The 57,671-nt window shown below is 60.7% G+C and carries 41 protein-coding genes (2 of these 41 only partly in view); 24 read left to right on the forward strand and 17 right to left on the reverse strand.

Going from position 1 to position 57,671, the window contains the following annotated elements; translation table 11 throughout:
• The 4 genes from HDE79_RS05370 to HDE79_RS05385 form a co-directional block, all read left to right on the forward strand.
• On the forward strand, positions 1 to 544 hold the 3' portion of the coding sequence (locus HDE79_RS05370; RefSeq protein ID WP_184600840.1) for a Flp pilus assembly protein TadD. Its footprint begins 290 nt before the window's first position; 544 of the gene's 834 nt are visible here — the last part of the coding sequence; its start codon lies beyond the left edge, outside the window; it ends in the stop codon at positions 542 to 544.
• On the forward strand, positions 541 to 1,038 hold the full coding sequence (locus HDE79_RS05375) for a DUF3613 domain-containing protein (protein WP_184600841.1): 498 nt from the start codon (positions 541 to 543) through the stop codon (positions 1,036 to 1,038). The genes HDE79_RS05370 and HDE79_RS05375 overlap by 4 nt, the downstream gene beginning before the upstream one ends.
• 12 nt (positions 1,039 to 1,050) lie before the next feature.
• On the forward strand, positions 1,051 to 2,826 hold the full coding sequence (locus tag HDE79_RS05380) for a TadG family pilus assembly protein (protein ID WP_184600842.1): 1,776 nt from the start codon (positions 1,051 to 1,053) through the stop codon (positions 2,824 to 2,826).
• 139 nt (positions 2,827 to 2,965) lie between these two features.
• The gene (locus tag HDE79_RS05385) at positions 2,966 to 3,703 is read left to right on the forward strand and encodes a DUF2968 domain-containing protein (protein ID WP_184600843.1); all 738 of its coding nucleotides are present in this window, start codon (positions 2,966 to 2,968) and stop codon (positions 3,701 to 3,703) included.
• 88 nt (positions 3,704 to 3,791) lie between these two features.
• On the opposite strand, the gene HDE79_RS05390 is transcribed toward HDE79_RS05385, so the two are convergent.
• Positions 3,792 to 4,595: an inositol monophosphatase family protein gene (locus tag HDE79_RS05390; protein WP_184600844.1), complete on the reverse strand. Its 804-nt coding sequence runs from the start codon at positions 4,593 to 4,595 to the stop codon at positions 3,792 to 3,794.
• A 147-nt stretch (positions 4,596 to 4,742) separates the two neighbouring features.
• Here HDE79_RS05390 and HDE79_RS05395 point away from each other — a divergent pair, with 147 nt between their 5' ends.
• Complete coding sequence (locus tag HDE79_RS05395; RefSeq protein WP_184600845.1) at positions 4,743 to 5,540, forward strand: RNA methyltransferase; 798 nt, start codon at positions 4,743 to 4,745, stop codon at positions 5,538 to 5,540.
• A gap of 66 nt (positions 5,541 to 5,606) precedes the next feature.
• On the opposite strand, the gene HDE79_RS05400 is transcribed toward HDE79_RS05395, so the two are convergent.
• Positions 5,607 to 6,932: a hemolysin family protein gene (locus HDE79_RS05400; RefSeq protein WP_184601131.1), complete on the reverse strand. Its 1,326-nt coding sequence runs from the start codon at positions 6,930 to 6,932 to the stop codon at positions 5,607 to 5,609.
• A 134-nt stretch (positions 6,933 to 7,066) separates the two neighbouring features.
• Here HDE79_RS05400 and HDE79_RS05405 point away from each other — a divergent pair, with 134 nt between their 5' ends.
• Together HDE79_RS05405 and HDE79_RS05410 are read left to right on the forward strand one after the other, a co-directional pair.
• Positions 7,067 to 7,696, forward strand: coding sequence for a pit accessory protein (locus HDE79_RS05405; RefSeq protein ID WP_184600846.1), 630 nt, complete (start codon positions 7,067 to 7,069; stop codon positions 7,694 to 7,696).
• Between the two features lie 96 nt (positions 7,697 to 7,792).
• Positions 7,793 to 8,911, forward strand: a complete 1,119-nt coding sequence (locus HDE79_RS05410) for an inorganic phosphate transporter (protein WP_184600847.1) — start codon at positions 7,793 to 7,795, stop codon at positions 8,909 to 8,911.
• Positions 8,912 to 8,932: 21 nt separating this feature from the next.
• Here the strand turns inward: HDE79_RS05410 and HDE79_RS05415 are convergent, their stop codons facing one another.
• On the reverse strand, positions 8,933 to 9,337 hold the full coding sequence (locus HDE79_RS05415) for a hypothetical protein (protein ID WP_184600848.1): 405 nt from the start codon (positions 9,335 to 9,337) through the stop codon (positions 8,933 to 8,935).
• Positions 9,338 to 9,477: 140 nt separating this feature from the next.
• Between HDE79_RS05415 and HDE79_RS05420 the strand changes: the two genes are divergently transcribed.
• From HDE79_RS05420 to HDE79_RS05440, 5 genes are all read left to right on the forward strand, one after another.
• Entirely contained in the window at positions 9,478 to 9,813 is a 336-nt protein-coding gene (locus HDE79_RS05420) for an MGMT family protein (RefSeq protein WP_184601132.1), read from the forward strand.
• A gap of 585 nt (positions 9,814 to 10,398) precedes the next feature.
• The gene (locus tag HDE79_RS05425) at positions 10,399 to 10,839 is read left to right on the forward strand and encodes a pentapeptide repeat-containing protein (protein WP_184600849.1); all 441 of its coding nucleotides are present in this window, start codon (positions 10,399 to 10,401) and stop codon (positions 10,837 to 10,839) included.
• 56 nt (positions 10,840 to 10,895) lie between these two features.
• Positions 10,896 to 11,573 (forward strand): hypothetical protein, encoded by a 678-nt coding sequence (locus HDE79_RS05430; protein ID WP_184600850.1) that lies wholly within the window; start codon positions 10,896 to 10,898, stop codon positions 11,571 to 11,573.
• 467 nt (positions 11,574 to 12,040) lie between these two features.
• Complete coding sequence (gene recQ, locus HDE79_RS05435; RefSeq protein WP_184600851.1) at positions 12,041 to 13,870, forward strand: DNA helicase RecQ; 1,830 nt, start codon at positions 12,041 to 12,043, stop codon at positions 13,868 to 13,870.
• Positions 13,871 to 14,036: 166 nt separating this feature from the next.
• Positions 14,037 to 15,107, forward strand: a complete 1,071-nt coding sequence (locus HDE79_RS05440; RefSeq protein ID WP_184600852.1) for a LacI family DNA-binding transcriptional regulator — start codon at positions 14,037 to 14,039, stop codon at positions 15,105 to 15,107.
• A 17-nt stretch (positions 15,108 to 15,124) separates the two neighbouring features.
• Here HDE79_RS05440 and HDE79_RS05445 read toward each other — a convergent pair whose 3' ends face one another.
• The 3 genes from HDE79_RS05445 to HDE79_RS05455 all read right to left on the reverse strand — a co-directional run bounded on the left by HDE79_RS05445 (position 15,125) and on the right by HDE79_RS05455 (position 21,292).
• Positions 15,125 to 16,618: an MFS transporter gene (locus tag HDE79_RS05445; protein WP_184600853.1), complete on the reverse strand. Its 1,494-nt coding sequence runs from the start codon at positions 16,616 to 16,618 to the stop codon at positions 15,125 to 15,127.
• The gene (locus HDE79_RS05450; protein WP_184600854.1) at positions 16,615 to 18,843 is read right to left on the reverse strand and encodes a Six-hairpin glycosidase-like protein; all 2,229 of its coding nucleotides are present in this window, start codon (positions 18,841 to 18,843) and stop codon (positions 16,615 to 16,617) included. Before HDE79_RS05450 ends, HDE79_RS05445 begins: the two co-directional genes overlap by 4 nt.
• Positions 18,844 to 19,024: 181 nt before the next feature.
• Positions 19,025 to 21,292 carry a TIM-barrel domain-containing protein gene (locus HDE79_RS05455; RefSeq protein WP_184600855.1) on the reverse strand — a complete coding sequence of 756 codons (2,268 nt, stop codon included), beginning with the start codon at positions 21,290 to 21,292 and terminating at the stop codon, positions 19,025 to 19,027.
• 475 nt (positions 21,293 to 21,767) lie between these two features.
• Between HDE79_RS05455 and cycA the strand changes: the two genes are divergently transcribed.
• Positions 21,768 to 23,141 (forward strand): D-serine/D-alanine/glycine transporter, encoded by a 1,374-nt coding sequence (gene cycA / locus HDE79_RS05460; RefSeq protein ID WP_184600856.1) that lies wholly within the window; start codon positions 21,768 to 21,770, stop codon positions 23,139 to 23,141.
• 86 nt (positions 23,142 to 23,227) lie between these two features.
• On the opposite strand, the gene HDE79_RS05465 is transcribed toward cycA, so the two are convergent.
• The 3 genes from HDE79_RS05465 to HDE79_RS05475 all read right to left on the reverse strand — a co-directional run bounded on the left by HDE79_RS05465 (position 23,228) and on the right by HDE79_RS05475 (position 28,002).
• Positions 23,228 to 24,331, reverse strand: a complete 1,104-nt coding sequence (locus HDE79_RS05465; protein ID WP_184600857.1) for a putative zinc-binding peptidase — start codon at positions 24,329 to 24,331, stop codon at positions 23,228 to 23,230.
• Positions 24,332 to 24,529: 198 nt separating this feature from the next.
• Positions 24,530 to 25,483 (reverse strand): transglutaminase family protein, encoded by a 954-nt coding sequence (locus tag HDE79_RS05470; protein WP_184600858.1) that lies wholly within the window; start codon positions 25,481 to 25,483, stop codon positions 24,530 to 24,532.
• A gap of 20 nt (positions 25,484 to 25,503) precedes the next feature.
• On the reverse strand, positions 25,504 to 28,002 hold the full coding sequence (locus HDE79_RS05475; protein WP_221440009.1) for a circularly permuted type 2 ATP-grasp protein: 2,499 nt from the start codon (positions 28,000 to 28,002) through the stop codon (positions 25,504 to 25,506).
• Between the two features lie 314 nt (positions 28,003 to 28,316).
• On the opposite strand from HDE79_RS05475, the gene HDE79_RS05480 reads away from it, so the two are divergent.
• The 3 genes from HDE79_RS05480 to HDE79_RS05495 all read left to right on the forward strand — a co-directional run bounded on the left by HDE79_RS05480 (position 28,317) and on the right by HDE79_RS05495 (position 30,985).
• Positions 28,317 to 28,715, forward strand: a complete 399-nt coding sequence (locus tag HDE79_RS05480) for a hypothetical protein (RefSeq protein ID WP_184600859.1) — start codon at positions 28,317 to 28,319, stop codon at positions 28,713 to 28,715.
• Between the two features lie 390 nt (positions 28,716 to 29,105).
• Positions 29,106 to 30,254, forward strand: a complete 1,149-nt coding sequence (locus tag HDE79_RS05490) for a histidine kinase (protein WP_255488249.1) — start codon at positions 29,106 to 29,108, stop codon at positions 30,252 to 30,254.
• Positions 30,254 to 30,985 carry a LytTR family DNA-binding domain-containing protein gene (locus tag HDE79_RS05495; RefSeq protein WP_184600862.1) on the forward strand — a complete coding sequence of 244 codons (732 nt, stop codon included), beginning with the start codon at positions 30,254 to 30,256 and terminating at the stop codon, positions 30,983 to 30,985. Before HDE79_RS05490 ends, HDE79_RS05495 begins: the two co-directional genes overlap by 1 nt.
• A gap of 203 nt (positions 30,986 to 31,188) precedes the next feature.
• Here HDE79_RS05495 and HDE79_RS05500 read toward each other — a convergent pair whose 3' ends face one another.
• On the reverse strand, positions 31,189 to 31,938 hold the full coding sequence (locus HDE79_RS05500; protein WP_184600863.1) for a sulfite exporter TauE/SafE family protein: 750 nt from the start codon (positions 31,936 to 31,938) through the stop codon (positions 31,189 to 31,191).
• A 115-nt stretch (positions 31,939 to 32,053) separates the two neighbouring features.
• Complete coding sequence (locus HDE79_RS05505) at positions 32,054 to 35,356, reverse strand: transglutaminase family protein (protein WP_184600864.1); 3,303 nt, start codon at positions 35,354 to 35,356, stop codon at positions 32,054 to 32,056.
• A gap of 358 nt (positions 35,357 to 35,714) precedes the next feature.
• Here HDE79_RS05505 and HDE79_RS05510 point away from each other — a divergent pair, with 358 nt between their 5' ends.
• Together HDE79_RS05510 and HDE79_RS05515 are read left to right on the forward strand one after the other, a co-directional pair.
• The gene (locus tag HDE79_RS05510; protein ID WP_184600865.1) at positions 35,715 to 36,911 is read left to right on the forward strand and encodes a cation:proton antiporter; all 1,197 of its coding nucleotides are present in this window, start codon (positions 35,715 to 35,717) and stop codon (positions 36,909 to 36,911) included.
• 135 nt (positions 36,912 to 37,046) lie between these two features.
• Positions 37,047 to 39,530: a TonB-dependent receptor gene (locus HDE79_RS05515; protein WP_184600866.1), complete on the forward strand. Its 2,484-nt coding sequence runs from the start codon at positions 37,047 to 37,049 to the stop codon at positions 39,528 to 39,530.
• Positions 39,531 to 39,634: 104 nt separating this feature from the next.
• Here the strand turns inward: HDE79_RS05515 and HDE79_RS05520 are convergent, their stop codons facing one another.
• Both HDE79_RS05520 and HDE79_RS05525 read right to left on the reverse strand, forming a co-directional pair.
• The gene (locus HDE79_RS05520) at positions 39,635 to 41,233 is read right to left on the reverse strand and encodes an alpha-amylase family glycosyl hydrolase (RefSeq protein WP_255488250.1); all 1,599 of its coding nucleotides are present in this window, start codon (positions 41,231 to 41,233) and stop codon (positions 39,635 to 39,637) included.
• Positions 41,234 to 41,373: 140 nt separating this feature from the next.
• A complete protein-coding gene (locus HDE79_RS05525) occupies positions 41,374 to 44,280 on the reverse strand; it encodes a TonB-dependent receptor (RefSeq protein ID WP_184600867.1) in 2,907 nt (968 codons plus the stop codon).
• Positions 44,281 to 44,728: 448 nt separating this feature from the next.
• Between HDE79_RS05525 and HDE79_RS05530 the strand changes: the two genes are divergently transcribed.
• Entirely contained in the window at positions 44,729 to 46,402 is a 1,674-nt protein-coding gene (locus tag HDE79_RS05530; protein ID WP_184600868.1) for an alpha-glucosidase, read from the forward strand.
• Positions 46,403 to 46,455: 53 nt separating this feature from the next.
• On the opposite strand, the gene HDE79_RS05535 is transcribed toward HDE79_RS05530, so the two are convergent.
• On the reverse strand, positions 46,456 to 48,114 hold the full coding sequence (locus HDE79_RS05535; RefSeq protein WP_184600869.1) for a M28 family metallopeptidase: 1,659 nt from the start codon (positions 48,112 to 48,114) through the stop codon (positions 46,456 to 46,458).
• 284 nt (positions 48,115 to 48,398) lie between these two features.
• Between HDE79_RS05535 and HDE79_RS05540 the strand changes: the two genes are divergently transcribed.
• From HDE79_RS05540 to HDE79_RS05555, 5 genes are all read left to right on the forward strand, one after another.
• The gene (locus HDE79_RS05540) at positions 48,399 to 49,412 is read left to right on the forward strand and encodes a LacI family DNA-binding transcriptional regulator (RefSeq protein ID WP_255488251.1); all 1,014 of its coding nucleotides are present in this window, start codon (positions 48,399 to 48,401) and stop codon (positions 49,410 to 49,412) included.
• 269 nt (positions 49,413 to 49,681) lie between these two features.
• Positions 49,682 to 50,290 (forward strand): Plug domain-containing protein, encoded by a 609-nt coding sequence (locus HDE79_RS21790; protein WP_221440011.1) that lies wholly within the window; start codon positions 49,682 to 49,684, stop codon positions 50,288 to 50,290.
• Positions 50,235 to 52,229 carry a TonB-dependent receptor gene (locus HDE79_RS05545; RefSeq protein WP_221440012.1) on the forward strand — a complete coding sequence of 665 codons (1,995 nt, stop codon included), beginning with the start codon at positions 50,235 to 50,237 and terminating at the stop codon, positions 52,227 to 52,229. The genes HDE79_RS21790 and HDE79_RS05545 overlap by 56 nt, the downstream gene beginning before the upstream one ends.
• Positions 52,226 to 54,151 (forward strand): alpha-amylase family glycosyl hydrolase, encoded by a 1,926-nt coding sequence (locus HDE79_RS05550; RefSeq protein ID WP_343205908.1) that lies wholly within the window; start codon positions 52,226 to 52,228, stop codon positions 54,149 to 54,151. The genes HDE79_RS05545 and HDE79_RS05550 overlap by 4 nt, the downstream gene beginning before the upstream one ends.
• 246 nt (positions 54,152 to 54,397) lie before the next feature.
• Complete coding sequence (locus HDE79_RS05555) at positions 54,398 to 55,726, forward strand: MFS transporter (protein ID WP_184600870.1); 1,329 nt, start codon at positions 54,398 to 54,400, stop codon at positions 55,724 to 55,726.
• 34 nt (positions 55,727 to 55,760) lie between these two features.
• Here the strand turns inward: HDE79_RS05555 and HDE79_RS05560 are convergent, their stop codons facing one another.
• The 3 genes from HDE79_RS05560 to HDE79_RS05570 form a co-directional block, all read right to left on the reverse strand.
• Entirely contained in the window at positions 55,761 to 56,516 is a 756-nt protein-coding gene (locus HDE79_RS05560; RefSeq protein ID WP_184600871.1) for a molybdopterin-binding protein, read from the reverse strand.
• Complete coding sequence (locus HDE79_RS05565; protein WP_184600872.1) at positions 56,509 to 57,429, reverse strand: cytochrome b/b6 domain-containing protein; 921 nt, start codon at positions 57,427 to 57,429, stop codon at positions 56,509 to 56,511. The genes HDE79_RS05560 and HDE79_RS05565 overlap by 8 nt, the downstream gene beginning before the upstream one ends.
• 230 nt (positions 57,430 to 57,659) lie before the next feature.
• Positions 57,660 to 57,671: the final stretch of a molybdenum cofactor biosynthesis protein MoaE gene (locus tag HDE79_RS05570; RefSeq protein WP_184600873.1), read on the reverse strand. The gene runs 444 nt beyond the window's last position; only the last 12 of its 456 coding nucleotides appear in the window; the start codon falls outside the window, past its right edge — the gene reads right to left on this strand; the stop codon is at positions 57,660 to 57,662.

Below are 57,671 nucleotides of genomic sequence, written 5' to 3' on the forward strand. Positions count from 1 at the left end.
TCTGCATACCGATCAGGCGGGTGCCGCATGGCATGGCCTCGGCCTGATCGCAGCAGCGCAGAAGCAGAACATGCCGGCCGAACAGGCGCTTTCAAAAGCCGTGCAGATGGACCCCGTCAACGTCGATTATCTGGGTGACCTGGGCTATCAGCGACTGCGCGCTGGCCAGATAACCGCCGCGCATGAGCCCCTGGCCAAGGCGGCTGAACTGGCGCCGGCCAACGTCAGGGCGATTTCCAATCTGGTGTTGTGGATGTTGCTCAACAACGACTATGCGCAAGCCGACGCAGCCATGCAGCGGGCCAACCTGCCAACAGCTGCCCGGCAGCAGATACATACGCTGGCGGTGCAGTTGCAGCTCGCACAACAGGTCGAGCGCCCCACCGCGATGGCACTGCTGCCGTCCCAATCGACGCCAGGTGCGACGGCATCATCCGACGATTCGCAAATGACCCAGCCACCGGTTTCCCAGAGTGGTGGCGTTCCTGAATCCATGCTTGAACGTTTCGGTGCATCGTCCAAGACCAGTGAGGTCCATCCATGAAGATTCATTTCGCGACGGCGGCATCTTCCGTGATTCTGCCTCTGGTTCTTGCCCTGCTTCCGGCAGGTGCTGTGGCGCAGCAGGTGCCGGTGACCGGACAGATGCTGGGTGACGGCGGCACGACTGCTGCCGCCGCACCGGCGCAGGCAACCGCAGTGCCGGCTGCAGCACAGACATCAACCGCAGTCACCGTGCCGTTGAACAGCAGCTACGCGGCGGCTCCGCCGGCAGTGGCATCCGCTGCCGTTGCGCCGCCCCCTGTCGGACAACACCGTTCACCTGGCACGTCGGTAGGTGAAACCACTCGGAACCTTCTCCAAATGCAGGCTGATGGCAGTCAGGCGGGAAAGCCGTTACCTATGCTTGGTGTGGAAGCCAGCGCCAGCTACAGCCGCTACCTGAAGAGTTTCAATCACGACATTCCGGAGTTCTTCAAAACCAATGTTGGAAATAACGGCAATGGCAGCGGCAATAGCAGCAGTTATAGCCAGTAGAGGTAGGCTGTCATGAGCGCGATCGGACAGGTCACCGGCCCAACATCGCCGTCTTGCGAACGTGGATGCACAAACCTGTTCGTGCGCATGCCTCGCGCACGCCAGCGTGGCTCGATGGCGGTCACCATGATGCTGATGCTGGTGGGTCTGGTCGCCATGCTGGGGCTGGTTGAAATCGGCTACCTGTATTGGGCCAAACGCGAGACGCAGAAAGTGGTGGATCTCGCTGCGCTGGCGGGCGCGCAGCAGTTGACGGCCTGCTCTACCGACAACAGCAGCAACAGCGCGGCACTGGGCAATGCAAGGACCGATAACGGCTTTATTGGTAAGTTGGTGATTACCTGCGGCCACTGGGATCCAACCCAGGCCGGCGCTCAGCACTTTGTGAGCGTGACTTCCGCACTGCCCTTGAATGCCGTGCGGGTGGAGGCAACGCTGCCAGTGACCCCGTTCTTCGGATTCGCCAATTTCGACGGTATCAATGCCACCGCCATTGCGGCAAGTCAGGGTCAACCCATCGCGGCATTCTCGGTGGGTTCCAGCCTGCTCAACATCGACCCGAGCAGCCCTCTGGGCACACTACTGGGTACGGCCCTCGGCTCGTCGTTGGGATTGCAATTGCTGAGCTACAACGGCATTGCCAATGCCAACATTTCCCTGCTCGGGTTGGTCAATGCGCTGCCTGTCAACGTTGGTACCGTCAACAGTGTTTTGACGACCCAGGTGACGGTCACCGATGTTCTTACTGCGTACGTGAATGCACTGTCGCAGAGTAGTAGCGCCTCAACGATTGACCTTGCCTTTGTCAATCAACAGGTCGCTGCCATTGAGCTGCAGCTCGGAAATATTCCCATCAACCTGGGCCAGATCCTCAACGTCGACGCAACTACTGAGGATCCCAATGTCGCCCTCAATGTCGACGTCAACGCGCTCGATATCCTCAGTGCCGTCGTGCTGGCAGCCGATGGCGCCAACGCTGTTGCGCTGCCGGCAACGAGCATCAGCATACCGGGCGTGGCGACGATCAGTCTGGCCTTGAGTATCGTTGAACCGCCTCAGATTGGCGTCGGCGGCGTGGGCACCGTTGCACACACCGCGGAAATTCGACTCGACCTGGACGTAACCGCGCTGAGTACACCTATTAACGGCCAGCAGTTGCTGGATCTGCCGCTCTACCTCGAGGTAGCGCCTACCGACGGCACCATAACCGCGATTGAATGCAATGTGCCAGGCAGTGGTGGGGTAAACTCAGACAGTGTGACGATCACAGCAGCTCCGGGAGTATTGAATGCGTTTCTTGGCAAGCTGCCGTCGGCCGCGTTCAGCAATACGAGCGAGACCTGGTCCTCGCTGATCTCAAGTGGAAGCCTTGCTCAACTCGTCAACGTTCTTAACCTGGCCACGATATCTGCGTCCGCCAACGTGCAATTGGCAGCCAATCCGGCCACGGCACTTACGTTCAGCGTCGACCCGACAATTCCGGTTTCGCAACAGTCGGGCATGACCCAAACGGCGGGTACGTCGTCGGCCGTGCTTGGAAACCTCATCGGCAGCCTGCTCGGCTCAACGTCGCTGAATGTCACCATCAACCTTTTGGGTCTCCCGATCAATTTGGCGCCGGTCGCGTCGTTGCTCGCTACCTTGTCGGCTGCGCTGGCGCCGGTTTTGTCGTCCCTGGATACCCTGTTGGTTGGTCCGCTTCTGCAGGCGCTAGGGATTAATATCGGCACTGCCCAGGTGAGCCTGCTGTCGGTTAACTGCAATACCACTCCCCAGCTGGTGTACTGAGAAACCTACGGCGCTGAAGTAGCCACTTGACCCTCGATACGGCACCTTTAGACTCGACGGGATAAGGAAATGTTCGGCACATCTTCTGGTGGCCGTTATTCCAGAGCCATCCAAAGTACAATCGCCGGGAACGCAGGGGATGAATGCAATGACTAGCAACGCGGCCAAACGATGCGTCCGGGGGTTGATGCTCGGGCTGACTTTTGTGGGCTTTTCGGCGTTTGCCGCGACAGACGGTGGGTCGCCATCACCGGCAGGCCAGGTTGCAGCCGCCGGTAACGCGGCGGCGTCTGGTGGTTCGGTGGCTTACCTGCAGCATCTGGTCGACACGCATCAGCTGACCGAAATGCGCACCACCTACAACGGTACCTACGGTGCCAGCGAGTTGTTTCAGCCTGAAAAACTCACCTACTTCGTCGCGCTGTTCCACGACAAGGTGTTCTGGCGGGTGATCAGCACCGATTCGATGAAGAATGCCGACAGCATCTATCGCACCTTCGTCGCACAGACCGAGCAGCTGGCGCAGGTGGATATCGATGCACTGCGCCTGCAGGCCGGCAACAAATACGCCGAACATATGATGGCGTTGAACCAGCAGCGATTGCAGAACTTGCAACAGGATGCGGCGCAGCAGCAACAGGAGTCCCAACAGGTGGCGGTGCAACTGCAGCAGGCCCAGCAGCAGGCGGTTTCGCTGAGCAAAGACCTGAGCACGACCAGCACTCAGCTCGATTCGGTCAAGCAGCAGATCCACGCGCTGGAAGCGCAGCAGAACAACCCCGACCTGGCGCTACCGCCGCCACCATCGGCAAGCACACCGGCTTCCACTGGTGCGCCAGCCAGCAGTGCGCCGGCGTCTTCGGGCTCGTCTCCCTGATTATTTGAGCGGCGTGCTTTTCAACGACGCCGCTCTCCAGGTGTATTCGCAGCCAAGTGCTGTGGCGATTGCGTACAGTCGAGAAAGCTCAAGCCTTCAACAGCGCTGGCGTCGCCTGTTGCCCGATCGCATCGACCATGGCCTTGGCCACATTGAGATTGCCGGCGACGATATTGCCGCTGGCGGGGATGCCATCGCGGCCAGCGAAGTCGCAGTAGCGGCCACCGGCTTCGTGGACCAGCAGCACGCCGGCCGCCAAATCCCACGGCTTCAGGCCAATCTCGAAATAGCCGTCGTAACGGCCAGCAGCGACATAAGCCAGATCGAGCGCGGCGGAGCCGGAGCGGCGGATGTCTTCGGCTTGGCCGAGGATCGCGCGGGTAATGTCCAGCTGCGCGGTGAGGTGTTCGCGCTGACGGAACGGGAAACCCGTGCCGATCATCGCGCCGCCAAGATTTTCGCGCTTGGACACGCGCATGCGGCGGTCGTTGATGTAGGCGCCGTCGCCCTTGCTGGCGGTGTACAGCTCATCGCGTAGCGGGTCGAACACCACCGCGTGAATCGGCACGCCCTTTTCCAGCAGCGCGATAGATACGCTGAAGTGTGGGATGCCGCGCAGGTAGTTGTGCGTGCCGTCCAGCGGATCGATTACCCATTGCAGCGGGCCTTTGCCGGTGGCGCCGCTTTCCTCGGCCAGGATCGAATGATCTGGGTAAGCGCGGCGAAGTTCCTTGATGATTTCCGCCTCGGCCAGCTTGTCGACTTCGGAGACGAAATCCAGCTGCTGCTTCTCGACGATGTTGAGGCCGTCGATGCGGTTCATGTAGCGCAGGATGATGTTGCCTGCAGAACGCGCGGCGCGCGCCGCGATCGTGACGTGGGGTCTTGGCATGGCCTTGGACTTTGCAAAAGAGCGGAATCGCGATGCACAAGTCTAGCAGAGGCGCGGCGTTCGGGCCTTCCGGGGTGATTTGCGTGGCTTCGGTGGGCGCAGCATCCGTTATCCTTGCTCGCTGATCCACACACCGGCAACCACGCCATGTCTGCACCCAACGACCTCACTGCCCGTATCCGCTATGTATTGGTGCGCACCTCACATCCGGGCAATATCGGCAGTGCGGCGCGGGCGATCCGCACGATGGGCTTCACGCGGCTGGAGCTGGTGTCCCCAGCACGCTTTCCCGACGCAGAGGCCAATGCGCTGGCTGCCGGTGCCGATGATGTGCTCGGCAATGCCGGTATCCACGATGGGCTGGTGGAAAGTTTGACCGGCAGCCGGCTCGTGCTGGGCCTGTCCGCCCGCCGTCGCGGCGTGAACTTGCCGGAAATTTCGCCACGCGAAGCGGCTACCCAGGCGCTGGCCGCCGCCGCGCGCGGGGAAGACGTCGGACTGGTGTTCGGCAACGAGCGCACCGGTCTGGAGAACGATGAGTTGGCGCGCTGCCATGCGATGGTGCGCATTCCCAGCGTGGATGATTTCAGTTCGCTCAATCTGGCGCAGGCGGTGCAGGTGATGGCGTACGAACTGCGCGTGGCGATGCTGGGTGACGTGCCGACGTTCGAGCCCGTGGAGGACGAGCCGCCGGCCGATGCGGCGCAGATGGAGCAGTTCTACACGCACCTGCTGCAGACGCTGGACGACATCGATTTCCACAAGGGCCGCGCGCCGACCACGGTGATGCTGCGCCTGCGCAAGATCTATCAGCGGATTCAGATGGACGAGCGCGAGTTGCGACTGCTGCACGGCATCCTGGCGGATACGCAGCGTATGGCACGACTCGCCGGAATCAAAGGTATGGATAACCGCGATGCGGGAAACAGCGCGGATCAGTCATAACAAGCCTGGAAGGATCGATTGTAGGGACGGCCGGACGCAGGCAGCGCCAGGCATTCGCCAGCCGCGCTAGCCGGTCTTTTCGTCCGCTTCATACTCGGCAATCCGCGTCACCAGCAACTTGTCGATGCGCGCACCGTCGAGATCGACGACCTCAAAACGGATGCCGCGCCATTCGAACAATTCGCCGGTCTGCGGGATGCGGCCCAGCGCGGTCATCACCATGCCGGCGATGGTGCGGAAGTCGTGCTCTTTTTCACCGGGTAGATGATCCAGATGCAGCAGCTCGCGCAGGTCGTCAGTGGAAAGGCTGCCGTCGATCAGCCAGCTGCCGTCGGCACGCTGCACGATCGGGCCGGTTTCGGCATCGCTGCCGTGGGCGATCTGGCTGACGCCGACGACCGCGGCCAGCAGGTCGTTGACCGTCACCACGCCTTCGATATCGCCGTATTCGTCCACCACCAGGGCCAGCGGCGTCTCCGCGTCGCGGAACTCTTCCAGCAAATCGAGCGCGCGCGCGGTGGCCGGTACGAACAGCGGCTTGGACAGGTGCTGGAACAGCTCCAGCTGGCCATCGGCAAAGCTGTGCAGCAGGCGTTTTACCTCGACCACACCGACCACTTCGCTCTCGTCGCCGCGATAGACCGGATAGCGTGAATAAGGCGTCTGCCGCAGTACCTCGACGTTTTCCTCGCGTGGCGCGGCGATGTCCAGCCAGGCGATGCGCATGCGTGGCGTCATCACGCTGTCCACCGTGCGATCGCCCAGGCGCAGCACGCGGTTGACCATGTTGTGTTCGTCCGGATCGAGTACGCCTTGTTCGGCGCTCTCGGCCACCAGCATGCGGATCTCTTCTTCGGACACCACGCCACGGCCGTGCTGGTTGATCCGCATCAGCCGCAGCAGCGCGTTGCTCGACACGTTCAGCAGCCACACGAACGGCGCGGTGATCCGTGACAGCACCAGCATCGGAAAGGCCATGTAGCCGGAAAATTTTTCCGGCGACGACAGCGCCAGCCGCTTCGGCACCAGCTCACCGATCACGATCTGGATAAAGGAAATCAGCACGAAGCCGAGCACGATGCCAAGTACCCGCGCATAGGGCTCCAGCCATGCCGTGTGGCCACCATCGTGCAGGATCTCGCCGATCTGGCCGCCCAGCGCATCGCCAGCGATCGAGCCGGTAATCAGCATCACCAGCGTGATGCCAACCTGCACGGTGGAAAGAAAGTGCTCCGGCGCCTCGGCATGACGCAACGCCATGGCGGCACGGCGGCTGGTTTTCGCCATCTGCTTGAGGCGGCTTTTGCGCGAGGCGACCAGCGCCATCTCGGACAAAGCGAAAAAACCGTTGCACAGCGCCAGCACAAAGACGAGCGCAATTTCAATCAGCATCGCGTTGAGAATACCTTCCGGGACATGGCTCCAGTGTAAGGGCATGCGGGCCGTAGTTCACGTGGGGAGTGGTGCGGGGCGCGGCGGGCGTCCTGTAACATGCCCGTCATCTCGCTTCCTCAGGCATGGCCCGCATGTTTTCACTGCAGACGATTTTCGGCAAAGGCGACAAGTTCTATGGCCTGCTTGAACAGAGCGCCGCCACCGTCTGCGAGAGCGCCAAAGCCTTGCATGAGTTGCTCAGCAAGCCCGGTCAGGGTTCGGTCATGGCGGCCTTCACGGCCACCCGCGCCCGCGAAAAGGCGTTGGCCGGGCAGATCAGCGAAGGCCTGGTCAATACCTTCGTCACCGCGCTGGACCGCGAGGATATCGAGGCGCTGAACTCGGCGCTGTACAAGATTCCCAAGACCATCGAGAAATTCGCCGAGCGTTACGAGATTGTCTCCAATCGCCTGGTTGGCGTGAACTTTGCCCAGCGCGCGCTGGTGCTGGAGCGTTCCAGCCAGGTGGTCGAGGAGATGATCGGCGAGCTGCGCCGCGGCCTGCGCATCGACCCGGTCAAGAAGCTGCAGGACCGCCTGCAGGCGCTGGAGTCCGAGGGCGACCGCATGCTGCTCGATCCCTATCGCACCTTGTACGTTGAAGGTGGTGATGCCATGCGTGCGATGCTGGCCAAGGATCTGTTCGAGCTGATCGAGAAGGCGATCGACAAATGCCGCGATGTCGGCAACATCGTCTACTCGATTGTGCTCAAGAATTCCTGAGGACGGCGCGGTGATCCTCAGCATCTTTAGAAGAGCGCGCCATTCGATCGTGATCTCGTCGCTCAGTCGCAAGCAGTGTATTGCCGGAGATCAGGCATGAGTCTCAGCCTGGTCGTCGCTGAGGTGTTGATCGCCCTGGCCTTCACTTACATCAACGGCTTTCACGACACCGCCAATTCCATCGCCACCGTGGTTGCCACCAAGGTGCTCTCGCCGGGTCAGGCTGTGCTGCTGGCGGCCGTCACCAACCTGCTTGGTGCGATGCTCGGTACCGCCGTGGCGGCGACCATCGCTTCGGGGTTGATCAATGCCGGCGTGGTCGACGTCGGCCCGCAACTGGTGATCTGCGCGCTGCTGGCGGCTATCGTGTGGAACCTGATCACCTGGTGGCTGGGCCTGCCATCCAGTTCCAGTCATGCGTTGGTCGGTTCGCTGGTCGGCGCCGCACTGGCCGCGTCGGATAACGACTTCAGCTCGGTGATCTGGGCGCAGGGCAACCTGATTACCGGGCACGGCGTGATTCCCAAAGTGATCATTCCGATGGTGCTGTCGCCGCTGGGTGGTTTCATCGTCGCGTTCGTTTTGATGGGCGCGCTGTACGCGCTGCTGGCCTGGTTTGCCAACCGGCATAACTGGCTGCACCGATTCGGCCGCACGCCCTTCGTCAACAGTTTTTTCGGCAAGGCGCAGATCGTGTCAGCCACCGCGATGGGCGTGGCACACGGCATGAACGACGCGCAGAAAAGCATGGGCATCATCGCGCTGGCGCTGGCCGGCGGCACCGCGGCACATCAGTTCGATCAGCTGCCGCAATGGCTGGGTTTTCTGAAAATTGCCGAGAACACTGCGGGCGGTTTCGCTATCCCGATCTGGGTGAAAGTGGTCTGCGCGCTGACCATGGCTGCGGGCACAGCTGGTGGTGGCTGGCGCATCATCAAGACGCTGGGCCACAAGATGGTCAAGCTGCATCCGATCAATGGTTTCGCCGCCGAAACCAGTTCGGCGGCGGTGATCCTCACCGCATCGATGTTCGGCATTCCGGTGTCGACCACGCACAACGTGTCGGCATCGATCATGGGTGTCGGTGCGGCCAAGCGCTTCAGTGCGATCCGCTGGTCGGTGGTCGAGCGCATGGTCTGGGCATGGATACTCACCTTGCCGGTGACCGCGCTGCTCGCCTACGGTTTTGTCAAAGCCGTGAAGATGTTCTTGTAGAAGACAATCGGCCAAGCAGCGTTACAGCGCGTTTTCGGTCGCGTTGATGATCTGCTCCAGCTGATCACCGAGCGTACCCAGTTCGCCAATCAATCGCTGCAGTTCGTTGCGGTCGAGAAATTCGTATGGCCGGTTTTCGCACAGGTGCAGGTACGGTGCGCCATCCAGGTCGGCTACCGCCAGAAAGCCGGTGCGCTGCTGCCAGTTGAAGCGCAGGCAGCGGCTCGGATCCGTGCCGGCCAGCGGGCCGATCGGTGTCGATATGCGCAAATAGCGCCGCTCGGCTTCGTCTTCGAGTTCCGCCAGATAAATGCCCTGATGGCGATCCTCCGACAGCTCCAGATCGAAACTGATCAGATACGGATCGTTGTGGCGCAGCGCGTGCTGGCTGCCGATATGTGATCGCACAGCTTCGAAGTGGCGCATGGTGCGACTTCCTTCGCTTACGTTGGGCGCTCTACTTTGCCACGACCATGCGTTAACGTCGCGTTGGCAGCGGTCCGCGCTGCTAGGTAGCGTGTCGTGTGGCGCAATTTGGGCGAGAGCTAATGTTGATGAATTCGACTATCGACGAAAAGCATGCGCGCGTTTATGCGGCGATCGTGGCGATTCCCTATGGGCGCGTTGCGAGCTATGGGGCGATTGCGGCGCGTGCCGGGCTGCCGGGCAGGGCGCGTCTGGTCGGGCGGTTGCTGGGTGAGGTTCCTGAGGAGATGGTGTTGCCCTGGTACCGGGTGCTGCGGGCCAGTGGGCATATCGCGATGCCGGTGGGGAGCCGTGGGTTCCGCGAACAATCCCGGCTATTGCGGGCCGAAGGCGTTGAGGTGAAGAACGGGCGTGTGGCGCTGGCGGTGTTTGGGTTGGATGGGGATTTGGATCGGGAGTTGTGGGGGATGCCGTAGGCTTCTGCATCCTCTCCCACGTGATGCTTCCTCTCCCCGTGGGGGAGAGGATTGAGGTGAGGGGCGGGTGCTCGCGGGGTTTTAGATTTTTCGTCCGATGCGAGCTGTGTGTCTAGGCGATAACCGAAATGACTTCGGTAATGTGCTCGCCTGCCGCGGGCTTTCGTCCGCCACCGGCGGCCAAGTCACTTTTCTCTTGCGTGGCCAAGAGAAAAGTAACCAAAAGAGAAGGCCACCCCGCTTGGCGCTTGCCGGGCGTCCTGCCCGGCAAGTCCGTGAGGCGCGGTCGGGCTTTTCGACAGGGCATCCTGCCCTGACGAAAAGGAATCGACATCCCTGTCGATCCCCCTGCGGGCCTGTCGACCCCACCTCACCGCCGCACAGGGGCCCGTTTAAAAGCAGCGCGCATCCTGCGCGCTTGCGACGATCTCGATCTTGCATGCACGCCTTGATCTACTGGTAATGCGCCCAACGCATCATCGAAAGCACCTCCTCGCTGGGCCTTCTCTCGCTTGACGCAAGACACAGCGGGCCTGAACATCTATCGCATGGTCTCAATCTCGGCCTAATCAAGCAGTAGCCTTCATGTCAAAGCGCCGCGAAACCATTCAAGATGATGACGGCGCTCATATCGCCACTATCTACTTTCCGTCCGACACAGTCGATTTAGAAGATGGCGACCTAAGCGGGCTGTGCGCTACATGCATGTCGACTCTGCGCGGTCGTAGCTTCGCTAGATCATGTCTCTATTGGGCAATGTTTCAGGACTCCGATCTAACCGGCTGCAACTTCGAGGACGCAGATCTTCGTGGAGCCAATCTAATGGGCACACTTCTTGTCGGCGCCAATCTTCGACGCGCCAATCTGGGAATTGACAATCTTGGAGGCCCTGCCAGATTGCAAGGAGCTAACTTTACAGATGCCGTTGTCAATCAATGCAATTTCTTAGGTGCGGAGTACGATGCCGACACGCTATTTCCGAAGGGATTCAACCCCGAGACTGCTGGCATGCTTAGCATCGGCTAAACACTCATTAAAAAAGCAGACGGCTGCGCCGCCGCTTAACTCCGACGTTAGAGATTATGGATATTGCGCCGCAATCAGTTGATAGAAGCACGATGACGTTCTTGCTGGACAGCATCATGCTCGCCATGCGCGCGGAGACTGAATACGGCCTTGAGTTTCAAAATTCGCTATCTCGTTCCGCACTCCTTGCTTCGACTCATCTTTTGGAAGCATCTGCTAATACCTGCATAGACGCTCTAGCACTCGGAAACGGATTCGCTAATGACATAGACCGGCTTCCCTTCCTTTCCAAGTTCGAGATTTTTGTACAACTTCGCTTTCCAAAGCGCCAATTCGACCGGGCTCGCCATGAAGTACAAGGCGTCTCGGAACTGAAGCAAGTACGTGATTCGTTCGTACATCCAAAAAGCCAAAAGACCATCTGGGAGTCATGGTCTCCCGAAGGGTCTGTTTCGCGCTCACCTCGCACCAAGTCTCTTGGATTGTCCAAGATAGCCAGCTATGGCCATCCAGATGATGCGGTTCGCGCATTAAAAGTTAGCCATGCTTTCTTGCGCTACGTTTTCAAGGACACCTGTCGGTTTAGCGCGATACGCGTTAACTCATTCCTGTGTTCTGAGGATCCCATACCCACGCATACGGAGCCGGTCATTCCTTATTGGCCTCGTGACATACATCGGTGGCTTCATAATCACTGCATTGACCTTAGTTACATTAAGATCGGCAAGGTTTAGGTCTAACCAATTAACCGGTCGAATGGCTGCGCCGTGTTCAACTCCGGCGTTTTATGATTTAGGTGAATTGTCGGGAAAGCCGCTCTGCTTTTCCAACTCCCCTGTGCGGCGGTGAGACGTGGTCGATAGGCCCGCAGGGGAATCGACATGGATGTCGATTCCTTTTCGTCAGGACAGGAGTCCTGTCGAAAAGCCCGGCTACGGCTCACGGACTTGTCGGGCGTAGCCCGACAAGCGCCAAGTGGGGTGGCCTTCTCTTTGGCTACTTTCTCTTGGCCACTCAAGAGAAAGTAGCTCGGCCTCCGCAGGAGGACGAAAGCTTTTGCTTTAAGCGCGACTACAACGTCACGTTCAAATCCCTTCGACTTCACTCCGTTACGCTCAGGGAGAGCTGAGCGGGTGCGTCGCGACGCAAACCCACAGCCCAATCAGCCCAGTGCGTAACGTCCATTTGTTAGCATGGGCGGATGCCAAGCAACGCTCTCGACATTCTTCAAACTGTTTTCGGTTATCCGAGTTTCCGCGGCCAGCAGCAGGCCATCGTTGACCATGTGGTTGAGGGTGGGGATGCGCTGGTGCTGATGCCGACTGGCGGCGGCAAGTCGCTGTGTTATCAGATTCCGGCGTTGGTGCGGCAGGGGACGGGGATTGTGGTGTCGCCGCTGATCGCGCTGATGCAGGATCAGGTCGATGCGCTGCGCGAGGCCGGCGTGGCGGCGGCGTTTCTCAATTCCAGCATTCCGGCCGATGAGCAGCGTGAGGTGGAGCGACAGCTGTTGACGGGTGAGTTGAACCTGCTTTACGTGGCGCCGGAGCGGCTGCTGACTGGGCGCTTTCTCAGCTTGCTGGAGCGCACCGAGGTCGCGCTGTTCGCGATTGACGAGGCGCACTGCGTATCGCAGTGGGGACACGATTTTCGGCCGGAGTATCGCGAGCTGGCGGTGCTGCATCAGCGCTTTGCGCAGGTGCCGCGCATCGCGCTCACGGCCACGGCCGACCCGCGCACGCGCGAGGAGATCGTCGAACGGCTGTCGCTGCAGGAGGCGCGGCAGTTTGTGGCCAGTTTCGATCGGCCGAACATTGGTTATCGCGTGGGGTTGCGACATAACGCAAAGCGGCAGCTGGCGGAATTTCTGGAAGGTCATCGCGGCGAGTCGGGCATCGTGTATTGCCTCAGTCGCCGGAAGGTGGACGAGACGGCCGAGTGGCTGGCGGAATCGGGCGTGGAGGCGTTGCCGTATCACGCCGGTCTCGACGCGGCCAAGCGCAGCGCCAATCAAAAACGTTTTCTGCGCGAGGACGGCGTGGTGATGGTAGCCACGGTGGCGTTCGGGATGGGTATCGACAAGCCGGACGTGCGTTTCGTGGCGCATCTGGATCTGCCGCGCAGCATGGAGGGCTATTACCAGGAGACCGGCCGCGGTGGGCGCGACGGTCTGCCGGCCGAGGCGTGGATGATCTACGGCCTGTCCGATGTGGTGACGATGAGCCAGATGATTGCGCAGTCCGAATCGGCCGACGATCGCAAGCGTGTGGAGCGACAGAAGCTGGAATCGCTGCTGGCGTATGCCGAGGCGACCGACTGTCGTCGCCAGTTGCTGTTGGGTGCGTTTGGTGAGGTCTATCCCGGCCCGTGCGGCCATTGCGACAACTGCATCGAGCCGCCGAAAACCTGGGATGCCACGGTGCCGGCGCAAAAGGCGCTGTCGGCGGTGTATCGCAGCGGCCAGCGTTTCGGTTCCGGCCACGTGATCGACATCTTGCGTGGCGAGGAGACGCCGAAGGTCTTGAGTTCCAATCATCATCAGCTCAGCACCTTTGGTATCGGTGCGTCGATGGACGAAAAGCAGTGGCGTTCGGTGTTTCGTCAGCTGCTGGCCGCCGGCCTGCTGGAGGCGGATGCCGAAGGCTACGGCACGCTGCGGCTGACGACGGCGAGTCGCGCCGTGCTCAGCGGTGGCCAGACGGTGAAGCTGCGCGAAGACGTGCGGCCACCGCGCGGCGGCAGCCGTCGCCGTGACAGCAAACTGGCCAGCGGTGATAGGAGCGGGGGCGGCAGCCTTGGTATCGAGGCGTACGAGCAGTCGATGTGGGATGCGCTACGCGCGGTGCGCACGCAGCTGGCCAAGCAGCACGGCGTGCCGCCGTACGTGGTGTTTCATGATGCAACCTTGCTGGCGATGCTGCGTGCGCTGCCGGCGAACGAGGAGGAGTTGGCTACGATCAGTGGCGTCGGCGAAGCCAAGCTCAAGCGTTACGGCCGGGATTTTCTGGCGGTGATCAACGCGCAGGAATAGGCTCAGCGCCCGGTTGATGCCTGACCGGAATCGCCTCACCCATTCGTGCTGCGCTGCGGCGGGTACTATGACTGCACGCAGGCAACAATTGCAGGGCATGGCCGCAAGGACTTGGCGTGCTTCGGCATGACCGTGCCGCACCACAAAGGTTTACGCAGCAGCGCGCATGAAGGGCAAGTCCACCTCATTCGATATCGCCCATCTGGCCGGGGTTTCCCAGTCCACGGTGTCGCGGGCGTTGCGCGGCAGCCCGCTGGTCAACGAGGAGACGCGACGGCGCATCCAGGTCGCGGTGGATCAGCTCAACTACAAGGTCGACAAGAACGCCTCCAATCTGCGTCGCATGCATTCGGGCACGCTGGCGCTGTTGCTGTTCGAGGATCCGACGACCGACGAGTCGCATATCAATCCATTCTTCCTGTCGATGCTGGGCTCGATCACTCGCGCCTGCGCCAAACAGGGTTACGACCTGCTGATTTCGTTCCAGCAGCTGTCGCAGGACTGGCATGCGGATTTCGCCGAGAGCAAGAAGGCCGACGGCATCATCCTGCTCGGTTACGGCGATTACATCGCCTATCGTGACAAGCTCGACAAGCTGGTGGCGCACGGCACCTGCTTCGTGCGCTGGGGGGCAGTGCTGCCCGATCAGCCCGGCCTGTCGATTGGCTGCGACAATTTTCAGGGCGGTGACGCGGTCGCCCGGCATCTGCTTGAACAGGGCTGCAGGAACATTGCGTTTCTCGGTGATGCGTCCAGCCACTATCCGGAATTCTTCGAGCGCTATCGCGGCTATGCCGACGCACTCGTACAGGGCGGTCAGATAGCGCAGACAGCCTTGCAAGTGGATGCGGAAAGCACCGAACACTCCGGCTATGAAGCGATGCGTACGCTACTCGCGCGCAAGGTGGCGTTCGATGCGGTATTCGCCGCCAGCGATCTGATCGCCATTGGCGCGATGCGTGCGCTGTCCGATCATGGCCTGCGCGTGCCGCAGGATGTCGCGGTGGTCGGCTTCGATGACATCGCCATGGCCAGCTTCGTCAATCCACCGTTGAGCACGGTTGTGCAGGACACGCGCAAGGCTGGCGAGGTTCTGGTCGAAAGCTTGCTCAACCTGATCAGGGGGCAGCCTGCCGAAAGCGTTGTCCTCCCCGCCACACTCACGCTGCGACGTTCGAGCGAACGGAGTCATGCGGTGACCAGGAAAGCGAAGCGCGAAACGACAGGTATCCGATAAACCTGTTCGTTTGACAGCTAGATTGCCTTGCCCGAGGTTGCGGAACCTGACGCCTCCGGCTCGCGCACGCGCAGCGTGCACAAGCCAGCGATGATCAGACTGGCACCACCCAGCGCCAGTGCCCAGATCGGCTGGCCGTGGAAGAACAGCTTCAGCAGCACACCGAGCACGCTGGCCGCCAGCAGCTGCGGAATGACGATGAAGAAATTGAAGATGCCCATGTAGATGCCCATCTTGGCAGCGGGCAGGTTGTCCGACAGCAGCGCGTACGGCAGCGACAGGATCGACGCCCAGGCAAAGCCTACGCCGACCATCGACACCAGCAGCCAGTGCGGATCACGAATGAACAGAAACGACAGCAAGCCCACGCCGCCCAGCCACAGGTTGAGCAGATGGCTGACGCGCATGCCGAGCAGGCGCACCAATAACGGAATGAGTACGGCCGCCAGCACGCCGACGCCGTTGTAGCTGCCCATCAAGACGCCAGCCCAATTGGCGCCTTCGTTGTAGGCGATAGACGTGGTGTCGCTGCTGCCGTAAAACGTCTGCGATACCGCCGATGTGGTGTTGATCCACATGGCAAACATCGCGAACCACGAAAAGAACTGGACCCAGTTAAGCCGACGCATCGGTTTGGGCATATCGTGGAGATCGCCCATGATCTGGCGCAGAGGACCCGTGCTGCGAGTGAACGCAAGCCAGACAAACAGCAGCCCGAACACGACCAGCCCGCCAGCGAGAAGGTAAAGCTCTTTCTCCAGCGCAAAGTGGATGATCAAAAAAACCATCAGTGCGCCAAGCGCCAGAAACACGACGCCGAGTTTCCATGCGCCCGAAGCATCCGCTGGTGCCTGGGCAATCGCCGGGTCGGCAAAGGATTGCAATTCGTTTGGTGGATATTCTCTGGTGGTCAGCACCGTCCACAGCATGGCACCCAGCAGCACTGCGCCGCCGATATAGAAAGCAAATTTGACGGTATGCGGAAGTTCGCCCGGCGCTGCGGTATTGGCCACGCCCCAACGCGTGAGCAGGTAGGGAAGGAACGAGGCCACCACGGCACCTACGCCGATAAACACACTCTGCATCGAGTAGCCCAGCGGTCGCTGTGACGGCGGCAGCTGATCGCCGACGAAGGCTCGAAAGGGCTCCATCGATATGTTGAATGACGAGTCCATGATCCATAGCAGGCCGGCGGCCATCCATAGCACCGGCGCATTCGGCATCGCCAGCAGAGCCAGCGTAGCCAGCACGGCGCCGGCGAAAAAATACGGTCGCCGGCGGCCGAAGCGGTTCCATGTGCGATCGGAGCAATAGCCGATGATCGGCTGCACGATCAGCCCGGTCAGCGGCGCGGCGATCCACAGGACGGGGATGTCGTTCACATCCGCTCCGAGCGTCTGGAAGATCCGGCTGACGTTGGCGTTCTGCAGCGCAAAGCCGAACTGGATGCCGAGAAAACCGAAGCACATGTTCCAGATCTGCCAGAACGACAGCGTGGGCTTGGCTTTCATGGTGGTGTGGTCTCTTGGGGGAGCAGGGCAATCTGCAACTCGTGGATATCGGCGTCGTTCAATGGCCCGGCAATGCCGCCCGCGCCGCCGGTATAGTGCGCAAAGTGCTCGAGATAGCTCATGTTGAAACCGTCGTCGAGGCTGAAGCGGCAAGCGGCGCCAGCGCTTGCGGAAAACTCGCCATAGGTGGATGCCTGCAGGCCGATGCTGTGTGGCATCACCAGCGGCACGCGCTGTGCGTCGCGACCGGCGCAGTCGACCACCAGTACCTTCACGGCTGCAGTGATGCCGGTATTGATCGGTCCGTGGTCGTTGGCGTAGTTCAGCCACACGCGATAGTTGCCGCCAGTGGTCGCCGTCCAGCGGCGAGGCCACGCACCGGTGACGTTGGCAAGGTCGCCGACACATACAGCCGGGCTTTGCAGGGACTCGATACCTTGCGCATCGGTGCGCGTCGTCGAGATGCATTGCAGGCCAGTCTGTTTGGCGATGGACGCTGAGCCATCAGTCGCGGGTTGCCGTTGACCGTTGACGTAAAGCAAAGCCTTGCCATCGACCTGAATGCGCCAGTCATCGGCCGCTGTCGTGACCACAGGCGCAGCGGGCGCCGTTGGTGCGTAGAGCGGCGCATCCTCGCGTAGCGGTGTGTCGGCCGCATGCATCGCCTTGAGCGTCACCACCGTCGTGGTGCTCTCTGTGCTGGCGTGATCGGCGACCAGCAGGTTGCCATCGCCGAGCGTCGCGGGCAGCTGCAGCGTAATCGTCTGGTTGGGTAGCGACAGCGTGATCGAGCGGCGCGCGCCGAACAGCATCGGCACGAGCGACATCGGCAGCTTCGGTTCGATACGGCCGTCGTCCTCGAGTCCGAACACACCCTCGGTTACCGCGGCCAGATAGGCAGCGACCGACCACAGCTGCCGCGGCGAGTTGACTACCGGGCCGCTCAGCTGGCCTTCGTCGATGTGCTGGCCTTGGGTCAGCAGCTCGTAATTCTCCATGTTGGAGCCATGCAGCGCCGCACCGCGCATGATCGATCGCAGCTCGTGCGCTATCCGTGCCGGATCGTTGACCTTGCGCGCGGCCCGCAGCGCATAGGCACTGACGAAAGGCCAGATCGCGCGGTTGTGGTAGATCGGCTGATCGGCGCGCTCGGGCCAGATCACCGGGCTGCCGGCAGGCCAGGTCGGATAGTTGGCCAGCGTCCGCTGCGCGCGATCATCGTCCGCCACACCACTGGTGATGGCCAGCGCGATGCCGAGCAGATCGTAGGTGTCGTAAGGCGTACCGTCGCCGCCGATGTAACTCATGTACATCTTTCGGTCGTTGCGCCAGAAGCGTGCGTTGATCGCCGATTTCAGAGCTGCGGCCTGCGTGCGATAGTCCGCTGCTGCGTTCGCATCGCCGTGCGACACGGCCATCGCGGCGGCCATCTGCAGCGCGCTGTAGTGCAGCACATTGGTCGATAGCGAAAACGACTGGGCGATGGCGACCACGTTGTTCTGCGTCCACACCGGATAACTCTGTTCACGCCAATCGAGGAACGAGGTTTCGCCACGATAGAGCCCGACGTTGCGATCGAACACGTAGGCACGATCTTGTGCCAGCGTATCGCGCAGTGCCCGGTAGACGTCCGCGGCAAACGCCTTGTCGCCGAGCAGATGGCGCGCACCGAGAAACCACACCACGCGATCCGTGCTGATCGGCCAGCTGCCACCGGAGCCGGTGTCCTGCATCACGACGCTTTTGATGGAGGCCGATCCCTGTGTCGCAGCAGGGGCGCGGCTATCCGGTCCGCGCACATCGGAGAGCTTGAACTGCAGGCTGTTGCGTGAGCGTGCCGGATCAAATCGCCATAAACCCAGATCAATCGAGTACGACAGGTCACGCGTCCACACGTATGGCCATTTCAAGCCGGTCTCAAAACACTGGCAGGGGATGGGCTGGCCATGATCGAACGCATTGTCGCGGATCGCGCTGACAGAATCCTGCGTGAGATCGTCCTGCGCCATCGCGAACAGGCCATTGAACAAGGTGCTGGTCGTATCGACCCGCATCGGTTGCACCGCAATCACGCGTTGCCCATACGGCCATGCGAGCGTGTAGTTGCTTTGCGCATCGCGCGTCATCGCGACATGCACGCCGTGCCAGTCGAGCCCGTCCTGCCATGCGGACGCCGATGTCGCGGCGCTGGCCGCTAGCGCGGTCGTCAGCAGGATGCTCAACATGTCGGCATGGTGCGCTGTGCGGCTGTGGTAATCGGTTGCATCGATCGCTCCCCTGCAGCGTGATCCCGCTGCGCCTTGCCGTTACGGCATGGCTTATTCGCCCATGGTAAACAGCGTCGCAATGCAGCAACCAGCGGCTGCATACGTATTCATGCTCGCAAATCAGCAGCGATGGCGTGCTTCAGGGCGACGGCATCGGATGCGGGGCACCGTCTTTCAGCGCAAGCGCGATATTTCGCGCAACGGCCGCCTTGACCCGTACATAGGTGACTGTGCCGTAGGTGTCGTGACCGCGCGACCAGCCTTCGCCGGCGCTGTGCAACAGTGCATCGAGGCTGACAAATGACGGCATGGCGCGACTGTCCGTGACAACGGAAGCTGCCGCGCCGCCATGAATCTTCAGCAGATAGAACGCCAGATCCGGCCGATAGCTGCCTGCGGTAGCACTGATGTCAACGTGTACCGTGCCGCTCTGCCGCTGCACGGCCAGCGACTGGCGGAACGACGCGCCGTGCTCGTACGCATAGGTGCTGCCATCGTCGTCGTAATAGTCGAAGTGGGTGCGGCGATCTTCTGGAAAAATCTCGACGTCGAGCTCTGTCACGGGGTGCTGACCGACGTAGTCCATTATGGGCTGCGTCGGGATGATCGCGCCCTGTCGCACGAACAGCGGAATATCGTGCCAATGCGAGCTGTCGATGACGTAGTGGACGCGCTGGCCGCCCTGGTAGAGCTTGCCGCTGAACCAGTCGGTCCACGTGCCGGCGGGCAAGTAGATGTCCTTGGCGGTTTGTCCCTGAACCACCACTGGCGAGACCAGCAGGCTATCGCCGAACATCCAGGCATCGGTATCGTTGCGCACCTGGGGGTCCTGCGGCCAGTCGAAGGTCAGTGGCCGAACCAGGCCGACGCCATCGACATGACGCGTGTATTCGTAGCTGTAGATATACGGGATCAACGCGTAGCGCAGGCGGATTGCATCGGTGGCGGCCTTTTCGGCGTCGCTGCCGTAGGTCCACGGCTGACGTTTTTCGCGAAAGTCGCCATGCACGCGGAAGATCGGCGTGAACGCGCCAAACTCGATCCAGCGCGCGTAGTTTTCGTTGGAAGGATGGCCGTGGAAGCCGCCGCCATCCATGCTCCACTGCATCGCGCCTACGTCGATCGCGCTGAGCATGCGCGCGCGCTGGCCGGCCATGCTGGCGAAGCCGGTGGCAATATCGCCAGACCACAGGCCGTAGGCGTAACGCTGCGCGCCAAGCCAGAAATTGCGGTTGACCGACCATACGCGCTGGTCGGAATGCTCGCGCTGGCCGTCGTAGAGCGTACGCTGCATGTTGAGAAACTGACTGTCGCGGCCGGTGTCGTCGGCTTCGTCGTTCCACCAGCCGACGATGCCGGTGTCGAACGAGTGTTCCAGCGTCTTGTTGAAAAACCATGTACGTGCGGCGGGCTTGTCGAAGTCGATATCGCGCACGGGCTTATGCGAAAAATAATCGTCACTCACCGGTTTACCGGCAAACCACAAGTCGTGTGCGGTGGCGTAACGACCTTCGACGGTGTCGACGTGAATGCGTGGTTTCATGATGCCGGTGAGGTGCATGCCGCGCTGATCGAGCAACGATTTCAGCTTGCCGCTGGGGCCGTCGGGAAACTTCGCCGGGTTCCAGCGGAACTCGCCGTAATCATCTTCACCCCAGGCCTTCCAGTCGAAGTCGAGAGTGAAGTTGTCGATCGGGATATGTTTGCGGCGATAGGTGTCCACGATCGACAGCAACTCTTTCTGGTCAATGCTCCACTGGCTGTTGGTAAAGCCCATGGCCCATTTCGGAAACAACGGCGAGTGTCCACTGAGCTGCGCGATCGCGGCGAAAATATCATCGGGGCGACCGAGCACGATGAAGTAATCGAGATTGCCGGCGGGCGCCTGGACGTCCAGATGCGACCCGACCAGGGTGAAGCTGGTAGTGGGATTAATCACCAGAAGTCCGTAGCCGGCGGTGCTCCAGACCAAGGGCGCACCGGCATGCCCCTGTGCCCCGGCGGTGGCCAACTGGCGGCCATGCCGAAGGAGTCCTGCGGAGACGGTCTCGGTCGCGTTGTAGCCGCCGATGCCGTACATCGGATCACTGGCGGCGTGGGACAGATGCAGTTCGCCGCGAGCGAGTGAGGCAAGATCGTATTGACGCAGCAGAGGCTGGTGATCGGCATCCTCGATGCTCAACTCGCGCCGCTTTTTATCCCAGATCACATGCACCTGCGGCGCATCGAGTTCCAGCGTGGATGAATTCTCCTGCACGCGTGCAGATGGTGCTGTCGCTGCGTGCCACGTTGGATCGAGTACGAGGGATTCGGTTGGAGCCGGTGCATCAGCCAGGAATTGCACCTTCACGGTATCGTTAGCGACCAGTGCTATCGACAGCCGGCCCTTTTCAAGCGGTATCTCCATGCACGCGCTGCAAAGCGCTGCACGATCTGGCGATTGCGTCGATGTGGGCGAGGCCTGCGATAAATCCGGCATCAGTAGGAAAAGAAGCGGCAGGCAGACGCGGAGTCTCATCAGCAATAATCCCGACTGACGCTGCTGCGTCGATTGTTGCGCTTCGGATGAATGGCCATCACATGTCTCCCTCGGGTGCGGCCATGGTAGGCCGGACATCGAGCGAAGGCACATCGGTGCATACGTATTCATGCTGGCGTACGTCGCTTTGTGTTCTCAAGCGCGATTCACCCAGTCATCAGCGAGCGGGCCAACCATAATGCGAAGCGGCCCGTCGAGGAGGCGTTGATTCGATCAGGCATGCAGGGCACTCTGCTGCAGTCGGCTGTCTTCTACGTCCCATGGCATTCCGTCGTCGAGCGGAGCTGCGTCATAGCCGTATATCCATTGTATTCGTCATCCCCTGCCACTCACAGGAGTACACATGTCCCAGCACCCGGACCAACCAGACCATCTCCATCGCAGCCTGTCGAACCGCCACTTGCAGCTGATCGCCATCGGCGGCGCCATCGGCACCGGGTTATTCATGGGGTCGGGAAAGACGATCAGCTTGGCCGGCCCCTCGATTCTCCTGGTGTACCTGATCATCGGTGGCATGCTGTTCTTCGTCATGCGCGCGATGGGCGAGCTATTACTTTCCGACCTTTCGTACAAATCCTTCATCGACTTCTCCACGGACCTACTGGGTCCCTGGGCAGGTTTCTTCTGCGGTTGGACCTACTGGTTCTGCTGGATCATCACCGCCATCGCCGATGTCATCGCGATCGCGTCCTATGCTCAGTTTTGGTTCCCGGGAATGGCGCCATGGATCCCGGCGGTGCTTTGCGTCTGCCTGCTGCTGGTGCTGAACCTCGCAACCGTCAGGCTCTTCGGTGAGATGGAATTCTGGTTCGCGCTGATCAAGATCATCGCCATCAGCGCGTTGATCGTGACAGGCCTGGGTCTCGTGGCTTACGGCTTTACTTCGCCCAGCGGACACCGGGCCAGCTTCGCCAACCTCTGGAACGATGGCGGTCTTTTCCCCATGGGTCTCGGCGGCTTCTTCGCCGGTTTCCAGATCGCGGTGTTCGCTTTCGTCGGAATTGAGTTGGTGGGTACTACGGCGGCAGAAACGGCAGACCCCCAGCGCAACTTGCCCAAGGCGATCAATTCGATTCCGGTGCGAATCATGCTTTTCTACGTGCTCGCACTGATCGCAATCATGGCCGTAACGCCCTGGCGTCAGGTGGTGCCGGGCAAGAGTCCGTTCGTGGAGCTCTTCGTGCTTGCGGGCATTCCTGCCGCTGCAAGCCTGATCAACTTCGTCGTGTTGACCTCGGCTACCTCGTCAGCCAACAGCGGCATATTTTCCACCAGCCGAATGCTCTACGGCCTGGCTGCAGAGAATCACGCGCCGAAGGCATTCGCGCGCCTGTCGCAGGCATCCGTGCCTTCCCGGGGATTAATTTTTTCGTGCGTTTGCCTGCTGGTAGGCGCCATGCTCGTCTATGTGATCCCCAACCTGGTCACCGTGTTTACGCTGGTGACCACGCTTGCCGCCGTGCTCTTCATGTTTGTGTGGTCGCTGATCCTCTGCGCTTACATTGCTTACCGTCGCAAGCGTCCCGCTCTGCATGCAGAGTCCGCGTACAAGATGCCCGGCGGCGTATTCATGTGCTACGTGTGCCTGGCCTTCTTTGCTTTCGTCGTCGTCCTGCTTACGCTACAGGCCGATACCCGACAGGCATTGCTGGCGAGCCCCGTGTGGTTCCTCTTGTTGGCAGCGGGCTACTTGCTGAAGCGCCGGTCGGTGTCGTGACCGATATTTGAAAAGTATGGGGACGATGCGCTAAGTACTCGCGATAACCGTGCTCAGCGCATCGAACCCGTTCAGGCTCCAAGGCATCATGCGGTGCGCAGGTTTGAATCCTCCTGCATATGCTCCGACGCTTGTCCCTGCGTGCGGATCACCTTGTGGATGAAGCGCAGCTTGTCGATGACTGGCGACGCCAGTGCGAACGGATAGCCGTCTGGCGTGCCCATGCTGCGGTTGAGGCTGTTGAGTACGTAGGTCAGCGGAAACCAGCGCTCGATCATTTCACTGAAGGAGCGTGTCACCGTATCCACCGGTTCGACCTGCAGCGAGGGTTCGCTAGGGTTCGACGGCGCCAGCATCAGGCCGCAGGCGCTGGCGGTTTCCAGGGTGTCGACCATGTGCATGTAGTGCGCCCAGGTTTCGGCCCAATCCTCGAAGGGATGCATCGTGGCGTAGGCGCTGATATACGACCCCGCCCAGTTGGCCGGTGGGCCTTGCTTGTAATGACGCTCGATCTCTTCGCCGTAGTCGATGCGCTCGTCGCCGAAAACTACGCGGCACTCGTCCATCAGCTGACCTTCCTGCATCAGGCGCATGAAGTAGTAGTGGCCGATCTCGTGACGGAAATGACCGAGCAGGGTGCGATACGGTTCGTGCAGCCGCGTGCGTGTGCGCTCGCGATAAGCGTCGTCCGCCTCGGCGATATTGAGCGTGATCAGGCCGTCGGAGTGGCCGGTGTGTACTGGAGGTTCGCCTTGCTGGTTTTCCAGAAATTCAAAGGCGAGGCCGGTTTCCGGATTTTCTTCGCGTGACTCGATCGGCAGGTCGAGATGGCTGAGCGTGTAGAGCAGGCGGCGCTTGGCGCGCTCGAGCCTGTACCAGTATTCGCGATTTTCGTCGGACGACAAGGTGGGAATGGTCAGCGTCAGCCGGCATGACTTGCACAGTGCTTCGGGATCGTCCGTCGGGATCATCCGGTTGCAGACGTGTTCGGCGATGTAGTTCTGGCACTGCTTGTAGCTGCGGCCATTCGTGCGCGCATCCAGGCTGCGCCAGAAGCCGTTGTTGTCCGGCTCGAACGCGCTGACGTCGTCCAGATCGTAGACATAGCCGAGCATATGGCCGCAGCGCTCGCACAATACGTTTTCGAAAAATACCTGCTGGTTGCAGCTGTTGCAGTGGAACGTTTTCATGAAGTTTGAGTACCCCTTTGGCCGCGTCCGGGCGAACCTTCATCCAGTCCAGTTTGTCGGCAGTCGCGCATGCTGCCAGTGAACTGCTGCGCCGACTTCGTTCACCGCTCGCCGTTCCAGGGCGAACGGACTGATGGCCTCGTCAAATCCGCCCGAATCGAGGCTGCGGTCGATAGGCTTGTGAGGTTTGGAAACGGATCACTGCGTCTGCCACTGCGCCAACGCGTCATTCGTTGCACCATCCAGCGGCAGTTCGTCCAAAGGCAGCATGGTGACGCTGACTTTCAACTCCTGTTCGCCGCCGCCGAGGATCACCCCGCGCAGCGGTGAGACGTCGCCGAAGTCGCGGCCCCAGGCGAGCGTGACGTGTTGGCTCCCGGGCAGCAGGTTGTTGGTGGGATCGGCGTCGAGCCAGCGGTTTTCGTCTTCGCCGGGGCACCATACGGATACCCAGGCGTGCGAGGCATCGGCGCCGATCAGTCGCTGTTGCCCTGGCGGCGGCGTGGTGAGGATATAGCCGCTGACGTATCGAGCCGCCAGACCGATCGAGCGCAGGCACGACACCATCACATGGGCGAAGTCCTGGCACACGCCACGGCGTCGGGTGAGCACGTCGGAAACCGGCGTAGCGACGGTGGTGGCTTCGGGGTCGAACTTGAAATCCCGGTGGATCTTTCCATTCAGCGCGATCACGCCATCCAATAGTGACCGGCCAGGTGGGAAACAGTCTGCCGCATAGATCGCGAAGCGGCGCTTGATCCGCCCATACGGCGAGCCAAAGCGATACTGCAAGGCGGCGAGGGTGATTGGTGAAGGCGCTACGCCGGCATGGTAGTGCAGGCGATTGCGCACGCCTTCCCAGGCGGGCGTCTCGGCGAACGTGGATGGCTCTGGCGAAAACACCTCGACGATACTTTCCGTACGTACCCACAGCTCGTCGTGCGGCGCCTCGAATGCCATCATCGCGGCGATATTGCCGAAGGCATCCTGATGTTCGAGTTGAAAGCTCGGTTCCGGAATGACCTGCCGGCGATGCTCCAGGCACTGCTGCCGTGGCAGTTCGCGCGGCGTCAGGTGCAGCAGCTGGCGCGACAGCGCCACCGGCGCGTCGTACTGATAATGCGTGTCGTGAGTAACCCTGTAACGTGCCATGTGTGAACGATAGCAGCCTCTCAGGCAGCCAGCGTCTGCCGGCTGAGTTCGCCGACGTGGGTGAAGTGGCGCGCGGCCAGTACATCGGACAATTCGCGCGCTGCGTGCACCGTTCGCTCGAGCAGTTCGGCCAGCGCGAGATAGACGTTTGCCTCAGGCCGCTCCAGCGTAGCCAGATCGAAGTCCGTGTATTGCTGCAGCACGGCCTGCAGCTCGTCGGCGAGTGCGTGATGGTTACCGCCGAGATCAGCAGACAACTCACCGAGGTGGATCAGCAGCTGGCGCAGCTGAAACACCACGCCGTGGGGGTTGGTGTCATCGAACACCACCAGGTCGAGCATCGGCAGCAGCTCGGCCTGCGCGCGGTAGCGGCTGCGATAGGTGATGCTGCTGTCGGCCACTTCCAGCAGCCAGTCCAGGCTATGCCAGCCCTGATCCAGCCCATGATGCAGAAAACACGCTGTAGCCGATGCCATGAAGGCCAGCCGCTCCAGATGACGGCCGATCATCAGGAAGCGCCAGCCGTTGTCACGCGTCATGCCATCCATCGCGAAGCCCGACAGGCCCACACCGAGAATCAGGCTGCTGTCGAGATAGTCCAGCGTTGCGCCGAGGCCGGATTTCTTGCGTGTTTCGATCGTCGGTGGATGTGGCAGATGATTGAGCACCAGCCAGTTGTCCAGCGACAGATGCTCGCGAATCTGCGTGCCGGTCCAGGCCAGGTGACGTAGGTTGGCGGTCAGGCTTTCGACGCGCTTCTCATCGCAGATAGCAGTCCAGATGGCATCTTCGGGTGTCGGCTCTGGCTCGTCTTTTTCCGGCGCCGAGAAAAGGCCCAGTTCCTTGCACAGCAGCAGCGCTGATGCGCGCGCGGCCGGTGCACCCGTATCCGTGAATCGCGTGAGCGTGATGCGCAGCAGTCGCGCGCTGTCGTCGCAGCGACTGGTGTAGCGACCAAACCAGAACAGGTTTTCCACTACGCGCGATGAAAGATTGGACGGACTACGCACCAAATTGCGCGCGGTAATCGTGTTGGCCAGCAGGCTGAAGTGACTGACCGCGACTTCGGATAGTACCCATGTGTCCTTGCTGCCGCCGCCGCGCTGCATGCTGATCATCTGCGCCACCGGCGTGCCGGCCACGCGCGCCAGACCACCGGGCATCACTGTGTAGCCCCCCTCGGTGTTCGCCGTGGCATACATGCGCAGGCCGACCGGCCGCGCGGCCAGATGATGTTCGTGCGAAATCACTGGCACCTGCGATAGCCGCACGATTTCCTGTGCCACCCATGCGCGCGGCTGCTTGCGCAGGCGCAGGATCAGCGCCGCGCGTGCCTTGCCGCGCATATCGCGCCCCAGCATCGGCCGATGCGTGGTCGAAGGGTAGGCCGGTTTGATCACCAGCTCGTCCAGATGCTCGATCACATAATCCAGTGCCGACGGCTCGCCGCACCACCAGCTGGCCACTGCCGGCATCGCCAACGGCTCGCCCAGCAGGCGCTCGCAGACACGGGGCAAAAATGCGGCGATCGCGCCCGATTCCACCAGCCCGCTGCCTGGCGTGTTGGCGATCAGCACGCGAGCGGCACGCGCGACCTGCAGCAGACCGGGTACGCCCAGCGCGGAGTCGCCACGCAACTCCAGTGGATCGCAGTAGTCGTCGTCAAGTCGGCGCAGAATCGCGTGCACGCGCTGCAGGCCGGTCAGTGTTTTCAGATATACCGTCTCGCCACGCACGGTGAGATCCTGACCTTCGACCAGCGGAAAGCCGAGGTAGCGCGCGAGGTAGGCGTGCTCGAAATAGGTTTCGTTGAACGGACCGGGTGTCAGCAACACGGTCAGCGGCGTCTCGCCCTCGTCATGCGGTGCATACTGGTTGAGGTTTTGCCGTAGCGCGCGGAAAAATTCGGCGAGATGCTGCACCTTCAGATCGCGAAACAGCTCGGGAAATGCGTGTGAGACGATCAGCCGGTTTTCCAGTGCGTAACCCGCCCCCGAAGGCGCCTGTGCGCGATCGCCGATCACCCACCACTGGCCATCGGCGGAGCGTGCCAGATCCACCGCGTAAAGATGCAGAAAGCGGCCGCCCGGTGGCTTCAGTCCACGGCACGGCCACAGGAAATCGGGGTGCCCGTAAACCGTTGCTGGTGGTATCAGCCCTTCGGCCAGCAGCGCCTGTGGGCCATACAGATCGGCCAGCACGGCATCCAGTAGTCGTGCACGTTGGGCAACGGCAGTAGCGAGGCCGGACCATTCGCTGGCCGGTAGCAGCAATGGCAGCGGGTCGAGATCCCACGGCCGCGCGGCGCCCTGGGTCGATGCATACATGTTGTACGTAACGCCGTTCTCCAGCACCTGGCTACGCACAAACTCCTGCCGCTGGCGCATCTGGGCCGCGGTGGTCTCGCGCAGATGCGTCAACAGCGGTCGCCAGTGCGGTCGCGACACGCCATTGGCGTCAAGCATCTCGTCATAGCGATCGCGATGCGGCTGGTAGGCGTCGGTGTTCATCAATGCCATGAAGGAAACGTATGGCCTGCAGTCTAAAGAAACTTGGGGAAAGTGACAGCAGGTGATGCGGTCTGCGAGGTTAATTAACGCTATCTATCGGGGTTCTGCTCCTGGCTCTCGCCAGCTTTCCACCATTTGTCGCACGACAGGCACGGTAGATCGCATCGAGCTGGTACTCGACCCATCGAAGGCGCTCCAATCACGAAACCTTCCTTGTGGCCGAGACGAACGTGAAAAATTATAGATCCGCCTTTTTTTGCCTTACGGCAGTGCTCGTTGCACCGAGCCATGCCACTGCTCCCAGGTCAGACGTCCAGAAAGTCGTGGACGCTTTCCAAACAGCCATCGTCGCGCACGACGGAACCGGCCTGGCTGCAATGTTCTTGCCGGAACGTGGAGCTTGGCTCTCACTGATGGATGAGCTTAGCTACAGAGAAGTGAAGGTCCGGCGTCCAGAGCTTCCCCGTATTCAGTTCGATAACTTCAAAACGTTCTGCAATTTTGTTGGCAAGACCGATAAGCGCATTGAGGAGAAATTCTCAAACGTGCGGATCGATGCGAATGACACGGTGGCCATGGTCTACTTCAATTACGTGTTTCTCGTCGACGGGATCCCTACCAATCATGGCGATGAAACTTGGCAACTGGTCCGTACGGAAGCAGGCTGGAAAATCAGTTCCATGTTGTATTCCGTGACGCTCGATGAGGTGCCAACGTTATGAGGATTTTCGGGATCACATGGATAATCGTTTTGTTCGGCAGCTTAACGGGGCGTGTCGATGCATCGTGCCAGGCTTTCAACGGTTCGACGTCGCCGACACGGGTAGTGGACGAACAGTTTGCGGCATTCAACGCGCACGATCTCAAAGCGTTTTCCAGCTGCTATGCGGACGATGTCTCGATGATTGACCTAAGCGGTCGGCGTCCGCCTATTGAGGGGCTCACTGCGCTTAGGCGGACGTTTGCGTACCTGCCAACGTACCAACCCGGCGTTGGCGTGCGAATCGTCAGACGAATAGCAACAGGAAACCTGATTGTGGATCAAGAACATCCAGTAGGACCAGGAACAGGCACAGCTTTGCCTGATCTGATCGCGGTTTACGAAGTACAGGATGGCAGAATACGTCGTGTCTGGTTCCCCCCACCTAATTGAAGCAGTAATGGGAAATACCAATTTCATAAAATCAAGCAACGTTTTGGGTATGGCTAGCCGACATAAGGTGCCCTTCTTGCTTCCCGTGCTTGCCGGCATGCCGATCATTCTTTGCATGGGGATCATGGGGCTGCCTGAACTAGCGTTTGCACACGCAGCAGGCTACCGCGTCTTTTTTGCTGCGGCCTATGTCGCGTGGAGCTTTCCACTGACTGCGTTTCAGCGCGCGCTATGGCGGCGAATATCGCCCTTGGCGATGACTCTGGTGCTGCTTCTGACGACTTACCTTTTTTCCGTAATCAATAACGTCGGCGCGCAAGCATTGGCATTGCACTGGGGCCAGTCCCAGCTATTTTCCTGGAGTCGCAACTTGCGGGGTCTGGATGGTTGCTGGCTGGCGATGATTGCTTTTTGTGCAATCCACGCAGTGGTCGCCTATTACTTTGAACTGCAAACGGCGCAGGATCGGCTTCGCGATGCTGAAGGATTGGCGCGCGATGCAGAACTGAGGGCCTTGCGATATCAGCTTCACCCTCACTTTCTTTACAACACGCTAAACGCAATCTCTTCGTTGGTTCTTGAGCGCCGTTCAGACGAGGCGGTCCGGATGATCGCCAGCCTTGGTGAGCTTCTCCGGGCTACACTGGATAGCAGTAATACGCATGAAGTGACACTCGCTGAGGAGCTGGCAACGACCGAGCTATATCTCGAGATCGAAAAGGTTCGATTTGGAAAGCGACTTTTGGTAGATGTTCGAGTCGGGCCAGATGCTCTTGGCGCTCTTGTTCCCAGTTTGTTGTTGCAACCCTTGGTGGAAAATGCGATCCGTCACGGAATTGCTCTAAGGCGCGTGCCCGGACGCCTTGACCTCCATATAACGCGCGATGGTGATCGGTTGCGTCTAACGTTGTACAACGATGGCAATCCACCCGAGAACATAATAGAGAGCCGTACATCGGGAGTTGGATTGCGTAATACGCGTGAGCGCCTGAAGAAGCTGTATCCGGAAGGTCATTCCATCGATTTGCGGTTAAATGAAGCTGGTGGCTGCACTATCGAAATGATCTTGCCATTCCGTCATATGGAACCTGCCCGGATAGCGGCCTGATGCATGTACTCATCGTCGACGACGAACCGTTAGCTCGGAGAGGTATTCGAACGAGGCTGGCTCGCCATGCGGACGTAGTTTGCATCGACGAATGTCGCGATGGTGAAGAGGCGCTCACCATATTGCTTGAAAGAGATGTGGATGTCGCATTCATGGATGTAGAGATGCCGGGACTCAGTGGCCTGGAAGTGTTGCATCGTCTTCCTGTTACAAGACGTCCGCCAACGATCTTGCTGACTGCATACGACCACTACGCTGTGCGTGCGTTCGAGGTAAACGTACTCGATTATCTACTCAAACCCATCGACGATTCACGTTTCGACGATGCGCTAGCCCGTGCACGCTCTGTATTTAATCTGCGCAGCAACGCGCAAACAATTGATGTGGATCACGCCAAGCGATTTATTGCACGCGTTGGCCGCCGAGATATCGTCGTTGGTGTTGATACGATTGAATGGATAGAAGCCAGTGGAGACTACGTTGGTCTTCACGTCGGACAGAAAACCCATCTTCTTCGCGAAACTATGCATGAGATTGGACGGTCTCTGGACCCGCGAAAATTCATTCGTATCCATCGATCAACGATCGTGCGTATCGACAGGGTCGCCGAATTGGAGGCTCTGTCCAACAGTGACTGTATCGTACGACTGCTAGACGGCAAGATTCTGCGGGCAAGTCGGAGTTACGTTAGTGCACTGAGGTTAGCTTTGGCTCAAGGGGCGCATGAGTAAAAATTTTTGTCGATGTGGAGCGTTTTGACGATGCTGGTTCTAAATGTTTAAGGCAGCTGCATTTGATATGTCGATGGTGCAACGCTACGGACTTTGATGCGTCGGCGACCGGGGCGTGGCGCGAGAGTAGCGAGCGGATCTGCGCTGAGTTGGTTTGTTTCGATCTTGTATTGAGATAGATGCCGACTCCCGTCGAGACTTAGTCATCGCGTCACGAACAAGCCTATGGTCAGGACGATGCCGATTATCACGATAAGGATACGCAGCAGCTTCTCTGGCACGCGTCGCAGTAGCCATGCGCCAAGGAGTCCACCGAGGATGGCGCCTGCGGCCAGAAGCAAGGCAGGCATCCATACCAGCGATGGAGAGAAAAGAAAGACCAGCAGCGAGGTGGTGTTAATCACGGCAGCGAGCGCATTTTTTGTCGCCGAAGCTGGCCGCGCTGAAAGACCCATCAGCCCGAGCGAGGCCACCGTCATGAAACCCAGGCCGCCGCCGAAGTAACCGCCGTAAATCGATATGGCGCTCTGGAGGACGACCGCTACCGCGGTCGGTGCCGGCTTCCTTTTCTCCTTCGTGCTGCCGCGGCCAAAGGCCGACCAGGCAAACAGGCTGGTAGCGAACAGGATGAGCCAAGGCAGCATGGATTTGAACGTGTTGCTTGGCGTCCACAGCAGAAGCAGGGCGCCGAGCAGTCCTCCACTGGCACCAAGCACGCACATCATCTTGAATGACAGCGTTTCCGCATCGGCGATCAATCGCCGGCCGGCATAACCTGTGGCAACCTGACCCGGATAGAGCGCCACTGACGAGGTGATGTTGGCGGACCGTGCATCGAGGCCTGCAAGCATCAAGGCGGGAATGGTGATGAACGATCCGCCGCCGGCTAACGCGTTCTGCGCGCCGGCCCAGAGGCCGGCGATGAAAAGCAGTCCGAGGGTGGTCGCGGTCATGGCCTAAAGCATAAGCGAGGCGGTATTCGCTGTTCGATCGTCAAGGCCCAGGCGCTCCGATTATTTCGTCAAACGATACGGCTGGCTCGACACAAAGTCCTTTGCTGGAATAGTCCTACCGCCGCAGATCCAGCGTAAACGGGAAATTCGGATTGCGATCGGCTGGCTGCGCACCAATGCGACCCGGCGTATGACCGATGCGGAAGAAGCGGGTGAGGCGGCGGCTTTCGGCGGCATAGGCGTTGACCGGGAAATCGTCGTAGCTGCGGCCGCCGGGGTGCGAGACGTGGTACTGGCAGCCGCCCATGCTGCGGTCCATCCAGGTGTCGACCAGGTCGAATACCAGCGGTGCGTCGGCCGGGATGGTGGGATGCAAACTGGTCGGCGGCTGCCAGGCCTTGTAGCGCACGCCGGCAACGAATTCGCCGATGTCGCCGGTGGGCGATAGCGGCAGGCTGCGGCCGTTGCAGGTGATTACGTAGCGATCGCCGACCATGCCACGCACTTTGACCTGCATGCGTTCGACCGAGGCGTCGACGTAGCGCACGTTGCCGCCGGCCGAGCCCTCTTCGCCAAGCACGTGCCACGGCTCCAGCGCGTGACGCAGCTCCACGTCGACGCCGAGGCTGGCGAAGTCGCCGACCTTGGGGAAGCGGAATTCGAAGTGCGGTGCGAACCATGCCAAGTCGATCGGATAGCCGGCGTTACGGGTTTCCTCGAGCACGTCGGCCAGGTCTTGCTTGACGAAGTGCGGCAGCATGAAGCGGTCATGCAACTCGGTGCCCCAGCGCATCAGTCGCGGTGGTGCGTAGGGTTCTTTCCAGAAGCGCGCGATCAGTGCGCGGATCAACAGTTGCTGGGCGAGCGACATGTGTGCGTGCGGCGGCATTTCGAAGGCGCGCATTTCCAGCAGGCCGAGACGGCCGGTGGCGCTGTCGGGTGAATACAGCTTGTCGATGCAGAACTCGGCGCGATGGGTGTTGCCGGTGACGTCGATCAGCAGATTGCGCAGCAGGCGATCGACGACCCACGGCTCGATATCACCGCCGGGCGAGGGCATTTGCCGGAAGGCGATTTCCAGTTCGTAGATCGAATCGTTGCGCGCTTCATCAATGCGCGGTGCCTGGCTGGTCGGTCCGATGAACAGGCCGGAAAACAGGAACGACAGCGATGGGTGGTTGTTCCAGTACGAGATCAGGCTGCGCAACAAATCGGGTCGGCGCAGGAACGGCGAGTCCAGCGTCTGCGCGGCGCCCAGGGTGAAGTGGTTGCCGCCGCCAGTGCCGGTGTGTCGACCGTCGAGCATGAACTTCTCGGTGATCAGCCGCGTTTCGCGCGCAGTGTCGTACAAATGCGTGGTGCGCTCGACCAGATCGTCCCAGCCGGTAGCCGGATGGATGTTCACTTCGATCACGCCCGGGTCCGGCGTGACGCGGAACTGGTTGATGCGCGGGTCGCGCGGTGGCTCATAGCCTTCCAGTATCACCGGCGTTTTCAGTGCAGCGGCAGTGGCTTCGATCGCGGCGACGATCGCCACGTAATCGTCCAGCTCATCGGTGGGCGGCATGAACAGATAAAGGATGCCGTCGCGCGCTTCGGCGCACAGCGCGCGGCGGGCGATGTTGTCGGCCGATTCACCGACCGCTGGTGGCGCGTCTTCAGTGGCGGTGACATGGCCACTCAATGCGACGCCGCTCTCGATCGGCAGCAGCTGCTTTTTCAGCGCTTTGGCACTCGGCAGTTTGAGCACGGGGCGAGAAGGGTCGGGCGGAATGACAAACGGGAAATCGATTTTCCTCACCCACGGCTGCGAATCCAGCGGCAGGCGATAGCCCAGCGGCGAATCGCCGGGCACCAGATAGCAATGTTCGCTGCGCAGATACCAAGGACTGCTTTTCCACTGGCCGTCGCTATTGCGCGAAACGGGCAGCACGTGGCCGACGACCTTATTTAGCCCTTGCCCAAATACCTTGGCCAGACGCTTGCGCTCCAGTGCATCGTCGAGCTTGGAGTCGATGGGGTCGACATTGATCGGCAGCTGACGTTCGCGCCACAGGTAATAGAAGCTGTCCTCGTACGCGGGGAACACATGGTCGGGCTGCACGCCCAGCGCCTTGGCCACACCGTGCAGAAAGCGCTCGGCCAGAGCCGTATCGGCCTTGCCGGGCTTGCGCTCGTCGGCATGCAGCGATGGATCGCTCCACAGCGGCTCGCCGTCGCGGCGCCAGAAACAGTTGAGCGACCAGCGCGGCAACTGCTCGCCCGGATACCACTTGCCCTGGCCGAAATGCACCATGCCATGCGGCGCGTACTTGTCGCGCAGCTTGTGGAATAGCTCGCCGGCCAGCTTGCGCTTGGTCGGGCCTAGCGCGGCGATGTTCCACTCGGCGCCATCGGGATCGTCCATCGCCACGAAGGTCGGCTCGCCGCCCATGGTCAGGCGCACGTCGAGTTTTCCCAGATCGTCGTCGATGCGATGGCCGAGCGATTCGATCGTCTGCCACTGCTCTTCGGTATAGGGCTTGGTGACGCGCGGCGCCTCCCATACGCGTTCGATCCGCATGATGTGCTCGAACTCGACCTCGCTCTCGTCAACACCGCCGCTGATCGGTGCGGCCGAGGCGGGTTCGGGTGTAGCTGCCAGCGGAATATGACCTTCGCCGGCAAACAGGCCCGAGGTCGGGTCCAGACCGATCCAGCCTGCGCCAGGCAGGTAGACCTCGCACCAGGCGTGCAGGTCGGTGAAGTCGACCGTGGTGCCCGATGGGCCATCCAGCGATTTGACGTCGGGCACCAGCTGGATCAGATAACCGGAGACGAAGCGTGCGGCCAGCCCGAGATGGCGCAGCAATTGCACCAGCAGCCAAGCCGAATCGCGGCAGGAACCCGAGCCGTTAGTGAGGGTTTCTTCTGGCGTTTGCACGCCGGGTTCCATGCGGATCAGGTAGCTGACGTCGCCCTGGACCATCTGGTTCAGCGCGACCAGAAAATCCACACTGCGCAGTGGTTCGCGCGGCACCTTGGCCAGATAGCGCTCGAACAGCGGCGTCATCGGCAGCGTCTTGAGGTACGGCGCCAGCTCCTCGTTCTGTTCCGGGTCGTACGGGAACGGAATGGTCTCGGCGTAGGGCTCGAGAAAAAAGTCGAACGGGTTGATCACCGACAGCTCGGCGACCAGATCGACCTCGATGCGCAACTCGCGCGTCGGCTCGGGGAACACCAGCCGCGCCAGCCAGTTGCCTTGCGGATCCTGCTGCCAGTTCACGAAGTGCTTGGCCGGATCGACCTTCAGCGAATAGCTGAGGATCGGCGTGCGGCTGTGCGGGGCAGGGCGGAGCCGCACTACCTGCGGCCCGAGCTTCACCGAACGGTCGTAGCGGTAATGCGTGATGTGGGTCAGGGCGACATGGATCGACATGGGATCTCGATAGGCGTGGTGGGGACTGAAGGAGGCCCGCGCGGAATGATTTTCTGATGCAGCCGAATCTGTAGATCGCGACCCGACGTTGCCAAGGCTGAGTCATTGCCAGCCCGGCATCGGGTCATCGGTTTGGTTACCTTACTGGTCATCGTGTGAGCAGACTATCGCGGTGCGTTCCGCGCATTCGTCCGCCCAGTCCGACACAACAAGTCGATGCGCAATGTTGTTGTACCAAGAGGTCGTGTCAGCAGCAACCGTAATTGCGTTGGACCACGGACGAACGGGGAATGCGCGGCACGTATTTCCGCTACGCTCAACACGCTTGCGCGCCGGCTGGCGCATCCTGGGGTGAGTGATGAACAGCACCGATATTTTCCTGATCGCGATGACGATCATCTTCGGCGTGCCGTACCTGATCTGGCGGCTGGGCCGCTTGGATTACTACGCACCGCTGGTGGTGGTGCAGATCATCACCGGCATCCTGCTGGGGCCGGGCATTCTCGGCGCGGCGTTTCCCGCCTACTACGCGGCGGTATTCAGTCCGCCGGTGATTCAGGCGCTCAACGGCATCGCGTGGTGGGCGGTGATGGTGTTTGTGTGGATAGCTGGCATCGAGCTGGACTTGAAGCAGGTATGGGTACAGCGACGCGAGTGCGGTATTACCGCCGGCCTAGCGCTGGGCGTGCCGCTGATCTTTGGTAGCGCGGCGGCTGCCGGGCTGCTGGTTTGGCGCGAGGGCTGGATCGGCGAAGCCGCGGCGCCGTGGCAGTTTCTGCTGGGTGTCGGCATGGCCTGTGCGGTGACGGCGCTGCCTATCCTGCTGCTGCTGATGGAAAAACTGGAAATCATGCGCGCGCCGTTGGGACAGCGCGTGTTGCGTTACGCCAGCCTGGATGACCTCGCGATCTGGGGCGTGCTGGCGCTGATCCTGCTCGACTGGCATCGGGTCGGCCTGCAGCTGTTGTTTCTGCTGCTATTTGCGCCGGCCGCCTGGTTATTCCGCAGGCTGATGCAATGGATGCCGGAATCGGACCGTTGGTACGTCGGTTTGATCTGGCTGGCCGCCTGTGGTTTTGCGGCAGATCGCGCCGGCCTGCATTTCATGGTGGGTGCATTTTTATCCGGTGCGGTGATCGACCGGCAGTGGTTCAATCAGGAGCATATGGATCTGCTGCGCAGACACGTGCTGCTGGTGGTGATGCCAGTGTTCTTTTTGTCGACCGGGCTGCGCACCAACTGGACGGTGGGCGGCGGTGCCGTGTTCATCGCCGCCGCGCTCCTGCTGATTGCGGGCGTCGCCGGCAAGTTGACTGGCATCCATTTGGCCGGCCGTTGGCTGGGTTGGCCGAAGGGTGATGCGTGGATCATCGGCTGGCTGCTGCAAACCAAGGCGCTGATCATGATCATCTTCGTCAACATCCTGCTTGATCGCCACCTGATCACCAGCGCCACCTTTACCGCGCTGCTATTGATGGCTGTGGTCAGCACCATGTTGACTGTGCCGATGGTGAGCCCGCGGCTGGCGCGCGAGCGATCGCTGCCAGGTCGGTAACATCGTTTTGTAACTTTAATTGAGTCGCCATGACATACCGCCTGCCTAGCATTCGCAGGATGTTGCGTCGGGCCTGAGGGCCGGCGTTGTATGGCGGCCGTGCGTTGTGCCGGCCGCGTCATTGGAGGCCGCAAAATGTTGAAGTTAGAACCCGCGCGATCTTTCGTGCGGCCGTACCGTGCCCGGCTGCTCGCCGCCGCCATCGCCACCGCCTTGATAACCGCGCCATGGATTGCCACTAACGTGGGCGCGACCGAAGTGCTGGCGACGCCCGCCGATGTCACCCCGGCAGGCGTTGCGCCTGCAGCCGCTCCGACGGCTGCACAGGACGCCCCGGCATCCAGTTCCAGCGCGTCGGCCAAGCAGCTCGACTCGGTAGTCGTAAGCGCCAAGAGCACGCGCTCGGCGGTGTCGCTGACCGGCAAGGAAATCCAGAAAATCCAGCCCGGCGCCAGCCCGTTGAAAGCGATCCAGACCCTGCCTGGCGTGCTCTATCTCACGGCCGATCCGTGGGGCAACAACGAACAGAACACGCAGCTGTTCGTGCATGGTTTCAGCACGCAGCAGCTGGGCTACACGATGGATGGCGTACCGCTGGGCGATCAGCAGTACGGCAACTACAACGGTCTCTCGCCGCAGCGTGCGGTGATCAGCGAGGACGTCGGCTCGGTGACTCTGGCATCCGGTGCGGGCGACCTGTCGACAGCATCGACCTCCAATCTGGGCGGCACGGTCACCACGCTTTCCAGCGACCCAGCCAAGGAAGCGGGCCTCAAATTTGCACAAACCTTCGGCAGCTACTCGACCTCGCGCACGTATCTGCGCTATGACACCGGCAACTTCGGCGACGGCAACTCGGCCTATGGCTCCATCGTCAATCAGGACCAGCGCGCATGGGATTTCGCTGGTCATCAGCGCGGTGTGCAGGCTGACGGCAAATTCGTCCATGACGACAGCAATGGCAAGCTCACCCTGTTTGCCGATTACTCGGACAAGGTCGAGCCAAACGAGGACAGCATTTATCACGGCACAGCTGCAGGCCAGGGCACGGTGCTGCCCTATACGCGTGCTTTCACTTATCCAAACTTTCCCTATGCGCTGGCCTACCTCGGTGCCAATGGCGCGCCGCCCGCGTCGGCGGGCAACAACTATCGCAACTACTACAGCGACGCCCAGCGCACCGATTATCTGACGTATGCCAAGTACGACTGGAAAATCAGTGACGGCGTCACCTGGTCCAACCAGATTTACTACCACCACAATGACGGCGTCGGTGTGGTCGCCGGTCCGATCCAGGTGGCCGGGTTGCCCGCATTATTCAGCGTTTACTACCCGGGTCAGAACCTCAAGCAGGTATTCGGCAATTCGGGTTACGCCACGCGCACGACCGAATACGACATCAACCGCCGCGGCTTTCTCTCCAGCGTGGACTGGGTGGCCGGCAACAACCAGCTTGATGCGGGCGTCTGGTATGAGCTGAATCGTTCGGGCCAGTACCGTCGCTGGTATGCGCTCGACGTCAACGATCCAACGTCGCCGTATCAGCGTCCCAACGACAGCCTGCAGCCGCTGATCACGCAGTACAACGTCGAGAATCGTACCCAGGTCGTGCAGCCGTACGTGTCCGATCAGTGGTTCATTACGCCGGAAATCACCCTGCAGGCCGGCTTCAAATCGAGCTTCCAGTTCGCCAATGGTCAGGTACCAACGCAGCCGCTACCGGGTTCGACCGTGGGTGTCACCCAGCTGCCGGTAGGCACGATCGATACGCGACAGAAGTTTCTGCCGCAGGTGGGTGCGACCTGGGATATCACCAGCCAGGATCAGCTATTCGCCAACGTGCAGAAAAACACGCGCCAGTTCATTACCTACGGTGCGGGTGGACTGTCACCGTGGAGCCTGGGTAGCCAGGCCGCGTTCGAGCAGTTCAAGCAGAACGTATCGCCGGAAACTTCATGGACCGAAGAGCTGGGCCTGCGTTCGCAGCATGATTTCAATTTCGGTCCGATCAGCGGTATAGACGGCCAGGTCAGCGTCTATCACGTCGACTTCTCCAACCGCCTGCTGTCGATCAGCCCGACGCCGGTGATTTCGTCCATCGTCGGTGGTGCGCCAATCATCGCCAACGTGGGCAGCGTGACGACCAACGGCGTGGATATCGCGGGCACGTTGCACTTTGGCGATCACTTCAGCTTTTACGATGCGCTGTCGTACAACCAGTCGCAGTACAACGACAACTATCTCAGCGGCACTACGGTCGTGCCGACCTCCGGCAAGAATGTGCCGGGCAGCCCGGAGTGGTTGAACAAGTTCATCCTCAGCGCGAACTACGGTGCGATCAGCGGCCAGCTGGTCGGTGACTATGTCGGCAAGGTCTATGCGACCTATACCAACGATTTGTCGGTGCCGAGCTACTTCCTGCTCAGCGCGCAGGCCAGCTATGCGATACCGGGTTCCTTCGGCATTCTGCACGACGCCAAGATCAGCTTGAACGTCAGCAACCTGCTACAGAAGAAGGGCACGTACGAGGTGGTGGTCGGAGCGGCATCGGGAACCTACAACACTTATCCGATTCCGCCACGGCAGTTTTTCGTGACGTTCTCGGCAAGCTTCTTTTAGGTCCCGCGGAATCGTTCAACCGCAAAGTGTGTCAGCGCAAACATGAAGGCCTCTCCCGATTTGGGAGAGGCCTTTTGTTTTGAACAGAGTTGCCGGCAACGATTTCAGCGCACGATCGCGCTGCTGTAGGGCGGCATCTGCAGCTGCCCCTGAGTTAATGTGATGCCTGGGTTGCTTTGCTCTTGCAAGGCACCGAAACGATGTCCCGTCGCATGCGTCACATCGACGGTCTGCGCTGTCCCCGAGAGGTTGTGTACCACCAGTACGCGGCTGTGTGCATCGCGCAGTTGCCACGCGACAATCTGTGGATTGGCCTGCGGCCAGTTGCTTAGTGTGCCGTCGCGCAATGCGCTGATCTGACGGCGCCAGCCGATCAACGTGATGTAGTACTTCAGCAGTGAATCGGTGTTGGTTTGCTCGGCATCTACCGAGATGTCGGGACCATCGCCAGCGCTGAAGGTTTTCCAGCGCGTTTCATCGGCGCCATGATCATCGCGATGCCAGCGCATCGGCTCGCGGATATTTTCGTCGGGCTTCTGCCCGCGCATGCCCAGTTCCTCGCCGTAATAGATGAAAGGATGGCCGGGCAGGGTCAGTAGCATCGCGGCGGCCATGCGCATGTGCTGCGCGTTGCCATCGAGCTGGCTCATCACTCGATCCTGATCGTGGTTGGACAGGAAAGGCGCATCGACGCCGGACTTTCCGGTCACTTTGCGATACGCGGTTTCGGTGCGATCGAGCAGTGCACCGAGATCGCCGGCGCGCTCGCTTTTGGCGCTGTCGATCAGCTGCTTGGCCAGTGGGAAATCGAATGCTGCGCTGAGCGGCTTGAAGTAGGGTGCGATTTCTTCGGCGCTGTCGCGCGCCACTTCGCCGACGACGTAGGCATCGGGTTTCACGGCATCGATACCGTGACGGAAATCCGACCACCAAGTGATGTTCTTGGCCAGGATTTTCGGATCGTTCTTCTGCGACTTGAGGTCGAAGTAGATGTGCTGGGCCGCGTCCAGCCGGAAACCATCCACGCCCTTGTCCAGCCAGAAACGACCGAGCTTGATCATCTCCTGACGCACGGCGGGGCTGTCGTAGTTGAGATCGGGCATCGCGCGGGTAAAAACGCCAAGGTAATGCTGGTCGCCGATAGCGTGCCATGCCGGTGTGTCGGTGGCGCTGATAGCGCCCAGGTCGGTTTGCGCATTCGACCAGCTGTACCAGTCGTGATACCGACTCTTTGGATCAACGGCTGACTTGAACCAGGGATGCTGGTCGCTGCTGTGGTTGATCACCAGGTCGATGATCACCGCGATACCGCGCTTGTGCGCTTCGCTCAACAGGTGCTGAAAATCGGCCGCCGTGCCGTACTGCGGATTGATGCCGTAGTAGTCGGTGATGTCGTAGCCGTGATAGCTCGGCGTCGGGTTGATCGGCATCAGCCAAAGGCCGCTCACGCCCAGCGATTTCAGGTAATCGAGTTTGGCCGTGATGCCATTGAGATCGCCTACGCCGTCACCGTTGCTGTCGGCGAATGCGCGCACGAAAATCTCGTAATAGACGCCGGACGATGGTTCGCCATGTGCCGCGACTGTCCGTGCATCGTGATGGGCTGGCGCTGATGGGGTATGCGCAAAACAAACCGGTGCGCCGAGCATGGTAGCGAACCATCCGGCGAGCATGCTGCGCAGAAAGGAGCGGTGCTTTGGCATATAACCTCCCGGGGACACTAGCGGATAGTGCTACAGCAAGCCGGAATCCGCCGAAAAAAAACCGGCCCCGAGGGGCAGAGCCCCAGGACCGGACGGGGAGAAGCAAAGCGGGCATCGTGAGAGAAGATGCCCGGCCTGGATTACAGCTTGAGGTTCAAACCCACGTAAGACGTACGACCGAAATACTGGATCGTGCCGGTCTGTTGGGGGTTGCCGCCGAAGTAGGTACGCGTCGGCTGGTTGCTCAGGTTGAGCAACTGATAGACCACGCTCAACTGCTTGGTGACGTTATACGACGCCTGGAAGTCGAACACCGTCTCCCCGGCGAAGGTCACCAGCTGGTTGGTTACTGAGAGCTGCGTATCGGAGAGGAACGCCGAACGGTAGTTGCCCGACAGACGTGCCGAGAACGGGCCGTAGTCGTAGAACACCGCCATGCTAGCCACGCGCTTGGACAGGCCCGGCAGGCCGACATAGGTGGTTGGGCCACCGAGGGTGGTCGGGTTACGCACCGTGCTCGAGGTGAGCGCGAAGTTGCCGTCCACACCCAGTCCGCTCCAGATACCCGGCAGGAAGTGCGTCTTCGAGCCGGACAGTTCGAGGCCTCGCACCAAGCCGCCCTTGGCGTTATAGGCTGTCTGGAATTCACCGTTCTGGTAGGGCACGCCGGTGGTCGGGTCGATCGGCACGGTGATGCCGGCCGCGGCGAAATCGTAGTTGTTGTAGGTGACTTGCTGGATGAACGACTTCACGTCCTTGAAGAACACACCTGCGGTGAGCGCGCCTGACGAATCGTCAAAATAGTGCTCGTAGTCGAGGTCGTACTGCGTGGCGCGCAGCGGGTTGAGCAGGGGGCTGGTACCGCCGTACACGTTGTACTGGCCGTTGGTTATATACGAGCCGGCACCGGCCAGCATCTGGTCGATCGGCGGGCGCGACAGCACCTTGGCGGCCGAGAAGCGCATCTGGTCGTCGTCGGTAAGGTGATAGATCAGATTCAGCGAAGGCAGGTAGTCGGTATAGGTCTTGCCGACGGTCAGCGGCGCGAAGTCGTCGCTGGTGTAGCCATTGCCATCGGTGATCGGAATGCCCGCGCCATTGCCCACCTGCTGCAGACCGTTGCTGTACTGCGACTGATGCGAGACGCGCACGCCGACGTTGCCGGTCAGTTCGTGGCCGAACACCTGGGCGTCGATGTCGGCCATGAAGAACAGGTCGTGGGTCTTCTCTTCGACTGTGCCGCTCTGGACGTACGTCCAGTTCTGGGTGTTGATGTCCTTCACCGGGTTGGCGGTGATGCCGTGCGCCGCCAGGATGGCCGGTGCATTGAGCGTCAGGAAGCACGGCAGGCCGGAGAACTGACCCTTCCAGCAGGTGACCTTGGCGTCAGCTGCCGGAATGCTCAGTGGCGGCTCGCCCGCCACCGGCGAGGTGTTCCACTCCGAACCGTAGACGTAAGCCTCGCGGTCGGCCTCGTAGTTGTGGTTGTTCAGATAGACACCAGCTTCCAGCGCCGACAGCCAGGAGCTGTCGGGCAGGTCGTACTTCACGCTGGTGCGGAATGCCTTCATCTTGTCGTGATAGATGTATGGGTACACGCCGTAACGCGATAACCCCATGTCGTTGAGGTTGGTGTACAGGCCAGGGTTGGCGAACGACGCCGTGCCGATGTTGCCACCCTTCAGCATGTACGTCACCGACTGCGGCATCAGCTGCGGATTGGCCGTGCCCAAGCCGCTGTACGGATCGGCCGTGGTATCCACGTTGATGTCGTTGCTGGTCGCGCGCGACAGTGAAACGTCGGCATCGACGTGCCAGCGGTCGTGATCCCACTTCATGTTCAGGCCACCGGAGAGCACATTGGTGGTGGTCGAGTAATTATCGGCGGTGGTCTCATTGGAGAACTGGTTGCCGCCAACGCCGGTCGGATTGCTGCTTACCGTGCCGCCGATCAGTGTACCCAGTGAGCTGAACACCGGGTTGGTGATCTGCGCGTTGTTGCCGTAGAAGTTCTGCGAGCGCAGGCCATAGCCGAACGACTCGTTGTCGAATTTGGAGTAGAAACCGTCGCCGGTGAACTTCAGCTCATCGGTGGGCTTCCACACGATGGTGGCGACTTCACCGGTACGACGCTCTTCGCCGCCGTTCTGCTGCAACTGAATGCCCTCGGGCAGGTAACCCGAGGGCGAGTTGGCGCTGGAGTTCATCTTGTAGACCGCGCCATCGGAAGCCTCGCCCACGAACTGCTCAGACACATGCGGCTGGTACATCTGCGCCACGCCCAGGCCAACACCCAGCGTATCGTCGAGGAACTTGCCTTGGTAGGCAGCGCTCAGGCGATAGCCAAGCGCGTTGGCACCAGACACGTCGTGCGCGGTGCCGTCGTAGCTGCCGCGTGCGTCGAGGTTGAGGTTCTGCTCCTTGGGAGCCTGCAGAGGATCGGCCGTCTGCATGGCAATGGTGCCGGCCACGCCGCCGGTGACCAGCGACGCCTGCGAGGACTTGTACACCGTGGCCATGTTGATCAGCTCGGACGGGTACTGGTCGAATTGGATGTAATTGCTGCCGCTGGTCGAGGGCTGCTCGCGACCATCAAGCGTGGTCTGGATGAAGTTGCCCGAGAGGCCGCGGATATTGATCTGCGATGCCTGGCCTGCGATGCGTTCGGCACTCACGCCAGGCAGGCGCGTCAGCGAGTCGGCGATTGACTGGTCCGGCAAGCCGCCGATGTCTGCAGACGTCACTACGTTCTGGATGGTGTCAGCATAACGCTGGATGTCGATTGCAGCCTCGGCGCCCTTGCTGTAGCCAGTGACCGTGATCGCGTCGAGGCTCTTGGCGAGTTTGTCTTTGCTGGTGTCTTTCTTTTTCGGATCACTGCTTGCCGGCCCACTGGCATCCTGCGGCGCGGATGCCTGGGCGGCCGGCGTTGCGGGTGTGTTGGCCGGCGCGGTGTTGTTATCGGTGGGCGTCGCCTTGACGGCAGCGGTGAAGCACATCCCGGCAGATATCAGCGCCACGGCCATCACGTTGCGTTTCAGTAGCATGTTCTCGTCTCCCCACGAAAATGTCGTTGTTGCTTGGACGCTTGCTACCCCATGCCTGTTTGCGATGGTGGCAGATTGCACTGGTTGGTGATCTCCAGCGGCGTGCCGGCATGGTAGGGCCGGCATTCCACGAGTCACCAGTTTCTGCATACGTATTCATCACGGCTGCACCAAACGACAGATCGCAGTGCAGCATGATGCGCGCTGTTCGAGTTTCTGGATGAGCGATGGTTCTGCAAACGGCTTGCCGTAGGCGATGTTCCGGGCATCTGCCCGATATTTCCGGAGAGCTGTTCGACCTGTCCGCTCCATGGCGTGACGCAATCGCAGCACGAATGAATACGTATGCAGACCCCTGCGTGATGTCACGAGGCTGCCGCTAAGCTGCTGCCATTCGCCGACGAGCGCCTGCATGGCACGGCCGGTTCATGTCATGGGGTTTTGTTCAATGTCCGACGCATGCTGGTGGCGCGGTGCCGTCATCTATCAGATCTATCCGCGCAGCTTTCTCGACACCAACGCCGATGGTGTGGGCGATCTGCCGGGAATCATCGATCGGCTCGACTACGTGGCGAGCCTCGGCGTGGATGCGATCTGGATTTCGCCATTCTTCAAGTCGCCGATGGCTGATTTCGGTTATGACATTGCCGACTATCGTGACGTCGATCCCTTGTTCGGCACGCTGGCGGATTTCGATCGTCTGCTCGCCAAGGCGCATGGGCTCGGCCTGAAAGTAATGATCGACCAGGTGCTCAGTCATACATCGGTCGAGCACGCGTGGTTTCGTGAGAGTCGCGAAAGTCGCGACAATGCGAGAGCGGACTGGTACGTGTGGGCCGATGCGCGCGATGACGGCAGTCCACCGAACAACTGGCTGTCGCTGTTCGGCGGTTCGGCCTGGCAATGGGAGCCGCGGCGTGGCCAGTACTATCTGCACAATTTTCTGGCAGCGCAGCCGGATCTGAATTTTCATCATCCGCAGGTGCGCGCAGCGATACTCGATAGCGTGCGGTTCTGGCTGGACAAAGGCGTCGATGGTGTGCGCCTGGATGCGATCAACTTCTGCTTCCATGATCGCCAGCTGCGCGACAACCCGCCCAAGCCGAAAGAGAAGCGCATCGGCCGCGGTTTCAGTCCGGATAATCCCTACGCGTTCCAGTATCACTACTACAACAACACGCAGCCGGAAAACCTGGCCTTTCTCGGCGAACTGCGTGCTTTGATGGATGGCTATACAGATGTCGCAGCGCTGGGCGAAATTTCCTCGGAGGATTCGCTGGCGACGATGGCCGAATACACCCAGCGTCATCGGCTGCACATGGGTTACAGCTTCGAGCTGCTGACCGACGATTTCAGCGCGGGCTATATCCGCGACACAGTGCAGACACTCGAGTCGCGGATGACCGAAGGCTGGCCGTGCTGGGCCATCTCCAACCATGACGTGGAACGTGTGCTTTCGCGTTGGGGCAAGGGCAAGCCTGCCGTGCCGCTGGCCAACCTGCTTACGGCGCTGGTTTGTTCATTGCGTGGTTCGGTCTGCGTCTATCAGGGCGAGGAGCTGGGGCTGACCGAAGCCGATTTGCCGTTCGATGCGCTGCGTGATCCTTACGGCATCGCCTTCTGGCCACAGTTCAAGGGGCGCGATGGCTGTCGCACGCCGATGCCCTGGAGCGATAGCGCAAACGCCGGTTTCAGCGATGGCACGCCGTGGTTGCCGGTGGCGGAAGAGCATCGCGCGAGCGCCGTGAGCCGACAGGAAGCTGATTCGCATTCCGTACTCAATGGCTTTCGCGCCTTCATGCACTGGCGGCAGTCGCAGCCGGCGCTGCGCTGGGGTGATATCCAGTTCATCGAGATGGCGGAGCCCATCCTTGCGTTCACTCGGAGTTTCCAGGGTGAGACGTTGCTGGCAGTGTTCAACCTCGCCGATGCCGCCATCGATATTCGCGTGCCGACCAATAGCCTTCCCGAGGCTCTGAGCGGGCATGGTCTGCTACAGGGCTCGCTTCATGATGGGCAACTGCGCTTGCCTGGATACGGCCTGTGGTTTGCATCGTTGCAGCCGTCGGATATCCGCGAAGCTACGAGCAGCTTTCACCACGCGACTGTTGAAAGAAGCTGAAAAAAAGCCACTCCGATGCGGGAGTGGCTTTTTATTTTCGCTGCAGTTACCGACTACTTGCGATCGGCTGCTGTCTTGTCGCGGGTGGCGCGGAATTCGGAGTCCTGGCTCCAGTCCGGCCACTGGTTGGAGTTGGCCAGGTCGCTACCCAGCACATAGAGCACCTGCAGATCGCGGGCCATGCCGGTGAACGGCCAGTCGGCCTGCCACTCGTCGCCCTGCTGGTGGTAGCGCTTGGCGGTGTAGTCGTCTTCGGCGGCCTTGCCGGCGGCGATGCCGCCATCGACCCAGTCATTACCCGAACCGAAGGAGATCGCCGGCACGCCGCGCTTGGCGAACGAGAAGTGATCGGAACGGAAGAAGTGTCCTGCCTCCGGCTTCGGGTCCGGGCTGTAGACCATGCCGAATTTTTTCGCATCGGCGATCAGATCGTCCAGTAGCCCGAGTTTGGCGCTGCCCGAGATGGTGAAGTTGCGCGACGGGCCGTGCGGATCGAGCGCGTCCATATTGATCACGCCGACGGTGGTTGCCAGCGGATACAGCGGCTTGGCTGCGTAATACTCCGAACCCAGCAGACCCTTTTCTTCGGCGGTGACGTTGAGGAATACCACCGAGCGTTCCGGTCGTGGCGCCTTGGCAAAGGCTCGACCCAGCTCGATCAGCGCTGCCGTTCCGGTAGCGTTGTCGACGGCGCCGTTGTAGATGCGATCACCTTTCGCATCGGGTTGGCCGACGCCGAGATGATCCCAGTGCGCGCTGTAGATGACCGTTTGGTCGGGATGTTTGCTGCCGTCGATGCGGCCGACGATGTTGTGCGAGGTAATGACTTTGGAATCGACCTTGAAATTGGCCGAGAAACTCTCGCCCTTCAACGTCACCGGCTTGAATTCGCGTGTCTGTGCCTGCTTTTTCAGCGCCTCGAAATCGAGTCCGGCGCGCTTGAACATATCGACGGCGAGGTCGCGCTGGATCCATGCTTCCAGCTGCGGATGCACCGCGGCTGGTTTGTCACGCACGATATCGAACATGGTGATGGTGTTGGAGTTCTTCACCGTGTTCCAGCCATACGAGGCCGGCGCGGTTTCGTGTATCACCAGCATGCCGAGCGCGCCCTGACGCGCGGCTTCCTCGTATTTGTAGGTCCAGCGGCCGTAGTAGGTCATCGCCTTGCCGCCGAAGTCGCCGACGCCGGTTTCGAAGTCGGGGTCGTTGATCAGCACCACGGCAATCTTGCCGTGCAGGTCGATGCCCTTGAAATCGTCCCAGTGACGCTCCGGCGCCTTGACGCCGTAGCCGATGAAGACCAGCGGCGCGTTGGCGATCGCCACGGACGTCGAGCCGTCCATCGGCGCGCGCACCGCGATCTCGTTGCCCTGGGTCAGTGACTGCGCCTTGCCGTCGATCGACACGCTGAGTGCGGGTGTGCCGATGATCTCGGTGCGCAATAGCGGCACGGCCTGGGTCCAGGCGCGTTTGCCGTTGGTCAGGTCACCGCCGGGCTGCAGGCCCGCGGCCTTCATCTGCGAAACCACGTAGTCGATCGTCTTGGTTTCGGCGGGCGTGGCCGGGCCGCGACCTTCGAACGCGTCCGACGAAAGTACCTTGTCCTCTTCGGAGAGACGATGTGGATCGAAGGTCGGTGAGGGGACGGCAGCAGCCATCAGAGCCGTCGATACGGCCAAGGTGAGCGTGGAAAGAATCAGTCGTTTCAAGAGCAGCTACCTGTCTGTGGAATCCGCATCGATAGTAGGCAACTGACCAACGCGGGTCTACCCGTACGAGGGTGTGCCTTCGCGGCCAAGGCGATGCGACGGGTTGCGCGCAATGATGCGCGCGAATCGCCAAGCCTCCGATCCGTTATGCTCCTACTCATGCTTTCATTTTTCTTTTGTCTATCGAATTTGCCGTGCGACTTGACGGGCACATGGCGTGTTGTCGTCCGATGAGCCGGTTAACAAAATCCCGGCAAAGCAACTCAAATGCTCCGCGTCAGCGTATGCAGATGGCCGATCTGGCGAGGCTGGCCGGCGTGTCGACTTCAACGGTGTCGCGCGCACTGAGCGGTAGCGCCTTGATCAACGAGGAGACGCGAGAACGCATACAGGCGCTCGCTCGCCAGTTCAACTACACCATCAATAGCGTGGCGACCAACCTGCGTTCCGGCGTCAAGCGCACGATCGCTGTCGTGGTTCCTTATGAGATGGCCAGTCGCCAGAGTTTTGCCGATCCGTTCCTGCATGGAATCATCGGTAGCCTTGCTGATGCGCTTACCGAGCGCGGTTACGAGATGCTGCTGTCGCGCATGGATGCTGATCGGCTCGACATGGCGGCGGCATTGATCGATGGCGGCCGTGCCGCAGGGCTGATTTTGATCGGGCAGTGGCGTCATCACGATCAGCTGAACGCCATGGCAGAACGTGGTTTGCCCATGGTGGTTTGGGGCGCGCGCCTGCCGCATCAGAATTATTGCATTGTGGGTGGTGACAACGTCCTTGGAGGCCGTCTGGTGGCTGAGCATCTGCTTGCTCAGGGCCGTCGACGTATGGTGTTTCTCGGTGATGCGGGTCTGCCCGAAGTCGCCCAGCGCTATCGTGGTTTTGCACAGTGCCTGCGCAAGAACGTATTGCCGCTGCTGGAGCAGCAGCGCGCAGCGGCATCGTTTCTGGCCGACAGTGGACGCAAGGCGATGCTGGCCTTGATCGATGCCAACCCGACGCTGGATGCAGTTTTCGCCAGCAGTGATCTGCTGGCGATGGCTGCCATCGGCGCACTGCGCGAGCGAGGTCGTCGCATCCCGGCGGACGTCGCCGTAGTGGGCTATGACGACGTTGAGCTGGCGGCGTATTTCAATCCACCCATCACTACGGTGCGACAGCCCATCCATGAAGCCGGTGGGCGGCTGGTGGAGACGCTTTTAAGCTTGATCAAAGGGCAGTCTTTGCCGGTCTCGGCTCCGCTGGAAACCCAGCTGATCGTGCGGGAAAGCAGTCAGGCGAAGGCTGCGTACTGACGCAACGCAATATTTTTGCTGAATCGATCAGGGGCGACGTAGTGAGTCCTGGTCGACGCCATGCCGACTGCAATCGTTCCCATTACTTGCATTTTTCCGTGCCGATATTTTCGTGGAAAGTACTTAATGGAAGCTTTTTTTGTGATGTTGCAGCGCAAATTGCAATCGATTGCATTAAAGTCGAGCATGCTCCCCGGGGATCGAAACACTAGGTCAGGCACGCGCGAAGTCGAACGCATGCCTGCTTCATAACTCGAAGGGGATGCGCGATGAAAACTGACGTGATTCGCAAGCATGTACTTGCCGCTGCCGTGATGCTGGCCTTGATACCGGTGGCCGCGACGGCGCAAAGCACTTCAAGCGGAGAACCAGGTCCGCAGGCACCTGGCAGCACCGCCGGATCGGATCAAGGCAAAGCCAGCCAGAGCAAGCAAGAGCAGAACAAGTCCGATCACAACAAGGCGGTCAACCTGGACGAGACCGTGGTTACCGCGTCGCCAGGTGCATTGACCAAAATGGGCTCCAGCGTTTCCGTCAGCTCGCTGGAGGCCGATCAGATCAGCGACAGCGGCCTGCAGAACGCTGCAGACATTCTTCGCAACATTCCCGGTATTCGCGCCGAGTCCTCCGGTGGCGACGGCAATGCCAATATTTCGGTGCGCGGCCTTCCGGTGGCTTCCGGCGGCGGCAAGTACGTGCAGTTCCAGGTCGATGGCATGCCAGTGCTGGAATTCGGCGACATCTCTTTTGCCACGCCTGACACTTTCCTGCGCCCGGACTACAACATCGATCATGTAGATCGTCCGCGGCGGATCTTCGTCGGTGTTCGCCAGCAACGCACCGGGTGCGGTGATCAACTTCATCACCAAGACGGGTGAGCAGCAGGGTGGCGACATCGGCATCACCACAGGCCTCAACTACGATGCCAAGCGGCTGGACTTTGACTACGGTCAGCCGATTTCCGACACAACGCGCTTCCATATCGGCGGCTATCTGCGTGACGGCACCGGTCAGAAGGACGTCGGTTACGACGCCCAGAAGGGTGGCCAGCTGATGGGGAATGTGACCCACGACATCGATGGTGGATTCCTGCGACTGAATTTCCAGTTGCTGGACGACAAGTCGCCGGTGTATCTGCCGGTGCCGCTGTCGATCACCGGCAGCAACAGCAATCCGAGCGTGAACTCGCTGCCCGGCTTCAATATCCAGAGCGGCGCGCTGCAGTCGCCGTACTTCCTGCATGACCTCGCGGTCGGCGCCAATGGCGACCGGATCTTCACCAACATTTCGGATGGTTACCATTCCAAGGTGGCCGCCATTGGCGGCCTCGGCGAATTCAGCCTCGGTGATGGCTGGAAACTGGATGAGCAGTTCCGCATCGCCAACAACTCCGGTGATTTCGTCGGACCGTATCCGGGTTCGGTGCAAACTGCTGCGTCTGCAGCCCAAGCTCTCGGTGGTACCGGCGCCACGCTGGCCTATGCCACCGGCCCCAAGGCCGGGCAGGCCGTCAACGCGGCCAACGTAGGCGGCAATGGACTGGTTTCGAACACGCTGTTGTTCAATGTGTCGCTGCCCAACATGAACAATGCCACCAACAACCTCACCCTCAAGCGCTCGTTCGATACGAACAACGGCCCGTTGAACCTGCTGTTCGGCTATTACCATTCCGATCAGACCATCGAGCAGGACTGGCACTGGAACCAGTATCTGGAAACCGTGCAGGGCAAGGACGCGGTGCTGCTCAACGTCTACAACGCGGCCGGTCAGGCTGTCACGCAAAATGGTCTGGTGGCTTATGGTCAGCCGGTGTTCGGCAACTGCTGCACTCGCTATCTGGACGTCGACTACAAGATGGATGCGCCATACCTGTCGCTGAGCTGGCAGCCGGGCAGCTGGCAGCTTGATGGTGGCGTGCGCTACGACTATATGAAAGCCAACGGCAGCTATGCGAGCGCGTCGACGGTCCCGCTGGATGTTAACGGCGACGGCATCATCGAAGCGCCGGAGCAGAACGTTCAGGTGGTCAATCTTGCCAATGCCTCGCCGGTGAATTACGACAAGAAGCACCTGGAATACTCCTTTGGCGCCAACTACCTGATCAACACCGAGGTAGCCTTGTTTGCGCGCATCAGCGACGGCGCTCGCTTCAACTCCGATCGATTGCTGTTCGGTGGCGGCGTGCTACCTGATGGCACGGTGCCGTCGGCGGTGGCGGTGAACGTGGTGAAGCAGGACGAGGTCGGCGTGAAGTGGAGCACGCAGCACACCAGCTTGTTCGTCACCGGTTTCTACGCGACCACTCAGGAGACCAACCAGGACGTCACGATACCGTCCAATCCGATCATCAATCGCGACTACAAGTCCAAGGGCGTTGAGGTGGAGGGCTCGCTTGACTACGGTGATTTCAGCGTGCGCGGCGGTGTGACCTACACCGACTCGAAGATCACCAAGGATGAGATCACTCCGGACGACGTCGATGACGAGCCGCAGCGCCAGGCGCACTGGGTGTGGCAGCTCAATCCCAGCTATCGCTTCGGCCCGGTAACGGTCGGCGCCACGGTGATTGGCACCACCAAGTCTTACGCTGCTCAGCCAAATGGATTGGTGATGCCGGGCTATACCCAGGTCAATGCGTTTGTCCGCTACGACATCACCTCGCGCATGACCGTGTCGCTGCAGGCGGACAACCTCTTCAACGCTGTCGGGTTGACCGAAATCGACCAGAGTCCAGGCGGCGTGACCACCAACGGATTGAACACGGCTCGTTCGATCCTCGGTCGAACGGTATTCGCCAGCTGGCGCTATAGCCTGTGAGTGAAGCGCACCACCAGGAGACGTTCGAGCTGGCCGCGCTGCGCCAGCGATTTGTCTCGATGTTTAGCGTCGCGCATCGGGCTGCCGCCGAGCGACAGTTTGATCGGGTCGGGTCGGCGCTGGTCGAGCGGCTTGCCGCGGTATACGGGGGCACCGCTGGATTCGCCGACTGGATGACCACACTGTACGAGGACCTTGGTCGACTCGCGGCAGCCCGACCCGCTGCGCTGGTCGCGCTGGACCAGCAACGTGCGCTGCAGCCGGACTGGTTTTTGCGGCAGCACATGGTGGGTTATTCGGCCTACGTCGATCGATTCGGCGGCACGCTTGCCGGCGTGGGTGAGCGTATCGACCACCTGCGAGCGCTCGGTGTGGACTACCTGCATCTTCTGCCCTTCCTGCAGGCGCGCCAGGGCGAGAGTGATGGTGGGTTTGCGGTATCCAGCTTCGAACATGTGGAGCCGGCATTGGGAACGATGGACGACTTGGAGACGCTGGCATCGCAGCTCCAGGAAGCCGGCATAAGCCTGTGTGCCGATCTGGTCCTCAATCACGTGGCCGATGATCATCCCTGGGCGCAAGCAGCGGCTGCCGGCGATCCGGCGATGCGCCAATTTTTCCACGTGTTTCCCGATCGCATCCTGCCCGATGCCTACGAGGCTACGGTGGGGGAAGTGTTTCCCCAGGCGGCGCCAGGCAACTTTAGCCAGGTACCGGCCATGGGCGGCTGGGTCTGGACGACGTTCTATCCGTTCCAGTGGGATCTCAACTACGCCCACCCACCCGTTTTCGCGGCGATAGCGCACGCGCTGCTGCAACTAGCCAATAGCGGTGTAAAAGTTTTTCGGCTCGATTCCGCACCATTCCTTTGGAAACGTCTCGGTACCCTCTGCATCAACCAACCTGAAGTGCATCAAATACTCGCCGCGCTACGTGCCTGTGTGGAATTGGTCGCTCCGGGTGTGTTGCTGAAGGCTGAAGCCATTGTGCCCACAGAGCAGGTAAGCGCCTATTTCGGTCGTGATGAGCTGCGCGGGCGCGAGTGCCACCTGGCGTATCACAGTGGCTTGATGGCCTCTGCGTGGGCGGCACTTGCCGAAGGTCACGCCGGGCTACCGAGGCAGCTGCTTGCCGACACTCCGCCACCACCGGAGGCGTGCGGATGGGTGACCTATGTGCGCTGCCACGACGATATTGTGTGGGGCGTGTTGAGGCCACTGGCGGAGGCTGCTGGTGAAGATTTTTCGCGGCGCATCGGTGCGGCAGCGGCCTATCTGGAAGGTCGCACACCCGGCAGTTTCGCGCGCGGTGCAGCTTTTCAGACGCTGGATGGAGAGGGTGTGCACGGTAGCAACGGCATGGCTGCTGCTCTGGTCGGGCTGCCAGAGCATATGTTGGACGACATCCAGCCCGCAGCGTTGCGCCGCTACGTTTTGCTTTACGCGCTGGCCTTCTGGGTCGGTGCTGTACCACTCATCTATATGGGCGACGAGTTGGGTCAGTACAGCAATAAGGATCCGGCTGACGCTGGGCGCGTAGCGCTGGATGGTCGCTGGTTGCAGCGCCCAGCGCTCTCTGCCGAGGCACTGGCTGCGCTGTCGAGTGGGCGAGGTGTGCCAGCTGCCACTTTTGCCGCGCTAACGGCGTTGGTCGCTGCACGTCGCCACCAGCATTGGCCGAGTGCCAGCAAAGTGTCTGTCGTTGCGCACCCGAACCCCGGTCTGCTGATTGTGCAACGTGGGGACGAGGCGCTGGGCATATTCAATTTTTCTGCCAGCCACGCGATGGTCGATCTGGAATCGTTGGGGGTAGGGACTGGATGGTCGGATCTGTTTGCGTCAGGTGCCGATGGGATGTCATCGCGTGACCTGCGGAAGCTGCAACCGTGGGCTACGCTGTGGCGGAGCCGCACACATGACTAAGTTGATGCAGAGCATGGCGCACCGGACAGGTCTGCTGCGTCGGTGCCGCTGGCGTTCTGTTCGATGAGCCGGTGGAGTTCGCCAGCCATAGTGGTAGCCGGCGCGGCATCTTGCCGGCTGAGACGGTCCGCTCCGAGCCTTGGCATGTCTCCGTGGATGACGCTTCATCGGGTGATGTTGAACTGGCCAATACCTTTGGCTCCGGCACGATTGCATCCACACAACGGTCGACGGAGTAGATAGAGAATGTCCACGCCCAAGCCTCGTCTGCGTTTCTGGCAGATTTTGAACATGAATGTCGGCTTCTTCGGTATCCAGTTCAGCTTTGGTCTGCAGCAAAGCAACATGAGCCCGATCTACAAATACCTGGGCGCGCACGACGGCAGCCTTCCGTATTTGTGGCTGGCTGGGCCAATCACCGGCTTACTGGTGCAGCCGCTGATCGGAGCGATGAGCGATCGCACCGACTCGCGGCTGGGCCGGCGCACACCCTATTTTCTGATCGGTGCACTGATCTGCAGTGTATGCCTGCTGGCGATGCCGTTCAGCCCGACGTTGTGGATGGCTGCGAGCTTGCTGTGGATACTGGACGCGGCCAACAACGTGACGATGGAGCCGTATCGCGCGTTTGTCAGTGATCGCCTGGACAGCTCGCAGCACGCGGTGGGTTTTCTCACCCAGAGTGCCTTCACCGGGCTGTCGCAGACGCTGGCCTATCTGACGCCGTCGCTGCTGGTGCTGTTCGGCATGAATCTGGCCGCGCGCAACGCACACGGCATTCCGTATGTGGTGGTAACCGCGTTCGTGATTGGTGCGCTGTTTTCGGTGGTGTCGATTGGCTGGTCGACGCTGACCACTCGCGAGTTGCCATTGTCCGATGAAGAGCGCCAGCGCATGCGCGCGGCGCCACGATCACTGGCAGCCACGCTGGGCGAAATCACCTCCGCCGTAAGACAGATGCCATCAACCATGCGTCAGCTGGCGGTGATGATGCTGTTCCAGTGGTACGCGATGTTCTGCTACTGGGAATACGTGCCGTTGTCACTGGCGCGTACTTTGTTCGGTAGCACCGAGGCGGACTCTGCTGGTTTTAGCCACGCGGTACTCATCAATGGCCAGATCGGCGGCTTCTACAATTTCGTGGCGTTCGTGAGTGCTTTTGCGATGATCCCACTGGCACGCCGGATAGGCCCGCAGCGCCTGCATGCAGCGTGCCTTACGCTGGGCGGCGCGGGCCTGCTGGCACTGCCGTTGATTCACAGCCAGCTGCTGCTATTCGTACCGATGATCGGTCTGGGGCTTTCGTGGGCCAGCATGATGGGCAACCCCTACGCGATGCTGGCTGGCAGCATTCCTCCCGAGCGAGCGGGGGTCTACATGGGTCTGTTCAACATCTTTATCGTGGCGCCGATGCTGCTGCAGATCATCACAATCCCACTGCTTTATCACGGAGTGCTGGCAGACAACCCGGAAAACGTGATTCGCCTGGCCGGTGTTGGCCTGCTGTTGGCCGCTGCGCTGGTGCTGCGTGTGCGAACGGGCAGTTTCCGTGAGATGGGCGGCGTGGCCGTATAAACGTCCAATTGTTCTGGCCAATCAGCTGGCGGCCTCAGATGCCGGCGTACCACTCGTAGCCCTGGTCTTCCCAGTAGCCGCCGCTGCCGCTGCCAATCTTGGCGAAGGACTCGACCAGCTCGATGCTTCCTATGTACTTAGCCTGCTTGTAGCCCAGCTGACGGCCAATGCGCAGGCGCAGCGGCGCACCGTTGGAAACCGGCAGCGGCTTGTCGTTGAGGTCGAAGGCCAGGAGGGTCTGCGGATGCCGCGCTTCCTGGATGTCGACGCTTTCGTAGTACGGCGTGTCTTCGTCCATGTTGTCGAGGCAGTGGAACACCACGAAGCGCGCCTTCGGATCGACGCCGACGTGATCGAGCAACGCGGATAGTTGCGTACCCTGCCATTTGCCGATCGCGCTCCAGCCTTCGACGCAGTCGTGGCGGGTGATCTGGGTGCGGTTATCCAGTTTTTTCAGATCGTCGATGGAGAATGCGCCTGGCTTCGTGACCAGGCCGGTGACCTTCAGCGTGTAGTCGCGAAAGTTGTTCGCCATCAACGCCTGATATTCGGGTGTGTCCGGCATGGTGGTGCCGTTGGGGTGGAAGGTCGGCGAGATGTCGGCCTCGGTGTATTCCTTGGCCATCGCGCTGGACGGGGACAGCAGCGCTTGCACGCGGCGGTTCAAGCCCTGGGCCTTGCCCAGTACTTTCGGTCCCCAGCTGCTCTGCGAGATCTTGTCGCAGCCGGCGACCACCAGGCCGGCGGTGCCCATGATGACCATGCGCAGAAACGTTCGGCGATCAGTCATGGGGCGTCTCCTTGATCACGACAACCGGTTCGGGCCCAGCCACTTTCACTGGGTCCACGTCCACCTTGTAATAGCCGGTGATCATGCCGCGCAGCTGGTTGAACGCACCGCTGATCAGCACCTCGAATACGTGGATCAGCACGAACGCGACGAAAGCCCAGGCGATGATGAAGTGGATGGTGCGTGCTGCCTGCCTGCCGCCGACGAACTCCACCATCGGTGACAGTACGGCATCCATCCGCGGCGACATCGCCAGCCCCATCAACACGATGCCGATACCGAAGACGAAGATCACGATCAGATACGCCAGTCGCTGCAAGATGTTGTAGCGCAGCGCTTCCTCACCGTGTGGATGCCTGAAGCGCACGTGGTCGGCGATCGATTTGCCAATGCCTCGCCAGTCAGCCTTGGTTGGCCAGAGGTCCCGCTGTACGTGTTTCCTGGCCAGCGAATAGCCGATATAGCAAAGCCCATTGAGTACGAAGATCCACGCAAAGAAGAAATGCCATTGCCGACCCATCGAGAGCCAGCCTGGGCCGGGCACCGTAAGCCAGGAGGGAAACCCGCGCGCGGTTGGCGTGCCATCGGGGCCTTTGGAAACACCGAGTACGCCAGTGGTATTGAATTCGTGCTTGCCGATGCGGGTGATGCCGACCAGATTACCGCTGGCATCTTCGCGGGCCTCCAGTGACAGCAGTGGCTTGTCCGGATTGTTGTAGTTGCCCCACGCAAGGCTGGGATGCGCGTTGAAAATCTGTAGCCCGCTGAAAAACATCAGCGACAGGCTGATCACGTTGATCCAGTGCATCAACCGGATCGGCAGCGAATGGCGGTAGACCAGACGTTTTGATTTCGTGGGCGCAGGAGGCGCGATTACCTGCGCGTCCGCAACGATCACGTTTTCAGTCGTCATGGCATATGCCTCCGATCAGCAGGGTGAGCGGTTCGGTTCTTCAGCACAGTGTGCGCTTGCCAGGGTCTTGCCATGAGATTTCTCCGCAATGCGCTCTGAAACGTGCTGTCTGGCTGAATGAGCGGCCGAACGGGTCACTTTGACGACCGAAATCCGACGGCTTCCTTCAACCATTTCGTTTCGAACGAGGCAGAGGTTACTTTGTGCCGCCGATTGAATTTGTCTGCCACTCAGCCTTGGTG

Origin of the sequence: Rhodanobacter sp. MP1X3, from assembly GCF_014207165.1 — a bacterium.
In the GTDB taxonomy this organism is placed as follows: Bacteria; Pseudomonadota; Gammaproteobacteria; order Xanthomonadales; family Rhodanobacteraceae; genus Rhodanobacter.

What these genes read in the sequence shown, in the direction of transcription:
- HDE79_RS21790 (WP_221440011.1), top strand. Translation starts at nt 49,682, where the DNA reads ATGAAAACTGACGTGATTCGCAAGCATGTACTTGCCGCTGCCGTGATG.
- HDE79_RS05390 (WP_184600844.1), bottom strand. Translation starts at nt 4,595, where the DNA reads ATGCCAAGACCCCACGTCACGATCGCGGCGCGCGCCGCGCGTTCTGCA.
- HDE79_RS05515 (WP_184600866.1), top strand. Translation starts at nt 37,047, where the DNA reads ATGTTGAAGTTAGAACCCGCGCGATCTTTCGTGCGGCCGTACCGTGCC.
- HDE79_RS05555 (WP_184600870.1), top strand. Translation starts at nt 54,398, where the DNA reads ATGTCCACGCCCAAGCCTCGTCTGCGTTTCTGGCAGATTTTGAACATG.
- HDE79_RS05440 (WP_184600852.1), top strand. Translation starts at nt 14,037, where the DNA reads ATGAAGGGCAAGTCCACCTCATTCGATATCGCCCATCTGGCCGGGGTT.
- HDE79_RS05560 (WP_184600871.1), bottom strand. Translation starts at nt 56,516, where the DNA reads ATGACTGATCGCCGAACGTTTCTGCGCATGGTCATCATGGGCACCGCC.
- HDE79_RS05385 (WP_184600843.1), top strand. Translation starts at nt 2,966, where the DNA reads ATGAATGCAATGACTAGCAACGCGGCCAAACGATGCGTCCGGGGGTTG.
- cycA (WP_184600856.1), top strand. Translation starts at nt 21,768, where the DNA reads ATGTCCCAGCACCCGGACCAACCAGACCATCTCCATCGCAGCCTGTCG.
- HDE79_RS05505 (WP_184600864.1), bottom strand. Translation starts at nt 35,356, where the DNA reads ATGTCGATCCATGTCGCCCTGACCCACATCACGCATTACCGCTACGAC.
- HDE79_RS05380 (WP_184600842.1), top strand. Translation starts at nt 1,051, where the DNA reads ATGAGCGCGATCGGACAGGTCACCGGCCCAACATCGCCGTCTTGCGAA.
- HDE79_RS05565 (WP_184600872.1), bottom strand. Translation starts at nt 57,429, where the DNA reads ATGACGACTGAAAACGTGATCGTTGCGGACGCGCAGGTAATCGCGCCT.
- HDE79_RS05540 (WP_255488251.1), top strand. Translation starts at nt 48,399, where the DNA reads ATGCAGATGGCCGATCTGGCGAGGCTGGCCGGCGTGTCGACTTCAACG.
- HDE79_RS05490 (WP_255488249.1), top strand. Translation starts at nt 29,106, where the DNA reads ATGGCAGAATACGTCGTGTCTGGTTCCCCCCACCTAATTGAAGCAGTA.
- HDE79_RS05430 (WP_184600850.1), top strand. Translation starts at nt 10,896, where the DNA reads ATGGATATTGCGCCGCAATCAGTTGATAGAAGCACGATGACGTTCTTG.
- HDE79_RS05400 (WP_184601131.1), bottom strand. Translation starts at nt 6,932, where the DNA reads ATGCTGATTGAAATTGCGCTCGTCTTTGTGCTGGCGCTGTGCAACGGT.
- recQ (WP_184600851.1), top strand. Translation starts at nt 12,041, where the DNA reads ATGCCAAGCAACGCTCTCGACATTCTTCAAACTGTTTTCGGTTATCCG.
- HDE79_RS05445 (WP_184600853.1), bottom strand. Translation starts at nt 16,618, where the DNA reads ATGAAAGCCAAGCCCACGCTGTCGTTCTGGCAGATCTGGAACATGTGC.
- HDE79_RS05375 (WP_184600841.1), top strand. Translation starts at nt 541, where the DNA reads ATGAAGATTCATTTCGCGACGGCGGCATCTTCCGTGATTCTGCCTCTG.
- HDE79_RS05525 (WP_184600867.1), bottom strand. Translation starts at nt 44,280, where the DNA reads ATGCTACTGAAACGCAACGTGATGGCCGTGGCGCTGATATCTGCCGGG.
- HDE79_RS05410 (WP_184600847.1), top strand. Translation starts at nt 7,793, where the DNA reads ATGAGTCTCAGCCTGGTCGTCGCTGAGGTGTTGATCGCCCTGGCCTTC.
- HDE79_RS05465 (WP_184600857.1), bottom strand. Translation starts at nt 24,331, where the DNA reads ATGAAAACGTTCCACTGCAACAGCTGCAACCAGCAGGTATTTTTCGAA.
- HDE79_RS05520 (WP_255488250.1), bottom strand. Translation starts at nt 41,233, where the DNA reads ATGCCAAAGCACCGCTCCTTTCTGCGCAGCATGCTCGCCGGATGGTTC.
- HDE79_RS05530 (WP_184600868.1), top strand. Translation starts at nt 44,729, where the DNA reads ATGTCCGACGCATGCTGGTGGCGCGGTGCCGTCATCTATCAGATCTAT.
- HDE79_RS05470 (WP_184600858.1), bottom strand. Translation starts at nt 25,483, where the DNA reads ATGGCACGTTACAGGGTTACTCACGACACGCATTATCAGTACGACGCG.
- HDE79_RS05450 (WP_184600854.1), bottom strand. Translation starts at nt 18,843, where the DNA reads ATGTTGAGCATCCTGCTGACGACCGCGCTAGCGGCCAGCGCCGCGACA.
- HDE79_RS05475 (WP_221440009.1), bottom strand. Translation starts at nt 28,002, where the DNA reads ATGGCATTGATGAACACCGACGCCTACCAGCCGCATCGCGATCGCTAT.
- HDE79_RS05455 (WP_184600855.1), bottom strand. Translation starts at nt 21,292, where the DNA reads ATGGAGATACCGCTTGAAAAGGGCCGGCTGTCGATAGCACTGGTCGCT.
- HDE79_RS05405 (WP_184600846.1), top strand. Translation starts at nt 7,067, where the DNA reads ATGTTTTCACTGCAGACGATTTTCGGCAAAGGCGACAAGTTCTATGGC.
- HDE79_RS05415 (WP_184600848.1), bottom strand. Translation starts at nt 9,337, where the DNA reads ATGCGCCACTTCGAAGCTGTGCGATCACATATCGGCAGCCAGCACGCG.
- HDE79_RS05500 (WP_184600863.1), bottom strand. Translation starts at nt 31,938, where the DNA reads ATGACCGCGACCACCCTCGGACTGCTTTTCATCGCCGGCCTCTGGGCC.
- HDE79_RS05395 (WP_184600845.1), top strand. Translation starts at nt 4,743, where the DNA reads ATGTCTGCACCCAACGACCTCACTGCCCGTATCCGCTATGTATTGGTG.
- HDE79_RS05495 (WP_184600862.1), top strand. Translation starts at nt 30,254, where the DNA reads ATGCATGTACTCATCGTCGACGACGAACCGTTAGCTCGGAGAGGTATT.
- HDE79_RS05425 (WP_184600849.1), top strand. Translation starts at nt 10,399, where the DNA reads ATGTCAAAGCGCCGCGAAACCATTCAAGATGATGACGGCGCTCATATC.
- HDE79_RS05510 (WP_184600865.1), top strand. Translation starts at nt 35,715, where the DNA reads ATGAACAGCACCGATATTTTCCTGATCGCGATGACGATCATCTTCGGC.